The organism is Streptomyces sp. SID5464 (assembly GCF_009862985.1).
Classification (GTDB): Bacteria; Actinomycetota; Actinomycetes; order Streptomycetales; family Streptomycetaceae; genus Streptomyces; species Streptomyces chartreusis_D.
The window spans coordinates 53488-109064 of sequence record NZ_WWIQ01000072.1; the positions used below are offsets into that span (position 1 = coordinate 53488).

Annotated in this window: 54 protein-coding genes (1 of these 54 running past the window's edge); 20 read left to right on the forward strand and 34 right to left on the reverse strand. The window is 72.7% G+C overall.

Going from position 1 to position 55577, the window contains the following annotated elements; all coding sequences use genetic code 11:
- Positions 1 to 1190 (forward strand): cytochrome b (locus GTY47_RS34045; protein ID WP_010040550.1); only part of this gene is annotated, 1190 nt, incomplete at its 5' end.
- On the opposite strand, the gene GTY47_RS34050 is transcribed toward GTY47_RS34045, so the two are convergent.
- From GTY47_RS34050 to GTY47_RS34060, 3 genes are all read right to left on the reverse strand, one after another.
- Positions 1150 to 1941, reverse strand: a complete 792-nt coding sequence (locus GTY47_RS34050) for an alpha/beta hydrolase (RefSeq protein ID WP_029181220.1) — start codon at positions 1939 to 1941, stop codon at positions 1150 to 1152. The genes GTY47_RS34045 and GTY47_RS34050 overlap by 41 nt on opposite strands.
- A gap of 76 nt (positions 1942 to 2017) precedes the next feature.
- A complete protein-coding gene (locus GTY47_RS34055; protein WP_029181221.1) occupies positions 2018 to 4261 on the reverse strand; it encodes a glycoside hydrolase family 9 protein in 2244 nt (747 codons plus the stop codon).
- Between the two features lie 154 nt (positions 4262 to 4415).
- A complete protein-coding gene (locus GTY47_RS34060; protein ID WP_010040555.1) occupies positions 4416 to 7511 on the reverse strand; it encodes a glycoside hydrolase family 2 TIM barrel-domain containing protein in 3096 nt (1031 codons plus the stop codon).
- A gap of 256 nt (positions 7512 to 7767) precedes the next feature.
- Here GTY47_RS34060 and GTY47_RS34065 point away from each other — a divergent pair, with 256 nt between their 5' ends.
- Together GTY47_RS34065 and GTY47_RS34070 are read left to right on the forward strand one after the other, a co-directional pair.
- On the forward strand, positions 7768 to 10155 hold the full coding sequence (locus GTY47_RS34065) for a SpoIIE family protein phosphatase (protein WP_010040556.1): 2388 nt from the start codon (positions 7768 to 7770) through the stop codon (positions 10153 to 10155).
- A gap of 138 nt (positions 10156 to 10293) precedes the next feature.
- Positions 10294 to 11550: an SLC13 family permease gene (locus GTY47_RS34070; RefSeq protein ID WP_040903303.1), complete on the forward strand. Its 1257-nt coding sequence runs from the start codon at positions 10294 to 10296 to the stop codon at positions 11548 to 11550.
- A gap of 12 nt (positions 11551 to 11562) precedes the next feature.
- Here the strand turns inward: GTY47_RS34070 and GTY47_RS34075 are convergent, their stop codons facing one another.
- Positions 11563 to 13617: a ricin-type beta-trefoil lectin domain protein gene (locus GTY47_RS34075; protein WP_010040559.1), complete on the reverse strand. Its 2055-nt coding sequence runs from the start codon at positions 13615 to 13617 to the stop codon at positions 11563 to 11565.
- 380 nt (positions 13618 to 13997) lie between these two features.
- The gene (locus GTY47_RS34080; RefSeq protein ID WP_040903304.1) at positions 13998 to 15134 is read right to left on the reverse strand and encodes a helix-turn-helix domain-containing protein; all 1137 of its coding nucleotides are present in this window, start codon (positions 15132 to 15134) and stop codon (positions 13998 to 14000) included.
- A 63-nt stretch (positions 15135 to 15197) separates the two neighbouring features.
- Here GTY47_RS34080 and GTY47_RS34085 point away from each other — a divergent pair, with 63 nt between their 5' ends.
- Positions 15198 to 16037, forward strand: a complete 840-nt coding sequence (locus tag GTY47_RS34085) for a phytanoyl-CoA dioxygenase family protein (protein WP_010040562.1) — start codon at positions 15198 to 15200, stop codon at positions 16035 to 16037.
- 80 nt (positions 16038 to 16117) lie between these two features.
- On the opposite strand, the gene GTY47_RS34090 is transcribed toward GTY47_RS34085, so the two are convergent.
- From GTY47_RS34090 to GTY47_RS34110, 5 genes are all read right to left on the reverse strand, one after another.
- Positions 16118 to 17086, reverse strand: coding sequence for an aldo/keto reductase (locus GTY47_RS34090; RefSeq protein WP_010040564.1), 969 nt, complete (start codon positions 17084 to 17086; stop codon positions 16118 to 16120).
- Between the two features lie 67 nt (positions 17087 to 17153).
- Positions 17154 to 17690 (reverse strand): flavoprotein, encoded by a 537-nt coding sequence (locus GTY47_RS34095; RefSeq protein ID WP_010040565.1) that lies wholly within the window; start codon positions 17688 to 17690, stop codon positions 17154 to 17156.
- 28 nt (positions 17691 to 17718) lie between these two features.
- Positions 17719 to 18177 (reverse strand): nuclear transport factor 2 family protein, encoded by a 459-nt coding sequence (locus GTY47_RS34100; RefSeq protein ID WP_010040567.1) that lies wholly within the window; start codon positions 18175 to 18177, stop codon positions 17719 to 17721.
- 68 nt (positions 18178 to 18245) lie between these two features.
- Entirely contained in the window at positions 18246 to 18446 is a 201-nt protein-coding gene (locus GTY47_RS34105) for a ferredoxin (protein WP_010040569.1), read from the reverse strand.
- Positions 18447 to 18459: 13 nt separating this feature from the next.
- Complete coding sequence (locus GTY47_RS34110) at positions 18460 to 19656, reverse strand: cytochrome P450 (RefSeq protein WP_010040571.1); 1197 nt, start codon at positions 19654 to 19656, stop codon at positions 18460 to 18462.
- A gap of 348 nt (positions 19657 to 20004) precedes the next feature.
- Here GTY47_RS34110 and GTY47_RS34115 point away from each other — a divergent pair, with 348 nt between their 5' ends.
- Both GTY47_RS34115 and GTY47_RS34120 read left to right on the forward strand, forming a co-directional pair.
- Positions 20005 to 20637 carry a LysE family transporter gene (locus GTY47_RS34115; protein WP_010040575.1) on the forward strand — a complete coding sequence of 211 codons (633 nt, stop codon included), beginning with the start codon at positions 20005 to 20007 and terminating at the stop codon, positions 20635 to 20637.
- Between the two features lie 103 nt (positions 20638 to 20740).
- Positions 20741 to 21190 carry a nitroreductase family deazaflavin-dependent oxidoreductase gene (locus tag GTY47_RS34120; RefSeq protein WP_010040577.1) on the forward strand — a complete coding sequence of 150 codons (450 nt, stop codon included), beginning with the start codon at positions 20741 to 20743 and terminating at the stop codon, positions 21188 to 21190.
- Between the two features lie 456 nt (positions 21191 to 21646).
- On the opposite strand, the gene GTY47_RS34125 is transcribed toward GTY47_RS34120, so the two are convergent.
- Entirely contained in the window at positions 21647 to 22693 is a 1047-nt protein-coding gene (locus GTY47_RS34125) for a cation diffusion facilitator family transporter (RefSeq protein ID WP_231911262.1), read from the reverse strand.
- A gap of 34 nt (positions 22694 to 22727) precedes the next feature.
- On the opposite strand from GTY47_RS34125, the gene GTY47_RS34130 reads away from it, so the two are divergent.
- Positions 22728 to 23753, forward strand: a complete 1026-nt coding sequence (locus tag GTY47_RS34130) for a glutathione S-transferase C-terminal domain-containing protein (protein ID WP_029181223.1) — start codon at positions 22728 to 22730, stop codon at positions 23751 to 23753.
- A 38-nt stretch (positions 23754 to 23791) separates the two neighbouring features.
- Positions 23792 to 24088, forward strand: coding sequence for a DUF4235 domain-containing protein (locus GTY47_RS34135; protein ID WP_010040583.1), 297 nt, complete (start codon positions 23792 to 23794; stop codon positions 24086 to 24088).
- Between the two features lie 52 nt (positions 24089 to 24140).
- Here GTY47_RS34135 and GTY47_RS34140 read toward each other — a convergent pair whose 3' ends face one another.
- The gene (locus GTY47_RS34140; protein WP_010040585.1) at positions 24141 to 24422 is read right to left on the reverse strand and encodes an Lrp/AsnC ligand binding domain-containing protein; all 282 of its coding nucleotides are present in this window, start codon (positions 24420 to 24422) and stop codon (positions 24141 to 24143) included.
- A gap of 127 nt (positions 24423 to 24549) precedes the next feature.
- Between GTY47_RS34140 and GTY47_RS34145 the strand changes: the two genes are divergently transcribed.
- Positions 24550 to 25062, forward strand: coding sequence for an AzlC family ABC transporter permease (locus tag GTY47_RS34145; protein WP_010040587.1), 513 nt, complete (start codon positions 24550 to 24552; stop codon positions 25060 to 25062).
- A gap of 50 nt (positions 25063 to 25112) precedes the next feature.
- Here the strand turns inward: GTY47_RS34145 and GTY47_RS34150 are convergent, their stop codons facing one another.
- Together GTY47_RS34150 and GTY47_RS34155 are read right to left on the reverse strand one after the other, a co-directional pair.
- Positions 25113 to 25505 (reverse strand): VOC family protein, encoded by a 393-nt coding sequence (locus GTY47_RS34150; RefSeq protein WP_010040589.1) that lies wholly within the window; start codon positions 25503 to 25505, stop codon positions 25113 to 25115.
- 79 nt (positions 25506 to 25584) lie between these two features.
- Positions 25585 to 26049: a pyridoxamine 5'-phosphate oxidase family protein gene (locus tag GTY47_RS34155; protein ID WP_010040591.1), complete on the reverse strand. Its 465-nt coding sequence runs from the start codon at positions 26047 to 26049 to the stop codon at positions 25585 to 25587.
- Positions 26050 to 26358: 309 nt separating this feature from the next.
- Here GTY47_RS34155 and GTY47_RS34160 point away from each other — a divergent pair, with 309 nt between their 5' ends.
- Complete coding sequence (locus GTY47_RS34160; RefSeq protein WP_010040594.1) at positions 26359 to 27390, forward strand: 7-epi-alpha-eudesmol synthase; 1032 nt, start codon at positions 26359 to 26361, stop codon at positions 27388 to 27390.
- Positions 27391 to 27432: 42 nt separating this feature from the next.
- Here the strand turns inward: GTY47_RS34160 and GTY47_RS34165 are convergent, their stop codons facing one another.
- From GTY47_RS34165 to GTY47_RS34190, 6 genes are all read right to left on the reverse strand, one after another.
- Positions 27433 to 28683 carry a cytochrome P450 gene (locus GTY47_RS34165; RefSeq protein WP_010040597.1) on the reverse strand — a complete coding sequence of 417 codons (1251 nt, stop codon included), beginning with the start codon at positions 28681 to 28683 and terminating at the stop codon, positions 27433 to 27435.
- The gene (locus GTY47_RS34170) at positions 28680 to 29285 is read right to left on the reverse strand and encodes an ATP/GTP-binding protein (protein WP_029181224.1); all 606 of its coding nucleotides are present in this window, start codon (positions 29283 to 29285) and stop codon (positions 28680 to 28682) included. Before GTY47_RS34170 ends, GTY47_RS34165 begins: the two co-directional genes overlap by 4 nt.
- Entirely contained in the window at positions 29266 to 29637 is a 372-nt protein-coding gene (locus GTY47_RS34175; RefSeq protein ID WP_010040608.1) for a DUF742 domain-containing protein, read from the reverse strand. Before GTY47_RS34175 ends, GTY47_RS34170 begins: the two co-directional genes overlap by 20 nt.
- Positions 29634 to 30044 carry a roadblock/LC7 domain-containing protein gene (locus GTY47_RS34180; protein ID WP_003994857.1) on the reverse strand — a complete coding sequence of 137 codons (411 nt, stop codon included), beginning with the start codon at positions 30042 to 30044 and terminating at the stop codon, positions 29634 to 29636. Before GTY47_RS34180 ends, GTY47_RS34175 begins: the two co-directional genes overlap by 4 nt.
- A 5-nt stretch (positions 30045 to 30049) precedes the next feature.
- Positions 30050 to 31774 carry an ATP-binding protein gene (locus GTY47_RS34185; protein ID WP_010040613.1) on the reverse strand — a complete coding sequence of 575 codons (1725 nt, stop codon included), beginning with the start codon at positions 31772 to 31774 and terminating at the stop codon, positions 30050 to 30052.
- 249 nt (positions 31775 to 32023) lie between these two features.
- Positions 32024 to 32968: a helix-turn-helix domain-containing protein gene (locus GTY47_RS34190; protein WP_010040615.1), complete on the reverse strand. Its 945-nt coding sequence runs from the start codon at positions 32966 to 32968 to the stop codon at positions 32024 to 32026.
- Positions 32969 to 33039: 71 nt separating this feature from the next.
- Between GTY47_RS34190 and GTY47_RS34195 the strand changes: the two genes are divergently transcribed.
- Positions 33040 to 33990, forward strand: coding sequence for an NADP-dependent oxidoreductase (locus GTY47_RS34195; RefSeq protein ID WP_029181225.1), 951 nt, complete (start codon positions 33040 to 33042; stop codon positions 33988 to 33990).
- A 100-nt stretch (positions 33991 to 34090) separates the two neighbouring features.
- Here the strand turns inward: GTY47_RS34195 and GTY47_RS34200 are convergent, their stop codons facing one another.
- Together GTY47_RS34200 and GTY47_RS34205 are read right to left on the reverse strand one after the other, a co-directional pair.
- On the reverse strand, positions 34091 to 35197 hold the full coding sequence (locus tag GTY47_RS34200) for an NAD(P)-dependent alcohol dehydrogenase (protein ID WP_010040618.1): 1107 nt from the start codon (positions 35195 to 35197) through the stop codon (positions 34091 to 34093).
- A 24-nt stretch (positions 35198 to 35221) separates the two neighbouring features.
- Positions 35222 to 36676: an aldehyde dehydrogenase family protein gene (locus GTY47_RS34205; RefSeq protein WP_010040622.1), complete on the reverse strand. Its 1455-nt coding sequence runs from the start codon at positions 36674 to 36676 to the stop codon at positions 35222 to 35224.
- A gap of 103 nt (positions 36677 to 36779) precedes the next feature.
- Here GTY47_RS34205 and GTY47_RS34210 point away from each other — a divergent pair, with 103 nt between their 5' ends.
- From GTY47_RS34210 to GTY47_RS34220, 3 genes are all read left to right on the forward strand, one after another.
- Positions 36780 to 37217, forward strand: coding sequence for a MarR family transcriptional regulator (locus tag GTY47_RS34210; RefSeq protein WP_010040624.1), 438 nt, complete (start codon positions 36780 to 36782; stop codon positions 37215 to 37217).
- Positions 37218 to 37443: 226 nt separating this feature from the next.
- A complete protein-coding gene (locus tag GTY47_RS34215) occupies positions 37444 to 37824 on the forward strand; it encodes an anti-sigma factor antagonist (protein ID WP_010040626.1) in 381 nt (126 codons plus the stop codon).
- Between the two features lie 177 nt (positions 37825 to 38001).
- On the forward strand, positions 38002 to 38664 hold the full coding sequence (locus GTY47_RS34220; RefSeq protein WP_010040630.1) for a DUF4230 domain-containing protein: 663 nt from the start codon (positions 38002 to 38004) through the stop codon (positions 38662 to 38664).
- On the opposite strand, the gene GTY47_RS34225 is transcribed toward GTY47_RS34220, so the two are convergent.
- From GTY47_RS34225 to GTY47_RS34250, 6 genes are read right to left on the reverse strand one after another with little or no spacing between them, the layout of a single operon-like run.
- Positions 38665 to 40428 carry a complex I subunit 5 family protein gene (locus tag GTY47_RS34225; RefSeq protein WP_010040631.1) on the reverse strand — a complete coding sequence of 588 codons (1764 nt, stop codon included), beginning with the start codon at positions 40426 to 40428 and terminating at the stop codon, positions 38665 to 38667.
- Positions 40428 to 40775 carry a sodium:proton antiporter gene (locus GTY47_RS34230; protein ID WP_040903308.1) on the reverse strand — a complete coding sequence of 116 codons (348 nt, stop codon included), beginning with the start codon at positions 40773 to 40775 and terminating at the stop codon, positions 40428 to 40430. Before GTY47_RS34230 ends, GTY47_RS34225 begins: the two co-directional genes overlap by 1 nt.
- Before the next feature lie 10 nt (positions 40776 to 40785).
- Positions 40786 to 41526, reverse strand: coding sequence for an MnhB domain-containing protein (locus tag GTY47_RS34235; protein WP_010040635.1), 741 nt, complete (start codon positions 41524 to 41526; stop codon positions 40786 to 40788).
- Complete coding sequence (locus tag GTY47_RS34240; protein ID WP_010040637.1) at positions 41523 to 41783, reverse strand: hydrogenase subunit MbhD domain-containing protein; 261 nt, start codon at positions 41781 to 41783, stop codon at positions 41523 to 41525. Before GTY47_RS34240 ends, GTY47_RS34235 begins: the two co-directional genes overlap by 4 nt.
- 24 nt (positions 41784 to 41807) lie before the next feature.
- A complete protein-coding gene (locus GTY47_RS34245; protein WP_010040638.1) occupies positions 41808 to 42260 on the reverse strand; it encodes a monovalent cation/H+ antiporter complex subunit F in 453 nt (150 codons plus the stop codon).
- Complete coding sequence (locus tag GTY47_RS34250; protein WP_010040639.1) at positions 42257 to 42439, reverse strand: hypothetical protein; 183 nt, start codon at positions 42437 to 42439, stop codon at positions 42257 to 42259. Before GTY47_RS34250 ends, GTY47_RS34245 begins: the two co-directional genes overlap by 4 nt.
- Before the next feature lie 207 nt (positions 42440 to 42646).
- On the opposite strand from GTY47_RS34250, the gene GTY47_RS34255 reads away from it, so the two are divergent.
- On the forward strand, positions 42647 to 43192 hold the full coding sequence (locus tag GTY47_RS34255) for a VanZ family protein (RefSeq protein ID WP_010040640.1): 546 nt from the start codon (positions 42647 to 42649) through the stop codon (positions 43190 to 43192).
- Positions 43193 to 43283: 91 nt separating this feature from the next.
- On the opposite strand, the gene GTY47_RS34260 is transcribed toward GTY47_RS34255, so the two are convergent.
- A complete protein-coding gene (locus tag GTY47_RS34260) occupies positions 43284 to 43520 on the reverse strand; it encodes a hypothetical protein (protein ID WP_029181226.1) in 237 nt (78 codons plus the stop codon).
- A gap of 66 nt (positions 43521 to 43586) precedes the next feature.
- A complete protein-coding gene (locus tag GTY47_RS34265; RefSeq protein WP_010040642.1) occupies positions 43587 to 44396 on the reverse strand; it encodes an SDR family oxidoreductase in 810 nt (269 codons plus the stop codon).
- Positions 44397 to 44519: 123 nt separating this feature from the next.
- Here GTY47_RS34265 and GTY47_RS34270 point away from each other — a divergent pair, with 123 nt between their 5' ends.
- The 4 genes from GTY47_RS34270 to GTY47_RS34285 all read left to right on the forward strand — a co-directional run bounded on the left by GTY47_RS34270 (position 44520) and on the right by GTY47_RS34285 (position 48931).
- Entirely contained in the window at positions 44520 to 45560 is a 1041-nt protein-coding gene (locus GTY47_RS34270; protein WP_010040645.1) for a PHP domain-containing protein, read from the forward strand.
- A 41-nt stretch (positions 45561 to 45601) separates the two neighbouring features.
- Positions 45602 to 46267, forward strand: coding sequence for an HAD family hydrolase (locus tag GTY47_RS34275; protein WP_010040648.1), 666 nt, complete (start codon positions 45602 to 45604; stop codon positions 46265 to 46267).
- Between the two features lie 154 nt (positions 46268 to 46421).
- Positions 46422 to 47600 carry an aromatic acid exporter family protein gene (locus GTY47_RS34280; RefSeq protein ID WP_040903320.1) on the forward strand — a complete coding sequence of 393 codons (1179 nt, stop codon included), beginning with the start codon at positions 46422 to 46424 and terminating at the stop codon, positions 47598 to 47600.
- A 302-nt stretch (positions 47601 to 47902) separates the two neighbouring features.
- Complete coding sequence (locus GTY47_RS34285) at positions 47903 to 48931, forward strand: SDR family oxidoreductase (protein WP_029181229.1); 1029 nt, start codon at positions 47903 to 47905, stop codon at positions 48929 to 48931.
- A gap of 126 nt (positions 48932 to 49057) precedes the next feature.
- On the opposite strand, the gene GTY47_RS34290 is transcribed toward GTY47_RS34285, so the two are convergent.
- The 4 genes from GTY47_RS34290 to GTY47_RS34305 form a co-directional block, all read right to left on the reverse strand.
- Complete coding sequence (locus GTY47_RS34290; RefSeq protein WP_010040657.1) at positions 49058 to 49342, reverse strand: hypothetical protein; 285 nt, start codon at positions 49340 to 49342, stop codon at positions 49058 to 49060.
- A gap of 61 nt (positions 49343 to 49403) precedes the next feature.
- Entirely contained in the window at positions 49404 to 50693 is a 1290-nt protein-coding gene (locus GTY47_RS34295) for an ROK family transcriptional regulator (protein WP_010040658.1), read from the reverse strand.
- Positions 50694 to 50785: 92 nt separating this feature from the next.
- The gene (locus GTY47_RS34300) at positions 50786 to 51760 is read right to left on the reverse strand and encodes an aminoglycoside phosphotransferase family protein (RefSeq protein ID WP_040903309.1); all 975 of its coding nucleotides are present in this window, start codon (positions 51758 to 51760) and stop codon (positions 50786 to 50788) included.
- Between the two features lie 30 nt (positions 51761 to 51790).
- Complete coding sequence (locus tag GTY47_RS34305) at positions 51791 to 54973, reverse strand: cytochrome P450 (protein WP_010040662.1); 3183 nt, start codon at positions 54971 to 54973, stop codon at positions 51791 to 51793.
- A 152-nt stretch (positions 54974 to 55125) separates the two neighbouring features.
- On the opposite strand from GTY47_RS34305, the gene GTY47_RS34310 reads away from it, so the two are divergent.
- Positions 55126 to 55577, forward strand: the 5' portion of a protein-coding gene (locus GTY47_RS34310; RefSeq protein ID WP_010040664.1) for a PAS domain S-box protein. 193 nt of this gene lie beyond the right edge of the window; 452 of the gene's 645 nt are visible here — the first part of the coding sequence; the start codon lies at positions 55126 to 55128; the stop codon falls past the right edge of the window.

Below are 55577 nucleotides of genomic sequence, written 5' to 3' on the forward strand. Positions count from 1 at the left end.
GCGGGCTGCTGATCCGGCAGCTGCACCACTGGGCGGCGCTGGTCTTCGTCGCCGGGATGCTGACGCACATGATGCGCCACTTCTTCACGGGCTCGTTCCGCAAGCCCCGCGAGGTCAACTGGCTGTTCGGCTGGCTGCTGCTCTTCCTCGGTCTGTTCGAGGGCCTGTTCGGCTACTCGCTGCCGGACGACCTGCTGTCGGGCACGGGGCTGAGGTTCGTGCACGGCGCGCTGCTGTCGGTGCCGATCGTGGGAACGTACCTGGCGATGTTCCTGTTCGGCGGCGAGTATCCCGGCGACGACATCGTGGCCCGCCTCTACTCGCTGCACGTCCTGCTGGTCCCCGGGGTCATGGCGGCGCTGATCGTCGTCCATGTGCTGCTGGTCGTGTACCACAAGCACACCCAGTTCGCGGGCCCCGGGCGTACCGAACGCAATGTCGTGGGCGCGCCCTTCATGCCGGTGTACCTCGCGAAGGCGGGCGGCTTCTTCTTCCTGGTGTTCGGGGTGCTCGCGCTGATGGCGGCGGTGGCGACGATCAACCCGGTGTGGTCGTACGGCCCCTACCGCGCCGACCAGGTGTCCACGGGCGCCCAGCCCGACTGGTACCTCGGCTTCGCCGAGGGGCTGGTGCGGATCATGCCCGGCTGGGAGATCACGCTGTGGGGCCACACGCTGGTGCTGGGCGTGTTCATCCCGATCGTGGTGTTCCCGCTGCTGCTGCTCTTCATCGGCGTCTACCCGTTCCTGGAGGCCAGGTTCACGGCCGACCGGCACGAGCACCATCTGCTGGACCGGCCGCGCAACCGCCCGGTCCGCACGGCGATCGGGGCGGCCTGGATCAGCCTCTACCTGGTGCTGCTCGCGGGCGGCGGCAACGACATCGTCGCGACCCGACTCCACCTGTCGATCAACACGGTGACCTGGGCGGTGCGGATCGCGGTGTTCGCCGTCCCGGCCGCCGTCTTCGTCGTCACCCGGCGGATCTGTCTGGGGCTGCAGCTGCGCGACCGCGAGCTGGTGCTGCACGGCCGGGAGACCGGCGTGATCAAGCGGCTGCCGCACGGCGAGTACGTCGAGGTGCACGAGCCGCTCGACCAGGCTCGGCTGCACACCCTGACCGCCCACGAACGGCCCGGGGAACTCGTGCTCAGGAATGGGCACGACAGAACTCCCGAACAGTCCGGTTGAACGGCTCCGGGGCCTCGAGGTTGCTGAGGTGCCCGGTGCCGGGCAGCACGACCAGGGTGGCCTCCGGGATCGCCTCCAGGAAGGGACGGGCGACGAGGTCCACCGGCGAGCGTGCGTCGAGCTCGCCCCACAGCAGCAGGGTCGGCACCGCGATCTCGGGCAGCAGGTCACGCAGGTCGGCCTCGGCCATGACGGTGAGCTCCGCCCGCATGCTCCGGGGCCGGGTGTCGGCGGACATCACGGACAACAGGCGGACGGCTTCGGCCGGTGGCCGCCCGGCGAACAGGCCGGGCATGGTCGGCGCGAATTCCTCGGCCGGGACCGCGAGCGTCCGCTCCGCCCCCTCGACCCGCGACCGCACCTCCGCCGGGGGCAGCGAGCCCTTCCAGCCCGCGTAGGTGTCCACGAGGAGCAGCGTCCGGACGAGCTCGGCGTGGTGCCGGTAGAGCTCCAGCACCACGGTCCCGCCCCACGACAGGCCGAGGACATGCGCCGGACCGAGGCCGACGTCCTCGATGACGGCCGCCAGACATCGGGCGTAGTCGGCCAGCGCGAAGGACGGCGGTACGTCGGAGGAGCGGCCGGCACCCGGTTCGTCCCAGGCCACGACGGTGAACTCGTCGGCCAGGTCCTCGGTCTGGGGACGGAACAGGCGGGCGTCCGTCGTGGCGCCGTGCGCGAGCACGAGGGGCGGGCCCTGGCCCACCCGGTCGTACGCGACCTCGATGCCGTCGACCCGCACCGCTGGCATGACACCAGGTTACGCGCGGGTGCCGGAGGCGTCCTGTCGGCGGACTCCCCCGGCACCCGGCGCGCCCGGGCGGTCCCTACCCCTGGTCCGCCACGAAGGCGGCCATGCGGGTCAGGGCGGCGTTCCAGTTGATCGTGTGCTCGTTGGTCGACCAGGACTGGATGTCGTCGATGTAGCAGAACTGGCCGACGCAGCCCTGGAGTTTGCTCTGTGCGTAGGGGTCCTGGATACCCGAGTTCGGCCCTCCGGCGAGGGTGCCCTTCGGCGGGTTCGGCAGGTTCGGGTCGAGCTGGCGGGCGTACCAGCGGCTGTGCTGGTTCTGGGCGCTGACCTCGCCGTAGCCGGTGACGTAGGAGATGTTCAGCGCGTTGCGGCCCAGGATGTAGTCCATGCTCTGGAGCGCGCCGTCCCGGTACTTCGAGGCGCCGGTGATGTCGTACGCGGTGGCGAGGACGACGGCGTTGTTGAGGACCTGGTGGCTGGAGCCCCAGTCGTACTTGTTGCCGTCCGGTGCGTACGGCATGCCGTAGGGCTGTGCCTTCAGCGTGGACAGGTAGCGGTCGGCGCCCTTGATGACGGACTGGCGGACCTTGTCCCGGCCGGGCAGCTTGTTCGGCACCAAGGCGAGGTCGAGCCGTCCCGCCGCGCCCGTGCGGGCCCAGTCGAAGCCGATGGGGCCGAAGATGTCGGCCGTGTGGACCGGCGATTTCAGGACGTACTCCTGGAACCGCTTTTCGCCCGTGGTGAGGTACAGCTCGGCCGCCGCCCAGTAGAAGTCGTCGGTCACATCGCTGTCGGCGTAGGCGCCGCCGCCGATGCCGTCGCTCTCGGAGGCGTGGCGGTCGGGGTGGGCGAGCGCCGCCGACCAGGCCTTGCGGGCGGCCGTCAGCGCCCGGTCGGCGAACGCCTTGTCGTAGGGCCGGTAGAGGCGGGCGGCCTGTGCGGCCGTGGCGGCGAGGTTCAGGGTGGCCGCGGTGGACGGCGGGTGCAGTTCGCGCTTCTGCGGGTCGTCACTGGGCAGCAGCGGCAGTCCGGTCCACTGCTCGTCGTGCATCTTGTGGTGGGCCATGCCGGCCAGCGGCTTCCCGTCGGGTACCTGCATCCTGAGCAGGAAGTCCAGCTCCCAGCGGGCCTCGTCGAGGATGTCCGGGACCTTGTTGCCGCTCTCGGGGATGGCGAGCGTGCCGTCACCGAGCTTGCGGGCGTCGCCGGTGCGGGCGTGCAGCGCGCGTTCGTGGGTGCTCAGCACCTCCCAGGTGGAGATGCCGCCGTTGACGACGTACTTGCCGTGGTCACCGGCGTCGTACCAGCCGCCGCTGACGTCCAGGGTGTAGTCGCAGACGCCGGGCTGGCAGGGCACGGCGGTGTCGCCCTTGTTGGGCGCCACGCCCACGTGGCCGGCCGGGCGGCCGTAGCCGGGCCGCAGGTCCTCGCGTATCGCGATGCCGCTGCGCTGGGTGTAGTAGTACTTCGCCGAGTCCAGGCGGAGCCGCTCGTAGGCGCTGGCGTCGATGTCGAAGGGGCGGCTGGTCTCGCCGTCGGCGACCAGCGTGAGGCCCGTGCCCTTCTTGCGGTAGGCACCGAAGTCGATCGAGTGGACGTTCTGCCCGGAGGAGGCGTCGACGCCACGCGGCACCGTCGTGCCCCGGGCGACCACCGCTCCGCCGGAGGTCCTCAGCTCCCAGGGCAGTTTCGCCGTGGCGTCGGTGACCAGGGTGGCGTTCTTCGGCCCGGCGGGCAGGTAGGCGACCTGGTTGACCCGGACCCGGGGCCCGGTGTCGGGCTCGTACGGCTCCGGTGCCACCCCGCCGAGCAGGGAGACGTCGTCCATGCAGAAGCGCCACGGATCGGCGCTGCCGCCGAGCTGGAAGCCGACCTGGCCCTGGGCGGTGTCGACGGGCGAGGTGAAGGTGTAGGAGTAGGTGTCGCCGGAGACGCTGAGCTGCGGTGTCACCTCGTGGTAGGTGTCGTAGGGCGACACCGACAGGCCCACGATCGCCCGTACCACGTGCCCGGCGGGCGTGCCGGTCGCGCTGAAGGAGAAGCGGTACGACTGCCCCTTCACGAGGGGGATGTCGTTCTGCCCCACGGCGGCGTCCCAGCGGTTGGTGGTGCCGCCGGGGACGTCGGCGCAGAGCCGGCCGTCGGACAGCCCCGCGGTGACGTTGCTGGTGGCCCACCATGGGTCCATGGTCGTGTCGAAGGTGCCGTTCCTGACCTGCTCGGTCTCCTCGGCCCCGGCCGGCGCGGAGGGCAGCGCGGTGAGCGCGGTCGCCAGGAGGGCCGTCAGGGACAACAGGGCGGTTCTGCGTCGTTTCACGTCCGGGCTCCTCTGGAGAGGTGCGGGTGGCGCTCGGTGTGGGAGCGCTCCCAGATGCGGATGCCCGCCATGGTTGTGGCAGATGTGACGCCCCGTCAACGGTCCGGACGGGACTGGCTGTTCGCCGCCCGTCCGGACCGCCCCGGTCGAGGGCTCAGGCGGCCGGGGTCTCCAGCCGGCTGATGCGGACGGCGCCCCGGGCCTCGTCGGGGTGTCGGCTCGTCATCGTGAGCCGGATCCGGGAGCCCCGGACGGCCTTGAAGGTGATCACGGTCGGGGCGTCGGAGGCGGTGGCCCAGTCGATCGCCGTGCCCTCCGCGGCCCGCCACGCCCGGCCGCCCCACACCGCCACCTCGATCGCCGCGGGCAGGCTGTGGGTGGCGTCCACGGTGAAGGAGACGTCCACGCGGTCGAAGCCGCGGACGCGCCCGTGGTCGACCGTGACCCAGTCCTCGGTGCGGGCGCCGTCGAAGGCGGGCAGCAGGGCCGTGGCCTGCTTGAAGAAGCCGTTGGACCAGCCGGTGGCCGGGTCGCCGTCGAGCATGGCGGCGGGCAGGGTGTCCGGGCGTCCGGAGTAACTGGCGTCCGCGTGCGGGTAGTCGACGGGTGCCGGGTGCTCCGGCGCGAAAGCGGGCGGCGCGGTTTCGGCCCGGTCCGCCGCCCGGGTGGCGCGTACGGTCGCGGTGCCGGTGCGCAGGCCGTCGGCGCGGGCGGTCACCTTCACCGTGCCCGTCTTCGTGCCGGAGCGGACGATGGCGAGGGCCTTGCCGTGGAAGGCGGTGCGGGTGCTCGCCTGGTAGCGCTCGGCGCTCTCCTGGCGGCCGTTGTCGAGCCCGGCGAGGGAGCCGCCCGCCACCTCGAAGGAGAGCAGGTGCTCCGCGTCGGGCACCACCACACCGCGGCGGTCGACCACCTCGGCGGTCACGAAGACCAGAGAACGCCCGTCGGCGGCGAGGGACGTGCGGTCCGGTGTCAGGCGTATCACGTGCGGGGCGCCGGCGGTGCGCAGCACGTCGGTGGCGACCACCTTGCCGTCCTGCCGCGCGACCGCCTTCAGCTCGCCCGGCGCACAGGGCACCTTCCACGTCAGGTGGAGCTTGCCGGCGCTGCCGTTCGGGCTGGTGTAGCTGCCGGGATAGGGGCCGTCGGTGAAGGTCTTGTCGTCGCCGGTCGCCTCGGTCGTCTCCAGGTACGTGCGGCCGTCGACGGTCTTCTTGCTGTCGAACCGCCGTACGCCCAGGGACTGTCCGTTGAGGAACAGCTCGACGGTGTCGACGTTGGCGTACGCCCAGACCTCGACCGTGTCGCCCTCGGCGTGGTTCCAGGTCATCGGCAGCAGGTGGACCATCGGCTCGCTGGTCCACTGGCTCCGGAACAGGTAGTACATGTCCTTCGGGAAGCCCGCGGTGTCGACCGCGCCGAAGAAGGACGCCTTGACCGGGAAGACGTCGTACGGCGTGGGTTCGCCGATGTAGTCGATGCCCGACCACAGGAACTGCCCGGCGAACCACTTGCGGTCGCGGTCCTTCTTGTGGCCGTACTCGCCGCTCATGGTCCAGGAGGCGAGGTTGTTGTCGTAGGAGGAGGTTCCGCGCCTTCCGGGCGTGTGGTTCTCGCCGGTGTTGAGGTGTTCGGGCTCCTGGTACTCGCCCCGCGTCGACGTCTCCGAGGAGGACTCGGACTCGAAGAGGAAGAGGTGCGGGTAGGCCGCGTGCAGCTGGTCCACCGACTTGGCGGTGTTGTAGTTGAGACCGAGGCCGTCCAGCTTGGCCAGCATCAGGTCGGCCGCGGAGCCCTTGGCGGGCAGGCGGCGGTACTTGTCGGAGCCGATGACCAGCGGGCGGGTGTCGTCCGCGGCCCTGATCGCGGCGATGATCCGGTCGGCCATGGCGAGGCCGGCCGTGGAGGTGGAGTCCGGGACCTCGTTGCCGATGGACCACATCAGCACGGCGGGCGAGTTGCGGGCCGCCAGCACCATCTCGGTGGCGTCCGTCTCGCACCACTCGTCGAAGAACCGGCCGTAGTCGTACCGGTTCTTTCCGGTGCGCCAGCAGTCGAACGCCTCCACCAGCATCACGACGCCCAGCTCCTCGCAGACCTGGATCACCTCCGGCGCGGGCGGGTTGTGGGAGGTGCGCAGGGCGTTGACGCCCATGGACCGCATGATCTCCATCTGGCGGCGGACGGCGTCGATGCTGACGGCGGCGCCGAGGGCGCCGAGGTCGTGGTGGAGGTCGACGCCCTTGAGCTTGTGGTGGGTGCCGTTGAGGAAGAAGCCCTCGTCCGGGTCGAAGCGGAAGGTGCGGAAGCCGAAGCGCGTGCGGTAGGTGTCGGTGGTCCTGCCGCCGACGCGCAGTTCGGTGTGCAGGGTGTAGCGGTGCGGGGCCGCGATGTCCCAGAGCTGGGGGCGCCGGACCGTGAGTTCGTGGGTCTCGGTCTGCTCGTCGGTGACGGCGGCCGTCGAGGCGGTACGGGCGACCGTCCGGCCCTTCGGATCGACGATCCGGGAGACGACCTCGACGTCCGCGTCCGCGCCCGACGCGTTGACGACCGACGTGTCGATCCGTACGACGGCCCGCTCGGCGGAGATCTCGGGTGTGGTGACGCGGGTGCCCCAGCGGGCCACGTGCACCGGCTCGGTGATCACCAGGCGGGCCTCGCGGTAGATGCCGCTGCCCGAGTACCAGCGGCTGCTGGGGAGCCGGTGCCGGACCTCGACCGCGAGCACGTTCTCGGTGGCGCCGTCGGTGTGCACGAGATCGGTCAGGTCGAAGGCGAAACCGGTGTAGCCGTAGGGGTGACGGCCGGCCTCCGTGCCGTTGCAGTGGACGGAGGAGTCCATGTAGACACCGTCGAACTCCACCGAGATCCGCTTGCCGGCGAGGGCGGGCGGCAGGGTGAAGGCGAGGCGGTACCAGCCGAGGCCGCCGGGGAGGAAGCCGGTGCCGCTGGTGGTGCCGTGGTCGGTGGTGGGGGCCTGCTCGATGCTCCAGTCGTGCGGGACGGCGACCTCCCGCCACCGCGAGTCGTCGTAGCCGGGCTGGGCGGCGTCTGCGTAGTCGCCGGTCGGGTCGGTGATCCCGCCCGGGTTGACCAGCGCGAAGCGCCAGCCGTCGCGCAACGCGACGGTGCGGCGACCGGACGCGCCGCGCGCCCCATCGGCGGCCCACGCCTCCGGGACACCCAGCAGTGTTCCGGCCGCGGGCGCGGCGGCGGAGGCGAGCAGGACCGATCTGCGCGTGACCGACATGGCGGCTCTCCCTCATCAAGTCCCAGAAGTACTCACAACTAATCGTGAACAAACAGATTCTGTCGAGGTGTCACACAAGGCCGTCAAGGGTGCGGCAGCGCCGTTCTGTCCCGGGCATCCCATCGGCCGGAATTGCGCCCCGACCGTGCGCGACCGGCGGCACAGGGGTTACCGGTCCACGTCGGGCGCCCACGGACTAGTCTGGAACTCAAGCGACCTCCCTGATCACTGTGAGTGTCCGTATGGAGTGGCGACGATGAGCCCGGACCAGCCGTTCGACGATGGCGTGGCCGCCCGTGCCGTCATCGCCGCCGACGGCACGCTCACCGAGTGGAGCGAGGGCGCACACCGTCTGCTGGGCCACCCGGCCGCCGAGGTCCTGGGCCGCCCGGCCGCCGAGCTGCTGGCCGACGGAGCGGCCGCGCCCCCCGTGCCCGCCGACTCCCGCTGGAACGGGACGCTCACGCTGCGTCACCGCGACGGACACACGGTCTCCGTGTGGGTGCTCGCCCACCGCAGACCGCCGGACGGCCCGGAGGCTGCCGAGTGGCTCGCCGTGTCCCCGCCGAAGGCCCCAGATGGGGAGCTGCCGGACGACCCGCTGGTGCGGGCGGCGCTGACGCAGTCACCCTGCGCCACGATGATCTTCGACGAGGAGCTGCGGCTGCGCGGCGTCAACGACGCCATGGCGGACCTCCTCGGGCTGCCCGCCGACCGGCTGCGGGGCCTGCGGCCCACCGACGTCGGCAGCCGGCCGCAGAACACGGAGCTGGAGGAGAATCTGCGCCGCGTGCTGAGCACCGGCCGGCGACAGGACATGCAGACGTACATGAAGGCCAGCGGCGAGAGCCGGGGGGCGCACGCCTGGCTGGCCCGGCTCGCACCGCTCACCGACGACTCCGGGCGCGTGCGGGGCGTGTGCGTGACGGCCCACGACTTCACCGAGCAGTACCGGTCCCGGGAGCGGCTCCAGCTGGTCAACGAGGCGAGCGTGCGCATCGGCACCACCCTCGACGTCACCCGTACGGCCCAGGAGCTGGCGGACGTGTGCGTCCCGGCGCTCGCCGACTTCGTCAGCGTGGACCTGCTCGACGTACAGGAGCACGGCGGCGAGTCGGCCGGCCCGCCGGCCCCGCCGGTGAGCCTGCGCCGGGCCGCCCACCAGTCGGTCAACTCGGGCAGCCCCGAGGCCGTGGCCAAGCCGGGGCAGGTGGACGTCTATCCGGAGAACTCCCCGCAGGCCGCCTCGCTCATCCTGGGCCACGCGGTCGTGGCCTCCGGAGCGGACGGCGGCGACCTCGCGAAGTGGCTCGCCTGGGACCCGGTCCGGTTCCGGCGGGTCCGCGAGTACGGCATCCACTCCACGATGTCCGTGCCGCTCCAGGCCAGGGGCTCGACCCTCGGGGTCGCGGTCTTCACCCGCTTCCGGCGCCCCGAGCCCTTCACGGCCGACGACGTGCTGCTGGCCGAGGAGGTCACGGCCCGCGCCGCCGTCTGCATCGACAACGCCCGCCGCTACTCCCGCGAGCGCGAGACGACGCTCACGCTGCAACGCAGCCTGCTGCCCCGCACACTGCCGCGCACGGCCGCCGTGGAGGCGGCCTCCCGCTATCTGCCCGCCACCCGCTCCGGCGTGGGCGGCGACTGGTTCGACGTGATCCCGCTGTCCGGGATGCGCGTCGCGATGGTCGTCGGCGACGTCGTCGGCCACGGCATCCAGGCCTCGGCCACCATGGGCCGGCTGCGCACCGCCGTCCGCACCCTCGCCGACATCGACCTGGCCCCCGACGAGCTGCTCACCCACCTCGACGACCTGGTCGTCCGGCTGTCCCAGGAGTCCGGTGTCGACGCCGGCACCGGCGAGGTGGGCGCGACCTGTCTGTACGCGGTGTACGACCCCGTGTCGCGGCGCTGCACGCTGGCCCGGGCCGGGCACCCGCAGCCCCTGCTGGTCCCGCCGGACGGCCCGGCCCGGCAGCTCGACCTGCCCTCCGGTCCCCCGCTCGGTGTCGGGGGGCTGCCGTTCGAGTCCGCCGAGGTGGAGCTGCGGGAGGGCAGCGTCCTGGCGTTCCACACCGACGGGCTGCTCGCGAGCCGCGAGCGGGACGTCGACGCGAGCCACCGGACGCTCCGCGAGGCGTTGTCGGCTCCCTCCGACTCCCTGGACGAGATCTGCGACCGCGTGCTGCACGCGCTGCTCCCGCCGAGCGGCTCCGCCGACGACGTGGCCCTGCTGCTGGCCCGCACCCGCGGCCTGCCGTCCTCCCAGGTGGCGACCTGGGACATCCCGGCCGACCCGGCGCTGGTGGCCCCCATCCGCAAGCAGGTCGTCGACCAGCTCGACCAATGGGGGCTGACCGAGGCCACGTTCACCGCGGAACTGGTGGTGAGCGAGCTGGTCACCAACGCCATCCGCTACGGCGCCGCGCCCATCCGGCTGCGGCTGATCCACGACGGGTCCACCCTGATCTGCGAGGTCTCCGACACCAGCCACACGGCGCCGCACCTGCGCCGTGCCAAGACCTGGGACGAGGGGGGCCGCGGTCTGCTCCTGGTCGCCCAGCTCACCCAGCGGTGGGGCAGCAGGCACACCGCCGAGGGCAAGACGATCTGGGCGGAGCTGGCACTGCTCGACGAGGTGTGAACGGCCGCGGGTTCCCGTTGCCGCGGCGGACGCCCGGACAGCGGCGGGCCGTGCGGCCGACGGGGTCCTCGTAGCTTTCTTACCAGCCCCTGGTTTCATGGGCGGGCACGACCTGATCACGCCCCGGAGGACTCCGCCCTGAACACCCCGCTCGCCGAAGCCCTGTCCGTGGCGCTGCTGGCCGCCGTGCTCGTCTGGGCCGTGCTCCGTCCGCGAGGACTGCCCGAGGCCGTGCTGGCGGTTCCGGCCGCCGGACTCGCGATCGCCGTCGGCGCGATATCGCCGGACCACGCGTGGGAGGAGATCCAGCGGCTGGGGCCCGTGGTCGGCTTCCTCGCGGCCGTGCTGGTGCTCGCCCACTTCTGCGACGTCGAGGGACTGTTCACGGCGTGCGGGGCGTGGATGGCCCGCTGGGCGGCGGGGCGTCCCGCGCGGCTGCTGACCGCGGTGTTCGCGCTGGCCTCCGTCATCACGGCCGTGCTCAGTCTGGACGCCACCGTCGTCCTGCTGACACCGGTGGTGCTCGCCACGGCCACCCGGATGGGCGTCCAGGCCCGGCCGCACCTCTACGCGTGCGCCCATCTGTCGAACACCGCCTCGCTGCTGCTGCCGGTCTCCAACCTGACCAACCTGCTGGCCTTCACGGCGAGCGGGCTGAGCTTCACCCGGTTCGCGGCGCTGATGGCGCTGCCCTGGCTGGTCGCGATCGGCGCCGAGTACCTGGTGTTCCGGCGGTTCTTCGACGATGAACTGGCTGCTCCTCTCCCCTCGCCCGACCCCGCGCGGCCTCCCGAGCTGCCCCTGTTCGCCCTGGTCACCGTGGGTTGCACGCTCGCCGGGTTCGTCGTGGCGTCCGCCCTCGGGATCGCACCGGCGTGGGCCGCCCTGGCCGGCGCGCTCGTGCTGGCCGTGCGGGCGCTGCTACGGCGGCGGGCCACCCCGTTGACCGTGGTGCGGTCCGCGGCCCCGGCGTTCCTGGCGTTCGTGCTCGCCCTCGGCGTCGTGGTGCGCGCGGTCGTCGACCACGGGCTCGCCGACGCGCTCCACCGGGTGCTGCCCGACGGCTCGGGCCTGCTCACCCTGCTGGCCGTGGCCGCGCTGGCCGCCGTCCTGGCGAACCTCATCAACAACCTGCCGGCGGTCCTGGTGCTGCTGCCGCTGACCGCAGGGGCCGGCCCCGGTGCCGTCCTGGCGGTGCTGCTCGGCGTGAACATCGGACCCAATCTGACCTACGCCGGATCGCTGGCGACTCTGCTGTGGCGGCGGATCGTGCAGCAGCACGGGCACCGGGTCGGGGTCGGGGAGTTCACCCGGCTCGGGCTGCTCGCGGTACCGGCCGCGCTCGTGCCGGCCGTGGCGGCGCTGTGGCTGTCGCTGCGCGTCGTCGGCGGCTGAGCGCGCGTCCGGTCAGCGGCGGCCGCCTCCGCCGCCGCCGTACCCGTAGCCGTAACCGGGGTAGCCGTAGCCCGGGTAGCCGTAGCCGGGAGAGCCGTACTGGCCGTCCCCGTCGCAGGGGTAGCCGTAGCGGTAGCAGCCCGAGTCGGTGGGGGCCGCGCCGGTCGGTGTCGGCCGCGGTGCCGAGGGGGTGGCGGACGGGGTCGGTGCCGGTGTCGCCGTGGGCGTCTTCGAGGGCGTGGGAGTGGGCGTGGGCCTGGGGCGCGGCGCCGGGGCGGCGGCCTTCCAGTTGACGGCCTCCATCTGGAGGTCCGCCTTGGAGGTGTCGATCACCCACCGCTGGTCCTCGTCGTCCGCCCGGGTCTTGAGGACCAGGGCTCCCGAGCCGTCGGTCGCGGCCGGAGCCAGGGCGAGGTCCTGGTTCCAGCGGGGCACCAGGGCGCCCTGGAGGGTGAAGTCGTAGCGGATGTTCTTCGAGTCCGGCCGGGACGCTCCCGAGCAGGGAGCCAGCCGCACCGAGTAGCCGAGGTGCGAGTCCAGGCACAGGCCGGGAGCGGCGCCGTTGCGCAGCAGGCCGTCGGTCTCGTACGTCCACTGCTGGGCGGCGGCCGAGGAGCAGGGTGCGAGCTCGGCCTCCGCGTCCTCGACGGCCTTCGCGCCCTCGACACCGACGCACAGTCCCGAGTCCACGTTGTGCAGCCGGCCGCGCAGGGCGCCCTTCTCGGCGTCGCCCGCCCCGATCCAGGACGGGTCGCCCGTCGACTCGCCCGCACCTGAGCCGGGAGTCTCGGAGGGCCGTCCCGCACCGGCCTGGGGGTCCTCACCGGGGTTGCCCAGGGACCACAGGACCAGCGGGATGACGACCAGGCCGCTGACGGTGAGGATGCTCACGGTGAGGTTGCGGCGGCGGGCCCCACGGCGGGCCGCCTTGTGGGCGGACCTGCGGGCCGCGGCGCGCGGGCCCGCCGCTCGTCGGCCGGGGGTGGTCCCACCGGTCGGCGGGGCGTCGGGCGGGGCCGGGAAGCCGTCGTGGGCGTGCGCTTGTCCTGCCTCCCCCGTCGCGGGGGCGGGTGGCGCGGCCGACGTGCCGACCGGGTCGGTGAACGACTCCCCGGCCATGCCCGCGAGGACGACGGGGTCGGGGAAGGCAGCACCGGCCACACCCGCGGGGAGCCCGGTCTCCGCGGCTGCCTCCGTGCCGGGCCCCGGGGCGTCCGTCACGTCGCTCTGCGCGGCGCCGCTCGATCTGCTCTCCGCGTACTCCCGCCCGCCCCAGCCGAGCACCGCCTCGGCCAGGGCGAGACCGAGCCCGTGGTTGAACCGATCGAGCTGGTCCGCGGCAGCGGCGCAGTGCCCGCAGCCCTGGATATGCGCGCGTAGATCGGGGTCGATGCCCAGGCCGCCACGCCGGTACGTCACGTCGAGCAGGCGGAGATAGCGTCGGCACTCCTCGTCGGGCGCGAGTTCGCGGTGCAGTTGGAGGCTCTCCTCGCGCAGCCGGTCACGGGCCCGGTCCAGTTCGACGCGGGCGCCCTCCTCGTCCAGGCCGAGCAGCCCGGCGGGGGCGGCGAGCGGTTCGGCCTCGACCTCGACGTGCCACAGCAGGCAGCGCGCCGACTGGGGCAGCCGCTGGAAAGCGCCGGCCAGCAGGCGCCGGTGCTTCTGCGGCAGCAGCCGGGCGGCCACCCGCTCCCTCTCGCCGGTCCCGGACAGCAGCTCCGGGTGGAGCATGTCGCGTCTGTGGTCGGTGGCCCACTCGGCGGCGATACGCCGTACGGTGACGAGCAGATGGGGGCGCCACGCCGAGGTGGGGCCGTTCTGGCGCAGGGTCTCGCCGAAGATCCGGGTGAATGCCGCGGTGGTGAGTATTCCGGCGGACCGCGGTCCGTCGGTGCACAGCCGGGCGTAGGCGGAGGCCGCCTCCCAGTGCCGGTCCAGCAGTTCGCCGACGGGGTGCAGTGCGGGGGTCGCCCCCGTCCACTTCCTGAGCTCGGCGCTCAGTTGCTCGTCCGTCGCGCCGATCCTGCGGGCCTGACCCGGAGAATTCGACGGGCCTGCGTCGTTCACGGCTGCATTCCTCTCAAGGACATGCGGGATAAAGTCCATACCAAGGGGTATGTCGGCCCGGTGGCCTCGCGCACGCGAAGAAAGGCATGTTGTCCGGACGCCGACAGGGCACACCTTTGCACAGGTCAGCGACAGGGAACAAGGGATCTCGCGGTTTCGTGCATTGCGTACGCGGCCAGGACCTTTTGACAAAGTGTCAATGTGTGGTGCGAAAGGGATTTCCGCACTGCCCGTTCTGTTTTTGCGGTGTGTTTTCGCCCGGCTCCGGGCGTCGCCCCCAAAACCATTGAAGTGCCGCCTGCACAGCAGCTCACACCCCGAGGCCTTCCCGGCACGGCCCTTTCGAAGACTCCTCCCGGAACCAATGACCACATCGCTGCTCAGCCCCGCGCACCGCCGTGAGCGGTGTTCCGGTACGCCCCGGGAGGTGTCCCGTAGCGCTCGCGGAAGACACGGTTGAAGTGGAACGGGCTGGCGAAACCCGAGGCCATGGCGACGCGTTCCACGGGCAGGTCGGTGCCCTCCAGCAGCCGGGCGGCGTGGCGCAGCCGCGCCTCGCGCAGGGCGCGCATGGGCGACCTGCCGAGCTGACGGCTGAACAGATGGGCGAAGCGGGACGGCGACAGGGAGACGCCCTCGGCCAGCGAGCGGACGGTGTGCGGGGCGCCCGGGTCGGCGTCGATCAGCTCCTGGGCCCGTTGGATCCGTGCGTCGAGGCCGGGGCGGGGTGCCGTCGGCCGGGCACCGGCGGTGGTGAGGAGGACGATCTCCTCCAGTGCGCACAGGGCCAGTTCCCGGGCGGCGCTGCCGTGCGCGACGGCGATCTGCCCGTCCGGGGGCGCGAGGTGGGCCGGGGCCGCCGCGTGTGGCGGCGCCGCCGCGTGGAGCCGACCCGCCGCGTGGAGCCGACGACCCGCCGCGTCGGAACAGGCCACCTCGTCGGACGAGATCGCCGCCTCAGGCGCGACCACCCCGCCGGACGAAGCCACCGCCCCAGGCGGAACCACCGCCTCGCCCGATGCCACCCCATCGGACGAAGCCACCGCCTCAGGCGGTGGAGCCCCGGCACCGGTCCAGCGGGCGTCGGCGTGCATCCGGCGGAACGCCGCCTCGACACGGCCGTGTACTCCGGCCGGCGCGGACGTGACCACGTACACCCCGTCACCGGCGTCGAACGGCCGCAGCCACTCCGCCCATGACGGGCGGGCCTGGCAGTGCGCCCACCAGAACCGCCAGTGCCGGGCGCCGGGCTCGACCGCGTAACGGTGCGGGGCACCCGGGGCGAGCACCACCAGGTGGCCCGCGCCGGCCGAGGTCTCCACCCCGCCCTGACAGAGCCGCCCCCGGCCTCCCGTGGTCCAGGTGAAGAGCCAACTCGCTGACCCACGCGGCCGGTTGACGCCGTAGCCGGGCGGCTGGTCGAAGTGGCCGAGCACGACCAGGCCGGGCGGCGGTGCGGGGTCCCCGTCGGACTGGTGCTCAGCAGTGCCGGGCAATCCGTCAGCACGCACGGGCATCCCCCTCGGCGACTCGGTGACCTAGCGTGTCGTGCCGGAGACCACTGACCGAGGAGTGCGCTCATGACAGTCACGGGCAATGGCGCCGCCGGCGCTCCCATCCTGGACCCTGCCGCGCTCCGGCGATACCGGGAGGATTTCGAGGAGGACGGTTTCACGGTCGTGCGCGGGCTCTTCGGGGCCGACGAGACCGAGCGGCTGTGCGACGAGTTCGCGGCGCTGCGTGCGGCCGGCCCGGTTCCCGGGCACTTCGAGCCGCGCGGGTCCGGGCCGGACGCCGATCCGCTGCACGTCTGGCCGCGGGTGATGCACCCGCACGAGATCAACGACGTCGCTCGCGACGTCCTGCTGGACGCCCGGCTGCGGACGGTTCTGGAGGCGCTCCTCGGGGAGGAGGTCCTGGCCGCGCAGAGCATGTTCTACTTCAAGCCGCCGGGCGCCCGGGGACAGGCGCTGCACCAGGACAACTTCTATCTGCGGGTGGAGCCGGGCACGTGTGTGGCGGCGTGGCTGGCCTGCGACGTGATCGACCGCGAGAACGGTGGGCTGGAGGTCGTGCCGGGCACGCACCGGATGGACGTGTTCTGCCCGGAGGAGGCGGACGAGGGGGTGTCCTTCGCGCGGGAGTACGTTCCCCCGCCGCCCGGTCTGGCCGCCGTGCCGGTGGACATGGAGCCGGGGGATGTTCTGTTCTTCAACGGAAGTCTGGTGCACGGGTCGCAGCCGAACCGGGCGGCGGATCGGTTCCGGCGGTCGTTCATCGGGCATTACGTGGGGCGGTCGGCGGAGCGGATCGGGCGGTTCTACCGGACGTTGACGATGAGCGGGGCGCGGGTGGTGCTCGCGGAGAGCGAGGGGGCGGGGCCCTGCGGGACGGAGTTCGCGCCGCAGGGACCGCACTGAGCGCTCCGCGGGAAAGGCGGTAGTTCGTCCGCGGCGCCGCTGTGGCTGGTCGCGCAGTTCCCCGCGCCCCTGTGGAGCCTTCAGTGACCGGCGATGGGATGCGGCGTGTAGGGCTGCTCCAACTCCTCGAGCTCCTTGTCGCCCAGCCGGAGTTCCACGGCTGCCACCGCGTCCTGCAGGTGCTGCGGCTTCGACGCTCCGACGATCGGGGCCGTCACCGTGTCCTGGTGGAGGAGCCAGGCGAGGGCGACCTGGGCGCGGGGCACGCCGCGCTCCCCGGCGATGCGGGTGACCGCCTCGACGATGGTGCGGTCGCCCTCCTGGTACAGGGTGCTGCCGAAGGTGTCGGTGGCGCTGCGCTCGGTCGTGATGTCCCAGTCGCGGGTGAGGCGGCCGCGGGCGAGCGGGCTCCAGGGCAGTACGCCGACGCCCTGGTCCGCGCACAGGGGCAGCATCTCGCGCTCCTCCTCGCGGTAGAGGAGGTTGTAGTGGTTCTGCATGGAGACGAAGCGGGTCCAGCCGTTCAGCCGGGCGGTGTACTGGGCCTTGGAGAACTGCCAGGCGTACATCGAACTCGCCCCGATGTAGCGGACCTTGCCGGCCTTGACGACGTCGTGCAGGGCCTCCATCGTCTCCTCGACCGGGGTGTGCGGGTCGAAGCGGTGGATCTGGTAGAGGTCGACGTAGTCGGTGCCGAGGCGGGTGAGGCTCTGGTCGAGTTCGGTGATGATCGCCTTGCGGGACAGTCCGCCGCCGTTGGGCCCGGGCCGCATCCGGCCGTGCACCTTCGTCGCGAGCACGATCTCGTCGCGGCGGGCGAAGTCGCGCAGGGCCCGGCCGACGATCTCCTCGCTGGTGCCGTCGGAGTAGACGTTCGCCGTGTCGAAGAAGTTGATCCCCGCCTCGACCGCCTGCCGGATCAGCGGGCGTGAGGCCTCCTCGTCGAGGGTCCACTCGTGCCGGCCCCGGTCCGGCAGGCCGTAGGTCATGCACCCCAGACAGATCCGCGAGACGTCCAGGCCCGTCGAACCGAGCTTCACGTACTGCATAGTTGCTGCTCCTGCCTTCGGGAGGTGTTCCACGGGGAGCGTACGTGCTCGTGCGCACTCGAAGGCGTCAGCGCCGTTCGACCAGGTCCAGCGCCCGTTCCCAGCCGAACTCGGGCCGCCGGCCGTCCTCGTCCGGTTCTCCGGAGTACGGCTGCCCGAACCGCACGCCCATCCCCCGCAGCCGTTCGAGACTGTCCCGGTAGGCGGGGTGGGAGGCCAGCGCGTCGGCCACGCACGGCAGGACGGCGACCGGCACGCCGAGCCCCGCGACCTCGCACAGGGTGCCCAGGGCGAGGGTGTCGGCGACGCCGGCCGCCCACTTGTTGACGGTGTTGAAGGTGGCGGGCGCGACGACCACGGCGTCGGGCGCCGGGAACGGGCGCGGCTCGCCCGGGGTGCGCCAGGCGGACCGGATCGATCGGCCCGTCTGGGCCTCGACGGCCGCGGTGTCGAAGAAGCCGTTCATGGCGACGGGTGTCGCGATGACACCGACCTCCCAGTCGCGCTCCTGCGCGGCGGTGATCAGTTTGCTGACGTCCGCGGCGATGCCGGCGGCGCAGACGACGACGTAGAGGAAGGGCTTCCGGGCGGCCTGTTCGGTCATCCCGGAAACCCTAGCGACTGCGCCCGGCTCACCGGAGGGGGAACGTGGCTCCGCGCTCCTGCTCCTGCCGCGGGCCGAAGATGCGGCGCTCCCGCTCCTCGATCGGTACGTCGTTGATGCTCGCCTCGCGGCGGGTCATCAGGCCGTGTTCGTCGAACTCCCACAGTTCGTTGCCGTAGGAGCGCCACCACCGGCCTTCGGCGTCCCTGCACTCGTACTGGAAGCGGACGGCGATGCGGTTGCCGTCGAAGGCCCATAGGTCCTTGCGCAGCGCGTACTCCTGCTCGCGTTCCCACTTCCTGGTCAGGAACTCGGCGATCTCGGCACGTCCGGTGAGGAAGGTGTCGCGGTTGCGCCAGACGGAGTCCTCCGAGTAGGCGAGGGCGACCTTGTGCGGGTCGCGGGTGTTCCAGGCGTCCTCGGCGGCCTGGACCTTCTGCGCGGCGGTGTCCCGGGTGAAGGGCGGCAGCGGAGGGCGGTCGGTCATGGAACTCCCTGATCGGCTGCGGAGAACGAGCGTTCTCCGCAGCGGCTGCTGAGCGGTCGCGGCGGGTGTCAGCTCACCGTCTCCGACACGGTGATGGCGCTCACCGGGCAGGCCCGGGCGGCCTCCCGCACCAGCGGGCTGCCGGCGCCGTCCTCGTGGCCGGGCAGCAGGGCGCTGTAGCCGTCGTCGTCCTGGGTGAACACGTCCGGGGCGGTCAGGGCGCACTGGCCCGCGCCGATGCAGACGTCCTTGTCGATGTCGATGTGCATGTCCGGAATCCTCTTACCAGGTCACGGGGAGTTCCAGCATCCCCTGGATCGTGTCGCCCGGTTTGAAGGGGATCTCCTCGGCCGGGGCGGCCAGCCGCAGCGTGGGCAGCCGGTCGAAGAGGGTGCGCAGGGCGATCTCCAGTTCGGCGCGGGCGAGGTTCTGGCCGAGGCACTGGTGGATGCCGAAGCCGAACGCGACGTGGTGCCGGGCCGGGCGGCTCCAGTCGAGCGTGTCCGGCTCGGGGTAGACCGCCTCGTCGCGGTTGATGACGGAGGTCGCGAAGACCACGCCGTCGCCCTTGCGGATCGTCGTCCCGGCCACCTCGATGTCCTCGACGGCCATGCGCAGCAGGCCGTCCGCGATCGACAGCATCCGCATCAGCTCCTCGACCGCGGCCGGCACCAGCCGCGGGTCGGCGCGCAGCTCGGCGAGCCGCTCGGGGTGCTGGAGCAGGGTGAAGGTGCCGAGCGAGATCATGTTGGCGGTCGTCTCGTGGCCCGCGACCAGCAGGATGAGCGCCAGGGCGATCAGGCCCTCGCGGTCGAGCGCGCCCTCGCTCAGCTGCCGGTGGACCAGGTCGTCCAGCAGGCCGGTGCCGGGGTCCCGCTGCTTGCTGTCGATCAGCTCGCCGAAGTACGCCTCCAGCCGGTCGCGGGCGTCCTCCACGTCGGCGGTCTCCGGGCCGCGCAGCAGCCTCCGTGACTGGGTCTCGAAGAAGTCGTGGTCGGCGTACGGGACGCCGAGCAGGGCGCAGATCACCATGGACGGCACGGGCAGCGCGAAAGTGCTCACCAGGTCGGCCGGCGGGCCCTGGGCGATCATCGCGTCGAGCCGTTCGTCCACGATCTGCTGGATCCGTGGCCGGAGTTCGACTGCCCGTTTGAGGGTGAAGTCGCCGACGACCATCCGCCGCTGTGTGCGGTGCTCGGGGTCGTCGACGCCGAGGAGGGCCGTTCTGCGGTTCTTGATCCCGGCGAATCGCCGGGTCGGGGCGGGGAAGCCGGGACGGTTGCGGTTCGAGGACAGGCGCGGGTCGGCCAGCAGCGCGCGGGCGGTCGCGTGCCAGCTGACCAGCCACGCCTCACGGCCGTCGAAGAGGGTGATGCGGGTCAGGGGGCGCTCGCTGCGCAGCGGATCGTAGGCGGCGGGCGGCTGGTAGGGGCAGGTCCGGCTCTGGGGGAAGGCGACGGGTGCGGTCGTTTCCGTCATGAAGACCTCGCAGACGAAGTGTGCGTCGTGCCGATCTTCATTAGATGCCCCAGGCACCTATGGGGCGACATGAAGTTCGGCCAGATCGATGGTGGCGGCAACATGGCCGAGGAGCGCCGCCTTCCAGTTCGAACGCCGGGCGTCGGGACCGGGGTGCGGGAGCCGCCTCCCGGCCGCAAGCGGGGTGCGCCGGTGCCGGTTCGAAAACCGGTTGTCGGTGGGGCGGGACAGGCCCCAGGATCCAGCCATGTCTGCGTTCGCTCTCGTCCTGCCGCTGTCCGCCGCCGCTCCTGCCGCGCGCCGACAGCAGCGGTCCGGCCGCCGTGGAGGGCCGACGCCGCCGCGGTCATGACGGCCGCGCTCGTCGCGGGGCTGCTCGCCGGGTACGGCATCGCCGTCCCCGTCGGCGCGGTCGGGACCTACCTGGTCTCCCTCACCGCCCGCTCGTCCCTGCGCACCGGTGTCTGCGCCGCGCTCGGCGTCGCCACCGCCGACGGGCTGTACGCCCTCGCGGCCACGCTCGGGGGCACGGCCCTGGCCGGCGCGCTGCGGCCGGTGCTCGGGCCGCTGCGGTGGGTCTGTGTCCTGGTGCTGTTCGCGCTGGCGGCGTGGGGCGCGGTCACGGCCGTGCGCGAGTACCGCGGCCACCGGCTCGCCACCCGGACCGCCTCCGCTCCCCCGGGTCCCGCCCGGGCCTACCTGGGGCTGCTCGGCGTCACCCTCCTCAACCCCACGACCGTGATCTACTTCGCGGCTCTCGTGCTCGGCTCCCGGGCCGCGGGGCCGGCCGGCCCCCTGGAGCAGGGCGTCTTCGTGCTCGCCGCCTTCGCCGCCTCGGCGAGCTGGCAGGTGCTGCTCGCCGGGAGCGGAGCCCTGCTGGGGAGGACGCTGACCGGCCACCGGGGCCGGCTGGGGACGGCGCTGGTGGCGAGCGGGGTGATGACGGTCCTGGCCGTGCGGATGGCGGTGGCGCCGGGGTGATGCGCGCGGCCGGCCGGGATGTGTCGGGGTGCGGATGATTCGCGGGCGTAACGGTGTTGAGGCGGGTGCCGATCAGCCGCGACACGACGATGGGACGGATGCCATGCCTCTCCAGGGCGAGTACGAACCCAGCCCGACGCAGTGGGTGCGCAATCAGGTGGAGCTGTACGAGAGCTCCGGCGGTACGCAGGGCACGACCCTCCAGGGCTCGAAGATGCCGGTGGTCGTCCTGACCTCACGGGGTGCCCGGAGCGGCAAGCTGCGCAAGACGCCGGTGATGCGGGTCGAGCACGAGGGGCGTTACGCCGCCGTCGCCTCTCTCGGCGGCTCACCCAAGCACCCGGTCTGGTACTTCAACATCAAGGCCGATCCGCACGTGGAGCTCCAGGACGGCCCGGTGAAGCAGGACATGATCGCCCGTGAGGTCACGGGCCAGGAGAAGGCCGAGTGGTGGGAACGCGCCGTCGCGGCGTATCCGGCGTATGCCGACTACCAGAAGAAGACGGACCGGGAGATCCCCGTCTTCGTGCTGGAGCCGGCTGACGGCGGGTGACGCGGCAGGCCTTCGGCGCCCCCGGGCGGACATCCGAGCAGGATGAGGACGGGCCCCTGGGGTGACCGGCAGGCGTCGGCCGCCCAGGGGCTCTGTTTCCGGCCGCGGGGAAGCGGTCATCACCCGTCCGTTGGGGCACGGACGGCCGTCCGTCCGGCGGGCACGAAACGTCACCCGACCGATGGGACACAGATCGTCGCCCGACCGGCGGGCACGAAACGCCACCCGCCCGTCGGGGCACACGGCGTGGTCCGTCCGGCGGCGTCAAGGGCGGCGCCCCGCCGGGTCGGTGTCCGGGGCCCCGGAACCCCGCCTCCCGTAGGTGTTCCTTCCGGTCCGCCCGGCACGTCCACCGCGCGGAGCGGGCCGGAGAAGTCGACCGCCCTGTCCGGGGCGGTCGGCGGAAAAGTTCTTCTTCGGGGGTGCATGAACCGTCGATGACGGGGCACGCGTGGGTCAGGCCCCGCCGCGTTCCCCCGTCGCGGCGGGGCTTTCCGCTGCCTCCTGCGCGCGACGGTCGGTGACATCGAGGAAGATCTGGTCGGCCTCGGGGACCGTCCGGGCGATGGAGCGCTTGATGCGCACGGCGACATCCTCGACGCGCTCGCTGTCCAGTCCGGGCACGAGGTCGACGCGGGCGGCCACGAGAGCGGAGTCGAGGCCCGTCTTCATGGTGAACAGCGCCTCCACACTGTCGATCTCGGGCTGTGCCCGCAGCAACTCCCGGATCCGCCCGCTCGCCTCCTGGTCCGCGGCCTCGCCGATCAGCTGATCGCGGGCGTCCCGGCCCAGCCGGTAGGCGACGTAGACGAGCAGCGCGCCGATCGCCAGCGACGCGGACGCCTCCCACACCACCTGGCCCGTGACCATGTGCAGCGCCATTCCGGCGATGGCCAGCGTGACGCCGAGCACCGCCGTGCCGTCCTCGGCGACGACCGTGCGCAGGGCGGGGTCGCGCATCCCGGCGCCCGTGCCGCCCTGCCGGCGCACCTGGTACAGCGCCCGCAGCAGAGAGGCGCCCTCCGCGAGGAGGGCGATACCGAGCACGATCAGGCCGGCCACATAGCCGCCGAGTTCCTCCTCCGCTCCGCTCGCCAGGGCCTCGAAGCCCTGGAAGAAGGAGAAGCAGCCGCCCATGACGAAGATCCCGACGGCCGCGAGGAGCGACCAGAAGAACCGCTCCTTGCCGTAGCCGAACGGGTGACGCCGGTCGGCGGGGCGGCGGCTGCGGCGCAGTGCCGCCAGTAAGAAAACCTCGTTCAGGCTGTCGGCCACCGAGTGGGCCGCCTCCGACAGCAGTGCCGGTGATCCCGCGGCCAGGCCGCCGACCGCCTTGGCGGCCGCGATCACCAGATTGGCAGCGAGCGCCACCAGCACGGTGACGCGTGTCCTCCGATCAGATCCTTCTGCACTCACCCACGCCGATTGCCCCGGTCGGCGGTGCTCACACCGTGCCGTCGGCGGAAAAAGGGGAACGCGTTCACCAGGGCACACGCACGACAAGCAGGCCACACGTATGCCGAAGGAGGTCATCCCCATGAGCCGCGACGACGGCGACGACGGCAACAGCGCCTACGGAAGGAGGACGTTCAAGCGGTCCAAGGCGCACTTCACGGACCGGATCACCGCCGACGGCCGGGACGGCTGGCCGGTGGAGGCCGGCCGCTACCGTCTGGTCGTCAGCCGCGCCTGCCCGTGGGCGAGCCGGTCGCTGGTCTCCCGGCGGCTGCTCGGCCTGGAGGACGCGCTGTCCCTGGCCGTCGCCGACCCGATCCAGGACGACCGCAGCTGGCGCTTCACGCTGGACGAGGACGGCCGCGACCCGGTCCTCGGCATCCGCTACCTCAGCGAGGCCTACGACCGGCGGGAGACCGGCTATCCCGGCGGTGTCAGCGTGCCGGCGGTGGTGGACGTGCCGAGCGGCGAGCTGGTCACCAACGACTACCAGCAGCTGACGCTCGACCTCGCGACCGAATGGACGGACCTGCACCGGGAGGGCGCGCCCGACCTGTACCCGCACGAGCTGCGCGACGAGATCGACGAGGTGATGGCGGACGTCTACGAGGACGTCAACAACGGCGTGTACCGGGCGGGTTTCGCCACCGAGCAGGAGGAGTACGAGACCGCCTGCACGGGCGTGTTCCGGCGGCTGGAGCTGCTCGCGGACCGGCTGGAGCGGCAGCGGTACCTCGTCGGCGACACCATCACCGAGGCGGACATCCGGCTGTTCACCACGCTGGTCCGGTTCGACGCGGTCTACCACGGCCACTTCAAGTGCAACCGCTGGAAGCTGACGGAGAACCGGGCGCTGTGGGGATACGTCCGGGACCTCTACCAGACGCCCGGCTTCGGCGACACCGTCGACTTCGACCACATCAAGCGCCACTACTACCAGGTGCACACGGGCATCAACCCGACCCGCGTCGTGCCGCTGGGCCCGGACCTGTCCGGCTGGCTGACCCCGCACCACCGCGAGGAGCTGGGCGGCCGGCCGTTCGGTGACGGTACGCCGCCCGGGCCGGTCCGCGCCGAGGAGCGGGTCCCGGCAGCCCACACCCCCTGACCACCGACATCCACCCCTCACCGACCAAGGAGATTCACGTGGCCAAGAAGAAGAAGCTGCCCATCGCCTACCAGCCCCTCGGATTCGTGCTGGGCTGGTCCAGCGGCTGGCTGGCCGGGCTGGCCTTCCGCAAGACGTGGATGGCGATCCGGCACGAGGAGGACGCGCCCGACGCGCTGGACAAGGACCGCGGCTGGGGGGAGATCCTGCTGGCCGCCGCGGTCCAGGGCGCCATCTTCGCCGTGGTGCGCAGCGCCGTGGACCGCGCGGGCGCCAAGGCCATCGAGCGTTCCACCGGCACGTGGCCGGCCGGGGAGAAGGGCGGCCGCGACTGACCGTGCGCCGGTGCCTCGCCCGGCTCCGGCCGGGCGAGGCAGGCCACCGTGCTCAGCCGTCCACCTTGATCGTCTTCATGGTGAGGTGCGACTCCAGGCGCAGAACGGCGGGCAGACCGCTGAGCTTGCCGGTGAGGAAGGCCTCGTAGGCGGCGTGGTCGGCCACGGCGACGCGCAGGCGTCCGTACATGCGCCGGAACTCGACGACCTCCTCGTAGGAGGCCACGGTGCTCTCGAACTCCTCGACGGCCTTCCGGTCCTGCGCGTGGATCTCGACGTCGATGAGCACTTCGAGTTCGCGGCCCGGCGCAGACAGAGCACGATCGGCAACCATATGAGGCGGCTGCTTACCTAAAATTGCCGACATGCGAACAAGCCGTGCGGCGCGGGCCGCCTTCCGGGGTGGGCCGGGCTGTCCGCCGCGCTGATACGGCGGTTCCTTCGAGTTCCTGCTCATCGGCATGGCCACCGCCGCCGCCCCGCTCGCGTCCATCGCCGTGGCCGCGTTCCTGGTGCGGGCGCGGCACGTCTTCTACGCCCTGTCCTTCCCCCTGCACCGGGTGCGGGGGCGTCTCGCCAGGACGTACAGCACCTTCGCGCTCACCGACGAGGCGTACGCCCTGACCTCCACCGAGCGGTCCCGCAGCTGGTCGAGCGAGCGCATCCTGTGGCTCCAGTTCTTCATGCACCTGTACTGGGCCGGCAGCGCGACGGCCGGGGCCCTGCTCGGCTCCCTCGTCCCGGACGGCGTCACCGGACTGGACTTCGCCCTGACGGCCCTGTTCGTCGTCCTCGCGGTACCTCAGCACCCGGATGCCCGCCGGCGTGATGGTGATCCTGGTCGTCTACTGCCTGCGCGACCTCCCCGTCACCGATTCGTGCGCCGCGGCACCGCTGACCGCCCTGGCCGTCACGGTCGGCCTGCACCTCTGGCGCCGCATGTGGCCCTGGCCGGCACCGTGTTCGCCCGCTGAGCCGATCCTCACCGTCGGGCTCTGCCCGCAGCCGACTGAAGCCGGTCGGGTCAGCCCTGTTTCGGCGCGGTCGGTGGGGTGCGGCGCAGAACGAAGGAGTGGCCTGCCGGGTCGGCGTAACCGCGCTCCTCCAGGGGGCCCGAGGCCTCCTTGGCCTCCAGGGGGCGGCCGCCGAGGGAGATGACCCGGCGTTCCACCGCGTCGAGGTCGTCCACCACGAACTCCAGGTGCGCCTGGAGGGAGTTCTCGGGGCGGGGCCAGCTGGGCGGGGTCGCGTTGACGTCCCGGCGCAGCGCGATGCGGAAGCCGTCCGCGCCCTTGATCTCCACCCGGTTGGCGGTCGCGACCGCCTCCTCCCCCTCCAGCAACTCCTTGTAGAACACGGCGAGCTTCTCGGGCTCGGCACAGTCGAGTACCAGGACACCCGCTTTCACCAGTGCCATGTCTCCTCCGCAGGATTCCGGCCGCGGGGCGGTCGTGCCCCGCGGCCTCGTACCTTGCGGTTATCCCGGTCCGGCCGATTCAGTCGGCCGTCAACCACTCTCCGTCGCGCATGAGTTCGCGGCCGTCCAGTTCATCGGCCTCCCGCCAGGCCTGTACGCGCTGCGGCACGACGCGGAAGTAGAGGTACGGCGTGGCCAGGCGGCGGGGGTCGAACCCGGTCTTGGCGGCGAAGAGTTCGGCGTCCTGCTCGGTCAGCTCGCCGGGCTGGACGGTCTCGACGGTGCCCTCGACCATGACGACGTCACGGGTCGGTCCGATTCCGACGCGGGCCCTGCCGGTCGCGGCCAGATTCCGTCCGGTGGGGCTCGACGCGGGCGTGGCGAACAGCAGGTACGAGCCGTTCCAGAGGAACGACAGCGGGACGAGGTACGGCGTCCCCGACGCGCTGTCGGCCGTGGCGACCCAGGCGTCCACGTCGTTCTCCAGACGGTGCAGGGTGTCCTTCTTGCGCTGCCCAGCGCTGCGTGCGGGTGCGGACGTCATCGTCGGCGGTCCTCCTGAAACGTCGTCAACGGACGGTCACCAGTGTGACGTTCCGAGGCTGCGGAGGCCCGGTCGACAAGCCGGGGCCGGGTGAGGGACGAGGGAGTATACGCAGCTCATGCGCTTCGGGCAGTAACGGACATCACGGCAGGGTCACGGAATGGCTTATTCACGCCTTGGGCAGTCTCGTAGCGCTTCTCGGTTCAACTTTCGGACTGCGAAGCCGAGTTCGAGTGTGCGGGCGGTTCACGGCACCGCTCGCTCGCAGGGGTGGGGGGACTCTGCGGTCCGTCTCCCGAAAGGAAGCACATGCCTCAGGACGTCCGGTTCGATCTCCCCTTCGACACGCCGGTCAGCGAGCATCTGGAGTACGCCCGGGCACGCCATCTGCGCTGGGTGTGGGAGATGCGCCTGGTTCGCAGCCGGGACGGGTTCGAGGAGTACAAGTCCTGGGACCTGCCCCAGGCGGCAGCGCGCACCTATCCGCACGCGTCGGCGGACGACATGGTCGTCCTGATGAACTGGTTCTCGCTGGCCTTCCTCTTCGACGACCAGTTCGACGCCAGCCGGCCCGACCGCGCCGACCGCATAGCGGAGGTCGCACGGGAGCTGATCGTCACGCCCCTGCGGCCGGCGGGCAGTCCGCCCCGGGTGGCCTGTCCGATCACCCTCGCCTGGGCCGAGGTGTGGAAGTACCTCTCCCATGGCATGTCCCTGACATGGCAGACGCGTTTCGCCGCCTCGTGGGGGCGGTTCCTGGTCGCGCACTGCGAGGAGGTCGACCTGGCGGCCCGGGGTCTGGAGGGCACGCTGGGGCTCGACGAGTACGCCGAGTTCCGGCGCCGTACGGTCGGCATCCACCACAGCATCGACGCGGGCGAGCGCAGCCGCGGCTTCGAGGTGCCCGCCCAGGCGATGGGGCATCCGGTGATGGAGCGGATGCGTGACCTGGCCGCGGACACCATCGGGTTCATGAACGACATCCACTCCTTCGAGCGGGAGAAACGGCGCGGCGACGGCCACAACCTCATCGCCGTGCTGCGCCGGGAGCGGGGCTGCTCCTGGCAGCAGGCCACCGACGAGGCGTACCGGATGACGATCGCCTGTCTCGACGAGTACCTCGAACTCCAGGAGCGTGTCCCGCAGATGTGCGACGAACTGCGGCTCGACGAGGCGGAGCGGGACCGGGTGCGGATGGGCGTCGAGGCCATCCAGCACTGGATCAACGGCAACTACGAGTGGGCGCTGACCAGCGGCCGCTACGCGGCGGCGAAGGAGGGCCCGGTGGCGACGGCCGAACTGGCCGGACGGGGATCGGTGGACGACCTGCTGACCGTGTGACGACGGGACGGTGCCCGGCCGGACATCCGGCCGGGCCCGGCGTCAGACCGGGAACTCGACCGGCAGGCTGTCCAGCCGCGACTCCCACGTGGAGGCGGTCGAGGTGAGCTCGTCCGGGGGCACGGCCAGGGTCAGGCCCGGCAGGCGGTGCAGCAGGACGTCCACGGCGATCTCGATGACGGACTGGCCGATGCTCTGCCCGGGGCACTCGTGCGGACCGGAACTGAACGCCAGATGAGCCTGGTTGCCCTGGACCGAGACGCCGGTGTCCGGCCGGATCTCCGGGTCGATGTTGCCCGCCGCGAGGCCGAGGACCAGCAGGTCGCCCTCCTGGATCTGGTGGCCGCCGAGTTCCAGGTCGCCGGCGGCGAACCGGCCCGGCAGCACGGCCAGCGGAGGGCTGTTCCACATGACCTCCTCCACCACGGCCGAGATGTTCAGCTGCCCGCTGATCAGTCCGGAGAGCCGGGCGGTGTCGGTGAGGATCAGCTGGAGGACCCGGGCCAGCAGGTTGCTGGTCGTGGTGTGCGCGGCGATCAGTACCAGACGCAGATGGCTGACCACCTCCTCCTCGTCGAGGCCGGCCGCGTGCCCCAGCAGGGCGGTGGTGAAGTCACCACCGGGCTCGGCCCGCTTGCGCTCGGCCAGTTCCCCGAGGATCGCCATGATGCGGTCGTTGTGCGCCAGGGCGTCCTCGCCGCCCTTGAGGACCTGGGCGCAGGACTCGACCAGGTCCCGGCCCTCCGCCTCGGGCAGCCCGAGGATGCGGGAGAGGACGAGCATCGGCAGGTACTCGGCGTAGTCGGACACGAGGTCGGCGCGTCCGGTGGCCGCGAACGCGTCGATCTGCTTGTTCGCGAAGTGGGTCGCGTGCCGCCGGATGCCCCGGGCCGAGGCCGCCTGGAGTCCGTCCGTGACGGCGGCCCGCAGCCTGCGGTGCGGCTCGCCGTCCTGGGAGACGCAGTCCGGCCGCCAGCCGAGCATCGGGATCAGCGGCGAGGTCTCCTCGACGCGCCCCTCGGCCCAGTCCCGCCAGATCCGCGCGTCCCGGCTGAACTGGCGGGGGTTGTCGAGCACCCGCCGGTTGTCGCGGTAGCCGAGGACCAGCCAGGCGGGAACGTCGCCTTCGAGCAGGACCGGCGCGACCGAGCCGTGCTCCTTGCGCAGCCGCTCGTAGATGCCCACCGGGTCGGTCGAGGCCTCCGGCCCGTAGAGCCGGGTGAGTTCGGTCGCCTGGTGGGCGACGGGGCAGCCGCGGGGTGCCTGGAGGGGGTTTTCGGTCTGATCGTTCATCGGGGCTCCAGGGCCACGGCCGAGCGTTCCTTCAGGTGGTGGATCAGGGCGACGAGGACGTCACGGCTCGAGGCCCGGTCGCGTGCGTCGAAGGCCACGACCGGGGTGTGCTCGGGGATGTCCAGGGCGTCGCGGATCTCCTCGACCGGGTAGTTCCGGGAGTCGGGGAAGACGTTCAGCGCGACGACGAACGGGACGTCCTGCCGCTCCATCTCCTCGATCGCCCGGAAACTGGATTCCAGGCGGCGCGTGTCCACCAGGACGATCGCGCCGAGCGCCCCCTTGAACAGCCCGTTCCACAAGAACCAGAACCGCTCCTGGCCCGGCGTGCCGAACAGGTAGAGCACCAGGCTCTCGTTGATCCCGATCTTGCCGAAGTCCAGGCTGACCGTGGTCTGCGTCTTGTCGGCGACGCCGATGAGGTGGTCGACGTCGACGCTGGCCTGGGTGAGGGTCTCCTCGGTGGTGAGCGGCTTGATGTCGCTGACCGACCGGACCATGGTGGTCTTCCCGGTGCCGAACCCGCCGGCGATCATCACCTTCACCGAGCGGGTGTCCCCGGCCGCCCGCCCTCCGGGTTGGTCAAAGCCTTTCAAGTCCACTGAGTACCTCCTCAAGGAGCGCGAGGTCGGGCCCGCGGCCGGCGTCGTGCGCCGGGATGGGATCACGGGCTTCGACGCGACCTGCGTCCAGCAGGTCCGACAGCAGCACCGCGAGAATGTTGAAGGGCAGCCCCAGGTGGGCGCCGAGTTCGGCGACCGACAGCGGATCGCGGCAGCGCCGGAGGATCTCCTCGTGCTCGTGCTGCATGCCCGGTAACGGGGCGGCGCGGGCGACGACGAGAGTCGCCACGTCGAGGCTCGACGCCGAACCGCCCGGTCCGCTGCGCCCTCCCGTGAGGACGTAGTAGCGCTCGAGACCGGACGGGTCCGACGGCCTGCGGGGAGCACTCATCCAGAGTGCTCCTCCAGGCGCGGAGTGGTGCCGAGGAGCTCACCCATCCTGCGGGCCAGGTCCCTCATCTGGTGCCCGAGCAGGCCCTGGTCGAGGCCCTCCCTGGCGAGGACACCGAGGTACGTCTCCACACCGGCGCGGACGACGAAGAGGTGCCCGCCGTCGACCTCGATCATCGCGAGGCGCAACTGCCCGGCGTACTTGGGGAACTGCTCGGCGACCGGCTGGGCCAGTGCCTGGAGGCCGGCCACCACGGCGGCGAAGCGGTCGACGTCGTCGGGGTCTTCGGCGCCGTAGGAGGTGATGGCCTTGCCGTCGCTGGAGGCCACGAGGGCGAAACGGATCTCCTGGATGCTCTCGACGAGATCACGGAGCGCCCAGCTCACATCTGTTCCTTGCTGCGTCATGAGGACTAGTCGCTCTCTTCGGTGCGGTACTCGGTGGACACGCGTCCGGCGGGGGTATCGCGGTCGTCGCCCGCCGGGGAGGCCTCTTCGGCGTCGCGTCCGGCGGTGGCGAAGGCCGCGAGACCGGAGAAGGAGGCGTCCGGCGGGACGGCGGAGACGGTGCCCCGGTCGGTCCGGTCGGCCTGCCTGGGCCCGTCCGTCTCGTTCCGCTTGCTGCGGCGCCGGGGCAGTCCGCCGGGTGTGGTCTCCACGCTTTCCGTCCGCGCGGCCGGCGCGGGGGCGGTGACCGTCTCGCGGGCCGGGGCGGCCGCGGCGGTACGCACCTCCGGGGCGGGCGCGGCCTGGGCGGCCGTGGCCGCCGGCAGCGGGCTGAAGTACTTGTGCGGGACCACGACCACCACGGAGGTGCCGAGCCAGGGCGAGTCCGCGAAGGTGACCCGGATGCCGTAGCGGCGGGCGAGGGCGCCGACGACGCGCAGGCCGATGCTGGCGTCCTCGGTGATGCCGCCGAGGCCCGCGCCGGGCGCGGTGCCCGCGAGGGCGTGCTCGGCCTCGCGCTTCTTCTCCTCGCTCAGGCCCTTGCCGGAGTCCTGGATCTCGATGCCGACGCCGTTGGGGACCTCCTTGCCGGAGATGAGCACCGGCTCGGTGGGCGGCGAGTAGCGGGCCGCGTTGTCCAGGAGGTGGGCGAAGATCAGCGTCAGGTGATCCACCAGGCCGCCGTCGACGCCGAGTTCGGGCAGATGGCGCACCTGGACGCGGTGGAAGTCCTTGATGCGGCCGATGCCGCCGCGCACCACGCTCAGCAGCCGCTGCGGCTCCTGCCACTGGCGTCCCGGACGGTCCGAGCCGCCGAGCACACCGATGCTCGCGGCGAGCGAGTCGGCGGGGCCGAGTTCCTGGTCGAGCTCCATCAGACCGCGCGCGACGGCCGGGAGCCTGCCGTGCTCGCCCTGCATCTCGTGCAGCCGGCCGCGGAGCTTGCTGGTCAGCACGTGGATGCGGTTGCCGATGCTGATCACGGCCTGCTCGGCGGAGGTGGAGCGGTCGAACTCCGCCTCCAGGCCGATCAGGGCGGTGCGCAGCAGCTTGCGCAGTTCGGCCTGGAGGTCGGCGCTGACCTTCGCGCACTGGTTGACGGTCGGCAGGACGTCGTCGATGGCCTCGCCGGAGCGCAGCTTCTCCATGGCGTCGGGCAGTTGCTCGTCGGCGAGCCGGGCGACCGCGGCGAGCTGGTGGGAGAGCTGCTCCTGCCAGACCTCGGCCTGGTCGGCGAGCTGGGCCTCGTAGGACCTGGCCTGCTCGGTCAGCCGTTCCTCATAGGCCCGGGACTGGTCGGCGAGCTGCGACTCGTACGTGGCGCTCTGCTCGGCGAGGCGCCGCTCGTACGACGCGTTCTGCTCGGTGAGCTGGGACTCCAACGTGGCGCGCTCGGCGGAGAACTTCCGTTCCAGGCCCGCGACATGCTGCTGCCACTGCTGGTTGTGCTCGGCCTGCGTGGTGCGGAAGGAGCCCTCCGCCCTGTGCAGTTGGGCCCGGGTGCGCAGCAGCAGGCGTACGCACACGGCACCGGCCGCCGTCGCCGCGATGCCGGCGACGGCCGTGGTTATTCGCTCCGAGCTCATGAACGTGGCGGCAACGGTCCCGCCTCCCAAGCCCAGCGGCATCAACCACCAGCTGTACCAGGCGACAGGGGCCCGCGCCGCCGGTGGCGGAGTGGCGAGTTCCATCTGCATCCTTCGAGGCAACACGATCGAACAGGGGGGTGTGGACCGCACTCATGAGTACGCACCGCGAGTCGACCGGACGCGATCGCGTCAACTCGCAGCGCCGATCGGAACCTTATCGGGTTTGAACCCGAAAGGATCAACCTTGCCCCCCGCCGGACGTGAGGGTTCCGTCACGCTCCGACAGAAAGCAACAGGTCGACAAATGGCTTTGCTGCCCGAGCAGTTGGGCGGACGCCGGGCCGTGCCGGGTCAGCGCGTGGTCTGGAACGTGCGGCGGTAGGCCTGCGGGGTCACCCCGATCGCCGCGTTCAGGTGCTGGCGCAGGGAGGCGCCGGTCGCGAAGCCGACCCGGCCCGCGATCTGGTCGACGGTGAGGTCGCTGGACTCCAGCAGATGCCGGGCCCGGCCCACCCGCTGCTGGATCAGCCAGCGGCCGGGGCTGAGACCCACCTCTTCGTGGAAGCGGCGGGCGAACGTGCGCAGGCTCATCCGGGCGTGACCGGCGAGGTCGGCCAGGGTGAGCGGTTCGCCGAGGCGTTCCAGGGCCCAGGCGCGGGTGGCCGCGGTGGTCGCGGCGCCCTGTTCGGGGACGGGCTGTTCGATGTACTGGGCCTGGCCGCCGTCCCGGAACGGCGGGACCACGCAGCGGCGGGCGACGGTGTTGGCCAGGCGGCTGCCGTGGTCCTTGCGGACCAGGTGCAGGCAGACGTCCACGCCGGAGGCGGCTCCGGCGGAGGTGAGGATCGGGTGGTCGTCGACGAACAGCACGTCCGGGTCGAGGTCGACGTGCGGGAACATGCGCCGGAAGTGGTCGGCGACCTGCCAGTGGGTGGTCGCCCTGCGGCCGTCGAGGAGCCCGGCGGCGGCGAGGACGAAGGCGCCGGTACAGATGGAGACGATGCGCGTCCCCGGGCGGATGAGCGCGAGCGCGGCCAGGACGTCGCCCGGCACCTCGTCGGCCAGGTGGGCGGGCGCGACGGGCGCGATCACCACCGTGTCGGCCGTGGCCAGGGCCTCGGGGCCGTGTTCCACGGTGACGCCGAAGTCCGCGTTCGTGCGCACCGGACCGCCGTCGACCGAGCAGGTCAGCACCTCGTACCGGCCGTCGGCCGCGCCCAGGATCCGGCTCGGGATGCCCAGTTCGAACGGGTACACGCCGTCCAGGGCCAGGACCACCACTCGCTCACGTCGCATGGCACGATCCTATCGAAGGTTGGCAATTCTGCCATTGGCGGCTCGGGCGCGGACGGGCACGCTTGATCACCATGAGCACACAGAACACGATGCGAGCCATCAGCCAGGACGTCCTCGGCGGCCCCGAGGTCCTGAAGGAAGTGGAGATCGAGCGCCCGGCGCCCCGGCCGAACGAGGTGCTGGTCCGGGTGCGGGCCGCCGGGGTCAACCCGACCGACTGGAAGCACCGCGCCACGGGCGGTTTCCTGGGCGATCCGCCCTTCGTCCTCGGCTGGGACGTCTCCGGGGTGGTGGAGGCTGTCGGCATCGGCGTCGCGGCGTTCGCGCCCGGTGACGAGGTCTTCGGCATGCTGCCGTATCCGTTCGGGCACGGCTCGCACGCCGAGTACGTCATCGCTCCGGTACGGGCCCTGGCCCGCAAGCCGGCCGGGATCGACCACGTCCAGGCGGGCGCGCTCCCGCTGGTGTCGCTGACCGCGTGGCAGGCGCTGGTCGAGCACGCGGAGCTGCGGCCCGGGCAGCGGGTGCTGATCCACGCCGCTGCGGGCGGGGTCGGGCACGTGGCGGTGCAGATCGCCAAGGCGCGCGGCGCCCATGTGATCGGCACCGCGAGCGCGGGCAAGCACGGGTTCCTGCGGGAGATCGGCGTGGACGAGGCGGTGGACTACCGGGAGACGGACTTCACCGAGGCCGTGAAGGACGTCGATGTCGTCCTGGACACGATCGGCGGCGACAACGCCCTGCGCTCACTGCGCGTCCTGCGCCCGGGCGGGGTCGTGGTGTCGATCCTGCCGGGAGGCTCGGACGACTTCTACGAAGAGGCCGGGCGGCTCGGTGTGCGCGCGGTCCGGATGCTGGTCGACGCCGACCGCGCAGGCATGGAGACGATCGCGGAACTCGCCGAGACGGGCAGGCTCCGCGCCACCATCGCCGGAACCTTCCCGCTGGCCGCCGCCGCGGAGGCCCACGCCTCGGGCGACACGGGCCGAACGACGGGGAAGCTGGTCCTGGTCGACGACTGACCCGGACGGCAACGCCGCCCCGAAGGGGCGCGGGGAACTGCGCGACAAGCCACGGCCGGGCCGCACACACAGGTCCACCGCACCCCCCGGGTTCTCCGCGTCAGAACATCAGGACCGGCTTGATCGTCTTGCCCGACCTCATGTCCTGCACCGCCCGGTCGATGTCCCCGAAGGGATACGTGCCGATCAGGCGGTGCAGCGGGAGCCGACCGTCCTTCACCAGGCGGACCAGCGCGGGGATCATGGTCTGGGTCTCGCTGTCGCCGAGGGTGAGGCCCACGATCCGCTTGCCCCCGAGCAGGCCGTTGACGTCGAGGGCGACCTCGGTGCCGAAGGGCGGGGCACCGACCACGACCAGGGTGCCGCGGGCGGCGAGCGCGTCGACGCCCTGGCGCAGGACGCCGACATTGCCCGTGGTCTCCACGACACCGTCCGCGCCCCGGCCGCCGGTGATCTCGGCGAGGGCCGGGGCGAGGGCCGTCCCGCTCGTGTCGACGGTGTGCGTGGCACCCAGTTCCGTCGCCAGCGACAGGCGTTCGGAGACCCTGTCGACGGCGACGATCCGCGTGGCCGGGGTGAGGGCCGCCGCCATCACGGCCGACAGGCCGACCGCTCCGGCGCCCAGGACGACGACCGTGCTGCCCGTGTCCGGCTTCAGGACGTTCCAGACGGCACCCACACCGGTCTGCACGCCGCAGCCCAGCGGGGCGATGGACTCCAGCGGCACGTCCGGGTCGACCTTGACGAGGCTGCGCTCGTCGGCCAGGGCCCGCTCGGCGAAGGAGGACTGGCCGAAGAAGTGCCCGCCCAGGGCCTGGCCCCCGCGGCTGATGGTGCTCGTGCCGTCGGCCCGGCTGCCGCCGAGCAGGTTCAGCGGCAGCCAGGTCGCGCAGTACGCGGGGTGCCCGCCGCGGCAGTTGCGGCAGTCGCCGCAGGAGGTGAAGGAGAGCAGGACGTGGTCGCCGGGCGTGACGCCGGTGACGGCGGAGCCGACGGCCTCGACGACGCCCGCGCCCTCGTGGCCGAGGACCCCGGGCAGCGGGAAGGGCAGTCCGCCGCTCGCCACACCGAGGTCGGTGTGGCACAGGCCGGTGGCGACCATGCGGACCAGCGCCTCGTGCGGGCCGGGTTCGTCCAGGACGACGTCGGAGAGGGTGAAGGGCGCGCCGCCGGACTCGACGACCGCGGCACGGGTGGTGGTGGGCATCGCAAGAGCTCCTTGACGACTGTCTCAGTCGAGCGAGACGACGACGGACTTGACCTTGGTGTAACCGGCGAGCGCCTCGGGCCCGTACTCGCGGCCGTAGCCGGAGTCCTTCACGCCGCCGAAGGGCATCGCGGGGTCGAGCATCGCCCAGTCGTTGACCCAGACGATGCCGGCCTGGAGCCGGTCGGCGACCCGGTGCGCGCGGGCGAGGTTGGTGGTCTGGACGCCCGAGGCCAGGCCGTAGGGCGTGGAGTTGGCGAGGGCGACGGCCTCGTCCTCGTCGTCGAAGGGCTGCACGGTGAGGACCGGGCCGAAGATCTCCTCCTGGACCACGCGGGAGTCGTTCGACAGGTCGGCGATGACGGTGGGCTTGTAGTAGTAGCCGCCGTCCAGGTCGAGCCGCTCGCCGCCGCAGACGATCCGGGCGCCCTCCTTGCGGGCCAGGGCGACGTACTCCTCGACCTTCCTCAGGTGCTTCTCGGCCGCCATCGGGCCGACGACCGTGGCCGGGTCGCGCGGGTCGCCGACCGGCACACCGGGCACGGCCTCGGCGAGGATGCCGAGCAGCGTGGGGTACACCGAGCGGGCCACCAGCAGGCGCGGGCCGCCCATGCAGAACTGGCCGGTGTTGAAGACGAAGCCCTTGATGACGGCGCCGACGGCCTTCTCCAGGTCGGCGTCCTCGAAGACGATGTGCGCGGCGTTCCCGCCGAGTTCCATGGTGACGGGCTTGAGGGCCTCGCCCGCGACGCTCGCCACGTGCCTGCCGATCGCGGTGGAGCCGGTGAAGGCGACCTTGTCGACGCCCCGGTGCCGCAGCAGCGCCTCGCCGGCCACCGGGCCGGTGCCGGTCACGACGTTCACCACGCCGTCCGGTACGCCGGCCTGCTGGAACAGCCGGGCCATGTAGAGGGCGCTCAGCGGGGTCTCGTCGGCGGGCTTGTGGACGACCGTGTTGCCGGCCGCGAGCGCCGGGCCGATCTTGGAGCCGGCGAGGATCAGCGGGAAGTTGAACGGGGTGATGGCGGCGACCACGCCGAGCGGCTCGCGCTTGGTGTAGGCGAGGGCGTTCATGGGGGTGTCGCGCAGGGCGCCGTCCTGGCTCTGCGCGAGGTTGGCGAAGTACTCGTAGTCGTTGGCCGCGTTCGTCACGTCGACGGCGCCGCACAGCGTGATCGGCTTGCCGACGTCGAGGCTCTCCAGTGCGGCGATCTCGTCGGCGTTCTCGCGGATCAGCTGGGCGACGCGGTGCAGCACCCGGCCCCGCTCGCGGCCGCTCAGACCGGACCAGGCGCCGTCGTCGTGGGCCTCGCGGGCGGCCCGCACGGCCGCGTCGACGTCGGCCGGGCCCGCCTCCGCGACGGTGGTGACGACCGTGCCCCGGGACGGGTCGACCACCTCGGTACGCGCCCCGTCGGCGGCCTCGCGCCACTGTCCCCCGATGAACAGCCGTCCGGGTTCCCTCTCGAAGGTGGTCATCGCCACTCCTCAGCGTCGTCGCCAAGATTTCAACAAACAGGATTCCTGTTGGTTCGCAGTCTCTTTACAGACAGGTTTCCTGTCAATGCTCTAGCCTGCATCCATGCTCGACGCACAGGCGACCAAGGCACCCCCTTCCCTGCTCTACATGGTCAAGCAGGTGGAGCTCGTCGTGCGCTCCCACCTGGACGAGCTGGTCAGACCCTCCGGGATCACCGCTCTCCAGTACACCGCGCTGACCGTGCTGGAGCGGCACGACGGACTGTCGGCGGCCCAGCTGGCGCGTGACTCCTTCGTCACCGCGCAGTCCATCGCCGACCTGGTCCGCTCCCTGGAGGGCCGCGGGCTGGTGCGCCGGGAGCGCAACCCCCGCAACCGCCGCGAGCTGCTGATCCTGCTCACCGACGCCGGGCGGGAGCTGCTCGCGCAGTGCGCCGGGCCCGTCCGGGAGCTGGAGGAGCGGATGGTGCGCGACCTCACGGCGCACCAGACCGAGCAGTTCCGCCAGGCCCTCATCAAGGCGTGGCACGCCTTGTCGTAGTCCGGGGACGCTCTGTCGTGGCCCGAGGCGCACGCCGGAGATCACGCCCGCGCTCACGCCCGCGCACGCCCCGCGCGAACCTCGGCCAACTCGGCCGCAATTCAGAGACATATGTCAATCGAACATGCTCAAATTCACTCGTTGGAGGGTAACTTGCAGGGCGGGGAACGGTTGTGAGGACCGCGGCCCCTCCCCACGCACGGAGCAGGCTGGAGGCGATCTCGTCGTGCGGCAGGAACCTGCACCGCTCACCCGGCATCTGCGCGTCCGCCAGGAACGGGGGCACACGGTGCTGGAGTTCCGCGGCGAGATCGACCTCGCCGCGGCCACGGAGATGGCCCCGCACCTGGACCGGGAGACGAACCGCCGCGCCGCCCGGATCGTGATCGACCTCAGCGGGATCGAGTTCTTCGACTGCTCGGGCCTGCGGCTGCTGTACCGGGCCAGGAGCCGGGTGCTCGACCGGGACGGGCAACTGCTCCTCGTCTGCGCCCACCCGTTGACGCTGCGGGTCCTGCGGATCACCGGCCTGTCCCGGCTGCTGCCCCCGCAGCCCACGCTGGACGCCGCCCTGGAGCAGCCGGAGGCGGCCTCCGGCCCGGTGTGATGCCCAGGGGGTGTCCGCAAAGTCCCGCCTGCCCCGCGGCGTCCGGGCGGACGACGGGACCTTGCGGACACCCCCTGTGCGCCCTCCCGTGCTTCCGCTGACGTCCTTGCGTCCTCAACCGGCCGGTCTGCCAAGGGCCGTGGCGGGCATCCGGACAGTAGGAAGGAGGGCCGTCGCATGACGACTCCCGTCAAGCGTCTCCCCGGGCGCGTGCCCGGCTGGGCGAAGGTGCTCGGCGCGCTCGTGCTGGTGCTCGTCGTGTTCTTCGCCGGGATCCGGCTGAGCGTGATCCCGGGCCTGAAGGACCTGTTCGGCACCGACACCCACGACCGGTCCGGCCCCGCGCTGCTGAAGTCCATCCAGGACCTCAGCCGTTACGACGCCGCCTCCGGCAACTTCCAGGTCGTCGTGGACCTGGAGAAGGACGCCAAGTTCCTCCCCGACGCGATCCGCGGCACCCGCACCCTGTACGTCGGCGCGGGCACCGTCGACGCCTACGTCGACCTGGGCAAGGTCGGCGACAACGACGTACAGGTCAACGGCGACCGCACGTCCGCCACGCTCCGGCTGCCCCACGCGCGACTGGGCAAGCCGGCCCTCGACCCCGACCGTTCCTACGCCGTCTCCAAGCAGCGCGGTCTCTTCGACCGCCTGGGCGACCTCTTCTCGGACAACCCCAACGGCGAACAGGCCGTGCAGAAACTCGCGGTACGGCACATCGGCGACGCGGCGAAGGAGAGCGAGCTGACCGCCCGGGCCGAGACCAACACCACGGGCATGCTCGAAGGCCTGCTGCGTTCCCTGGGCTTCAAGGAGGTGCGCGTCTCGTACGGGGACTGATCAGCTCCCGAGGACCCCGGGCAGGGCCAGCGCGCCCAGCAGCGTCGTGCCCACCAGCAGCCACGCGACGTAGTCCCCGACGTGCCCGGACTGGAGGCGCCGCAGCGGCAGCGCCCGGCCCGGCGCGGCGAGCAGCCGCGGCCGGGTGACGGCGACGGCCGCGAGGGCGAGCGCCGACGCGGAAGAGGCCAGGCCGAGCAGGACGCCGAGCGGAGTCCAGTGCACCGGGACGTGCACCAGGCCGCCGGTTCCGGCCTCCTGCACGGCGTGGCCCACCGCGCCGCCGAAGCCGGGGACCACACCGACGGCGAGGGATCCGGCGAGCAGCACCGCCGGGACGGCCGTCATGGTGTCCGGGACCCGGCTCAGCCGGTGCCGGGTCTCGGGCTCCTCGCCGGAGCCGGTCGTCTCGTAGGCGTCCTTTTCCTCCGGCCGGGGCCCGAGGCCGAGGAACACGCGCGCGGCGACCCGCAGGACCGCCCCGGCGGTCACCGCGCTCGCCAGGACGTACAGCACGGTGAGCGGGCCGCCCACGGCCTCCTCGGTGACCGACTTGCCGAGCGCCGTGCCGAAGGGCGGCAGCCCGGCGAGGCCGAGCCCGCCCACGACGAACAGGACGGCCACTCCCCGCAGGTGCCGGGCCCGGCCGTGCAGCGCGTGCTCGTCGACCGAGCCGTACCGGTCGAGGAGGATGCCCGTGCAGGCGAACAGCGCGGCCTTCACACCGGCGTGCCCCAGGACGTACAGGGCGACCCCGTCGTCCGCCTCCGGGGTGAGGGTGCCGATGCCCGTGAGGAACAGCCCCATGTGGGCGACGGTCGAGTAGGCAAGCAGCCGTTTGATGTGCCGCTGGTACCAGCACATGACCGCGCCGACGACCGCCGTCAGCACGCCGAGCGCCACCAGGGCCCGCTCCACGTCGGCTGCGGGCAGCCCGCCCGGCCCGGAGAAGACGGTGTCGTGGACCCGCCACACACCGAAGGCGCCGAGCTCCACCATGACGCCCGACAGCAGCATGCAGACCGGGGTGGGGGCCACCGCGTGCGCGTCCGGCAGCCAGAAGTGGAACGGTACGGCCGCGCCCTTGACCAGCAGCCCGGTCAGGACCAGCACGAATCCCGCGAGGACCAGCGCGTCGGGCGGACCGTGCGCGTCCAGCCCCTGCCCGATCCGCCTCATGCCCAGCTCGCCGGTACGGGCGTACAGCAGGCCGATGCCCATCAGCATGGCGTACGCGCCCAGTGAGTTGACGACGCCGAAGGTCAGCGCCCCCTGCACGGCCCGGGCCTCCTCGACCCGGTGGCCGGTCAGCGCGTAGGCGACGACGCTCATCAGCTCGAACCACACGAACGTGTTGAACAGGTCGCCCGCGATCGCGAAACCGCACATGCCCGCCTGGAAGAGCAGCAGCAGCGCCGGGAACGAGCCGGAGTGCCCGCGCGGCGGTTCCTCGAAGTAGTGCCAGGAGTACACCAGGGCGGCCAGGGTCAGAGTCGAGGCGAGCGCGGCCATGCCGAGCCCCGGCCCGTCCCCCACCAGGACGATCCCGACGCTCTCTCCGTGCACGGGCACCCAGCCGCCCACCCATTCAACCTGCGGTTGCGAGGAGTCGAGCAGGAGGACGACCGCGAGCCCGGCGGTTCCGGCGGAGACGGCACAGCCGGCGGACTCGGCGGCGGCCCGGGGTACCCGGCGGCCGCCGGCGGCCAGCAGGGCGGCCCCGAGCAGCGGGACGGCGACGAGGAGCGGCAGCAGGTGGTGCATCAGCCGCGCAGCTCGGAGAGTTCGTCGGGGTCGACGGTGCCGTGCCGCTTGGAGACCTGCACGACGAGGGCGAGGAGCAGGGCCGTGACGGTGGCGCCGACGACGACGTCGGTGAGGGCCAGGGCCTGCACGACCGGGTCGACGACCGGCCGCGCGCCGGGTTCCAGGTCGGAGTAGACGGGCGCAGTGGCCCCGTCCCGGTAGCCGACGGCCAGCAGCAGCACGTAGGTCGCGCACTGGCACACCGACAGGCAGCCGACGGCGTGGATGAGATCGCGGCTGGTGGCCAGGCCGTAGCAGCCGGCCAGGAAGATCCACGCGGCGACCAGGTAGGCGAACACGTCCATCACAGCGGCCTCACGTTCCGCTCTCCTCCTCGATCTCGACGGCCTGGTCCAGGAAGCGGGCGAGCAGCACGACGACGGCGCAGGCGACCTCCATGCCGACGGCCGCGTTGAGCAGCGGGACGGTGCCGCCGGAGGACAGCGTGTTGAACGTGCCGTGCGGCAGCAGCGTGTTGGCGAGGAAGGCGGCACCGCCGAGCAGTGCCGCGACGCCCGTGACGAGGTAGGCGCAGACGGCGACCCCGTCGCCCACCTCGTACCGTCCGACCGGCCGGACGCGTTCCAGGGCGCGGTAGTCGGCGCCCAGGTACAGCAGGTGCAGGGCGGTCGCGGCGACCACGCCGCCCTGGAAGCCGCCGCCGGGGCTGAGCTGCCCGTGCGCGACGACGTACAGGCCGGTGAGCAGGGCGACGGGCAGCACGAGCAGGGCGTAGCGGCGTACGGGCGGGGCGACATCGGCGGGTTCGGGCCGGGCGCGGTGCTCGTCGCGGGTCTGCCGCAGCAGGACGACGCAGCCGAGCACGGCCGCGAACAGGATGGTCAGCTCGCCGAGGGTGTCGAAGGCCCGCTGGTCGAAGTTGACGGAGGCGATGGTGTTGGCGGTGCGGTGGGCCAGCGACGCCTCGACGGCGCGGTCGCCGTAGGGGTGGCGGTCGCCGCCGAAGGCCGGCAGGCCGAGGCAGGCCGCGACGAGCAGCGCGGCGACGCCCGCGCCGCCCACGGCCACCAGCCACAGCCGCGTGCGGGGGCTCATTTCCCGCCTTCCTCGCGGTGCCTGCGTCGTCTCACCTTGCGGACCGTCAGCAGCAGCAACAGCGGCGTCAGCGCGGAGCCGACCGCGAGCTGCGACAGTCCGACGTCGGGGGCCTGGAGCACGGTGAACAGCACGGCGAGCACGACACCGAGGACGGACAGCACGAGGGCCTGGCGGACGGGGTCGCGGGTGGCCACGGCCACGGTCGCACAGGCGGCGACCAGCACCAGCGCGACGGCGATCACGGCTTCGTCCACGGCTGCCTTCTCCCCTGTTCGGCGCTACTCATGGCGTGTCCCTCCGGCCATGCCGGTCAGCGCCCGTGATGCGACGAGGTTGCCGCCGATCAGCAGGGCGCCGGTCACCAGGAGCTTCGCCATCGCCCGGCCCGGCCCGGTGACCGCGCACAGGGCCAGCACGACCACGGCCCCGAGGCCGGCCGCCGCCCAGGTCGCGCCCCGGGCACGGGCCGGGTCCTCGGCCAGTTCCCCGGCGAGCAGCCGGGCGAAGACGAGCGTGCCGACCGGGCCGAGCAGGGCGAGGACCAGGGCGAGATCGACGTAGGAGGGGCGGTCGTAGCCCTGGGCGAGGAGCAGCAGGCCCGGGCAGGCCACCGCGGTGGACAGGTTCTGGGCGACGACCCGGCGCCGCAGCGGTCCGGTGGAGACGCCCCACAGGGCCGCCGCCAGGCCGGCGGCGAGGGTGAGCGTCGCGGCGAGGATCCAGCCGTTCACCGTCCGGCCACCGCCCGTCGCGCGGCCCGCGCCGCGAGCGCCCCCAGGAGGGCCGCGCCCGCGCCGACCGCGAGTTCCAGCGGGTCGACGGTGGTGACGAACACCAGCCACAGCGCGGTGAGCGCGGCCCACCAGAGCGGTACCTCGGCCGCGGCGAGGAGCGTCGTACGCCGGTTCACGCGCCACCTCCACGGGGGCTGATCGTTGTGGCGGTCATCCAAGCACCGCCCCGGCTGCGGGACGTGACGGCGCGCGGCGGCTCCCAGCCCGGAGTGCCCCGGCGGACGGCGGGGAAACCGTGGCCGGGAACAGCCCTCGGCGGCATCGTCGGCGCGCCCGTGGGTAACCGGCTTATCACGCAGGGAAGTTGAAGACTGGAGGAGACAATGGCCGGTGCAGCCTCACGTCCCCGTACGGCCGGCTCCGGCCGCGAGCGACGCCGGCTGCCGCTGCCCGTCCGGCTGCTGGCGATGCTGTGTGCGTTCACGTTCATGGTGGCCTTCGCCGTGGTGCTGGCCCGGCTGACGCTTCAGCCCTCGCCCGCGTCGGAGGCGCTGACCCACACCAATCTGCATCCGGGCCGCTCGCTGAAGGCCTATCTCGACCAGCCGGAACTGCGGGACGCCGTCCGGCAGATCGGCGGCAACATCCTGCTGGGCGTCCCCTTCGGCGTGCTCGTGCCCGTCGTCGCCCCGCGCACCCGCGGCATCCTGCGCGTGCTGCTGCTGACCGCCGTGGTGATGCTGCTGGTGGAGTTCGCCCAGGGCGCGCTGGTCACCGGCCGCGCCTTCGACATCGACGACGTCATCCTGAACACCGCGGGCGCGCTGATCGGTTACCTGCTCCTGGGGCGCCGGCTGAGCCGCGCGGTCCATGCGCGCGGGCCCCGTGGCGGCCGGGCCGGGAAGAAGCCGGCGCCCGGGCGGTCCTAGGGCCTGTCCGACCATTCCCACTCGTCGCCCGGAGGGCGGCCTCGCGGCGTCAGGCCCGGTACCCGGTCGACCTGGTGCACCCGGTCAGGCCCTAGTGCACGGTCCAGGTGAACTTGTCGCCGCCGACCCAGCGGACCACGTCCGGATCGTCCAGGTCGTGGACCGTGATGCCGAACGCGGCGGCGGCCGCCAGGACGTCGGTGAGGGCCTTGGCCTCCCCGACCACCTGGCCGTCGATCTGCACGATCCGGAACGGCGGTGTGCCCGGCTGCACCCCGAGCACCATGATCCGCGGGTGGGATATGTACGGGCTCGCGCTTTCGGTCATGCATCGAGCCTAGAACGCAACCGGCGGTAGCGCGGGTTCAGCGACCGGACGGTCCGGCCGGCCCGCTCAGGGACGGCGCCAGTCGTCGCTCGTCAGGTGCGAGCCGGCCTGCGGGCCCATGCGGAGCATGCCGCCGTCGACGCTCCAGGAGGCGCCGGTGACGTACGAGGCGTCGGGGCCGGCGAGGAAGGCGACGACGGCGGCGACCTCGCGGGCGTCGCCGGGCCGTCCCAGCGGCACGCCGGGGCGGCTCTCGGTGTGCGGGTCGGTGTCCTCCTGCCCGGTCATGGGCGTGGCGATCTCGCCCGGTGCGACGGCGTTGACGGTGATGCGGTACTCCGCGAGTTCGAGCGCCATGACCTGCGTGAGCAGGCCGAGACCGCCCTTGGCCGCGCAGTACGGGGCGGCGCCCACGCGCGGCTGGTGCTCGTGGACGGACGTGACGTTGACGATCCGCCCGCCGTCGCCCTGCCGGATCATCTGCCGGGCCGCCTTCTGCCCGCACAGGAACGGCCCGACCAGATCGACGTCCAGGACCTCGCGCACGTCGGACAGCTCCAGGTCGAGGAAGGGCGTCATGGTGCCGGTGCCGGCGTTGTTGACCAGCACGTCGAGACGGCCGAGGCGCTCGCACAGCTCGTCGACGGTGTCGGCGGCCTCGGGCAGCCGGGTGAGGTCCATCCGGGCGACCTCGGCCCGTCGCCCGTGCGCCCGGACCTCCTCGGCCGTCTCCTGCGCCCCCTTGTGGTCGCTGTGCCAGGTGATGCCGACGTCCATGCCCGCCCGGGCCAGCCGTACGGCGGTGGCCCTGCCGATGCCGGAGTCGGCGCCGGTGATCAGGGCGACCTTGCTGGGTGGCGCGGTGGGGTCGGACATGGCGGGCCTCCTCGTGGGCGCGTTCGGGACGAGGCGTCGCAGTACCCGGGTGGGTACCGGGCAAACCGCGCGCCCGCCGTGCGGCCCGCGGGGCGCTGGGGAACCCTTGAGGTGGAGGTGGCGATGGATCCCGTCGAGGCACTGGACCGGATCGCCTTCCTGCTGGAGCGGTCCCTGGCGCCGACGTACCGCGTGCGCGCCTTCCGTACGGCGTCCCGGGTGCTGAAGGAGTTGGGCGAGGACGAAGTGCGCCGGCGGGCGGACGCCGGGTCGCTGGAGTCGCTCAAGGGGGTCGGCCCGAAGACCGCGCAGGTGGTGCGGGAGGCCCTGGCCGGTGAGGTGCCGGGCTATCTGCGGAAACTGGAGGGCGAGGCGAAGGAGCCGCCGGCCGTACGGGGCGGCGAGCGGCTGCGGGCGCTGCTGCGCGGCGACTGCCATCTGCACTCCGACTGGTCGGACGGCGGCAGCCCGATCGAGGAGATGGGCCGGGCCGCGGCGGCGCTGGGGCACGAGTGGGCGGCGCTGACCGACCACTCGCCGCGTCTGACGGTGGCGCGCGGGCTGTCGGCCGAGCGGCTGCGGGAGCAGCTGGACGTGGTGGCGGAGCTGAACGAGACCTGGGCGCCGTTCCGGCTGCTGACCGGCATCGAGTGCGACATCCTCGAGGACGGCTCGCTCGACCAGGAGCCGGAGCTGCTGGACCGGCTCGACGTCGTGGTGGTGTCGGTGCACTCCAAGCTGCGCATGGACGCCCGGTCGATGACCCGGCGGATGGTGGCCGCCGTCCGTGATCCGCATGCGGACGTGCTCGGGCACTGCACGGGGCGGCTGCTGACCGGGCGGGGGCGGCCCGAGTCGGAGTTCGACGCGGACGAGGTGTTCGCGGCGTGCGCGCAGACGGGCACGGCCCTGGAGATCAACAGCCGGCCGGAGCGGCTCGACCCGCCGCGGCGGCTGCTGCGCCGGGCCGTGGACGCGGGGGTGCTGTTCTCCGTCGACACCGACGCGCACGCGCCGGGGCAGCTGGACTGGCAGATCAACGGGTGCGCGCGGGCGGAGGAGTGCGGGGTGCCGCCGGAGCGTGTGGTGACGACGTGGTCCCTCGAGGAGGTGCTGGCCTGGACCCGTGAGCGGCGGGTGCCGTCCGGCGTGGCGGGCGGCTGAGGTGGTACCCGGGCGAGCCGAAAGAGGAAGGGATCGCAGACATGGCAGAGGCGCAACGGGCGGCCGTGTTCGACGTCGACGGCACGCTGGTCGACACCAACCACCTGCACGTCGTGACGTGGTGGGAGGCCTTCCGGCAGGCGGGCCACGACGTGCCGATGCACGCCGTCCACAGGGCCGTGGGCCTGGCCTCCACCGACCTCGTCGCGCACCTGCTCGGCGAGGACCGGGACACGGACCAGGACGCGGGGATCAGCGCCGCGCACAAGGCGCTGTACGGGCAGTACTTCGACCGGCTGCCGGCGCTGCCGGAGGCGGGGGCACTGCTGCGGCGGCTGCACCGGGACGGCTGGACGGTGGTGCTGGCCACCTCGGCGGGCGGCGCGGAGCTGAGCGCGCTGCGCCGGGCGATCGACGCGGACGAGGCCATCACCGCCACCGCCAGCGCCGACGACGTGGACGCGGGCAAGCCCGCGCCCGAGCCGGTCGAGCACGCCCTGGGCCTGGCCGGGGTGCCGGCGGAGCGGGCGGTCTTCGTCGGCGACACCGTGTGGGACATGCGGGCGGGCAGCCGCGCCGGGGTGCGCTGTGTGGGCGTCCTGTGCGGCGGCATCCCGCGCACCGACCTGGAGAAGTCCGGCGCGGACGCGATCTACGCCGACCCCGCACACCTTCTGGCGTCCCTGCGGGACAGTCCGCTGGCATGAGGCGGCGTGAAACCCCCGGTCCCGCGGATACTCGCTGCGCATGGACGAAGCCGCAGCAACGAACGACACCCGCCCCTCCGGGCCGACGGCCCGGGAGCCGCGGCCCCGCAGCGTGACGGACGGCCGGGCGGCCGCAGACGCGTTCCGTGAGCGTATGGGCGAGCTCGGGCAGGAGGCCCGCGCCACGCGACCACTGGATGCCGTGCGGCGGGAGGCGCGGACGGCCGTGGAGGCCGTGCGGGCCGCCTGGCGCGGGCCCGGACGGGAGCGGGACCTGGTCGTCCAGTCGCTGAAGGCCGCCGCGGCGGCGGTGATCGCCTGGCTGGTGGGCGGCGTCTGGATGGGCGACCCGCTGGCGCTGATGGCACCGTGGGTCGCGCTGGTGCTGGTGCAGGCCACCGTCTTCAGCTCGCTGGTGCAGGGCGCACGCCAGTTCGGGGCGATCTGCGTCGGCACCGTGCTGGCCTCGGCGACGCTGGCCCTCACCGGCGACACGACGGGCGCGCTCGCCCTGTCCGTCCCGGTGCTGATGCTGCTGTCGAACTGGCCTCGCTTCGGCGACCAGGGCATCTACGCGGCGACCACGGCCCTGTTCACCCTCACCGCGGGCACCGTGAGCATGTCCGGTGTCGGGCACCGGGTGGGGCAGGCGGCGCTCGGCGCCGTCATCGGCGTCGCCGTCAACGCGCTCGTCCTCCCGCCGATCCATCTGCGGGACGTCCGGGAGAACCTGGCGACCCTCGCCCGGGAATCGGGCGACATCCTGCGCTCCGTCGCCGCGGACCTGCACGAGGGCGACTGGGACGCGCAGACCGCCGCCGGCTGGCTCAACGCCTCGGCACGGCTGGACCGCCGTCTGGAGGCGCTGCGCTCGGCGCGCCGCTGGAGCCAGGAGAGCCTGCGCCTGACCTACGGCCCGCTGCGCGCCCTCCACCGCGTTCCGCACATGCCCCTGCCGCCACCGGACGAGGACGAACGCCTGGGCCGCGTCACCGGGCAGGTCACCACCCTGACCCGGGCGCTGGCGGTGGCCGTGGACGACAAGCGCACGCCCGCCCCGCCCGAGGGCCCGGCCCTGCACTCGTACGCGGACCTGCTGGACCTGCTCGGGGACGCCTGCCACACGGAGGCCGACCGCTTCCTCAACGGCAGCGTGGACCGCCGCCGGGACGACGAGAAGGAGAACAGGATGCGGGAGCTGCACCGGCAGTTGCAGGAACGGCTGCGGGAGCACGCCGGGCAGGGAGCCGAGCACACGGCGGTGCTCGGCACGCTGCTGCTCCAGGCCGAGAACCTGTGGGCCGAGATCCTCCCGGAGCACGCGGAGCGGTGACACACATCACCGCGACAGAGGTCCGGAGCCGGAACACCCAGAAGTGGTTCCCCGTTGAACAACACGTGGGTGCGGATGGGACAGTGTCCCCGGGCCTCACCATTCGCCCACAGGGACGATCGTTCGGCTGAAGCCCTGTGGAGCCCTTCGCCGAGAGGCGACCGCCATCCGTGCCCACCCCTTGGGCCGCCCCGGCCGTGATTCCCCCGTCCGGCCGGGGCTTTCCTCTGCCCACGTGCGATCGGCGCGACCCGGGTACTCGGTCATCTGCCGAGGACGGTCGCGGCCGAGAGGAGCACATGGTGAGCAGCGGAACAGGCATGAGGATCGTCGTCACGGGCGCCACCGGCAACGTGGGCACCAGCGTGGTGCGCCTCCTCTCGGAGGATCCGGAGGTCGCCTCCGTGCTGGGCCTGGCCCGGCGGCTGCCCGATTGGTCGCCGCCGAAGACGGACTGGTCGGCGGTCGATCTGGCGTCCGAGGAGTCCGATCTGGCCGAGCAGTTCCAGGGCGCCGACGCGGTGGTCCATCTGGCCTGGGCGTTCCAGCCGACGCACGACCCGGCGGCGACCTGGCGCACCAATGTGCTCGGCAGCATGCGGGTGTTCGAGGCGGTGGCCGCCGCGGGCGTGCCGGCGCTGGTGCACGCCTCGTCGGTCGGCGCGTACTCGCCGGGCCCGAAGGACCGGGCGGTGGACGAGTCGTGGCCGACGCACGGCTGGCCGGATGCCGCGTACTGCCGGGAGAAGGCCTATCTGGAGCGCGCGCTGGACACGTTCGAGCGCGACCACCCCGAGACGCGGGTGGTGCGGATGCGGCCCGCCTTCCTCTTCAAGCGGGAGTCCGCGAGCGAGCAGCGCCGGATCTTCGGCGGGCGTTTCCTGCCCGGCCCGCTGGCCCGCCCGGAGCTGCTGCCCTTCCTGCCCGACATACCGGGGCTGCGGGTGCAGGCGCTGCACACGGACGACGCGGCGAACGCGTACCGGCTGGCCGTGCGCTCCGACGCCAGGGGCGCCTTCAATCTGGCGGCCGAGCAGTCGGTCGACGCGCAGGTGCTGGGTGAGATGCTCGGTGCGCGCCCGGTACGGCTGCCGCGCACCGCGGCCCGTTCGGCGATCGCCGCCGCCTGGGGCCTGCACCTGCTGCCCGCCTCCCCGCACCTGTTCGACGCGGTGCTGCGGCTGCCCCTGATGGACTGCACGCGTGCGCGTGCGGAACTCGGCTGGCGGCCGGAGCACACGGCGACGGAGGTGCTGGAGGAGTTCCTCAAGGGTCTTCAGCAGGGTGCGGGCGCACGTACGGAACCGATGCGGGGACGCAAGGTGGGCTGACCGCAGGTCCTCCACAGGTGCTCCCGCGGGAGAGCCCATGGCCACCAGGACGACCGATGGCCGCAGCCGGCCCCCACAGTCGGCTGCGGCCATCGGCGCTCACGCCGCCGGAGCGCTCAACGGCGCTCAGGCGGAGGACTCGTCCGGCACCGGGTGCTCCGGGTGGACGGTGCCCGAGCGCGGTTCTCCCTGCCGTCCCGTCCCCGCTTCGTCCGTGTCGGGGACATCGTCGGCGGGTTCGCCGGCCCCGTCCTCGGCCTCGTTCCCGTCGTCCTTCCGGTCCTCGCCGGTGCCCGTGAAGCGCGGGGCGACCTCCCACGGGTCCTCGCCGGCGTCTGCCTGCTGGTCCGGCATGTCCCGCGGCACGGGCTCACCGTTCTCGCCGGGTCCTTCGAGGCGGTGGTCGGTCACGGCGTGCTCCCTTCACTGGTCCGGGCGCCACGCGAGTACCTCCGCGGTGACCTGAGAAACCTCAGCGCGGTGCCCGCTCCTGAAGCGCCGTGCGCCAGGCGGGGAGCGGACCGTCCGGTGCCGGATCGGGGTGCCGGCCGCCGCGCGCGAAGAAGTCGGCGAGCGGCAGGATCGCGGCGCCGACCGTGACAGCGTCGGGCCCGAGCCGGCCCAGATCGATGGTCACCTTCTCGGCCGGGTGGCGCAGCGCGTACGACATGGCGTGGCGGCGTACGGCGGGCAGGAAGCGGGAGCCGAGCGCCAGGCCCGCCCAGCCGCCGATGAGGATGCGCTCCGGCTGGAAGAGGTTGATCAGGTCGGAAAGGCCCGCGCCGAGGTACTCGGCGGTCTCCTCCAGAACGGCCAGCGCCACCGGGTCGGCCGGACCGTCGCCGGACGGGTGGGCCGCGGCGAGCATCGCGGTGAGCGCGGCCTCCTCGTCGATGCCGTCCGGAACCCGGCCGCCCTCCTCCCGCCAGCGTGCGATGAGTGACTCGGCTCCCGCGTACGCCTCCAGGCAGCCGAGGGCACCGCACCGGCAGCGGCGGCCCCGGACCCGTACGGTCAGGTGCCCCCATTCGACCGCCCGGCCCTGTTCCACGTCGGGGGTGACGAGGCTGGCGCCGACGCCGGAGCCGAAGAGGACCACGACGGCGTTGCGGGCGCCGCGTCCGGCACCGAACCACATCTCGGCCTGGCCGAGCGTCTTGGCTCCGTTGTCGATGACGTACGGGACGGTGTCCGGCAGGGGCGAGCCGGTGCGGAGCAGGGCCTCGAGCGGGACGGTGTCCCAGCCGATGGTCTGCCCGTGGACGAGCGTGCCGCGGTCGGGGGTGCGTTCGACGATGCCGGGGACGCCGATGCCGACGCCGAGGAGCCGCTCGGGTGCGAGGCCGGCGGTGTCGAGCACCTCGGCGATGCCGTGGCGGATGTGGTCGACGATGACCTCGACCTCGTACGTCTGCGCCGTGAGCGGGTGCTCGGCGCGGGCGAGCTCGGTGAGCGTGAGGTCGAACAGTTCGACGCGCACCCGGGTCTCTCCGACGTCGACGCCGATCATGTGGCCACTGCCGGGCGCGACACGCAGCAGGGTGCGGGGGCGGCCCCCGTCGGAGTCGACGCTGCCGGCCTCCTCGACCAGTCCGTCGGCCACCAGGTCGGCGACGACGTTGCTGACGGAACCGGAGCTCAGCCCGGTCGCCGGGCCGAGCTCGAAGCGGCTGAGCGGCCCGTCGAAGTAGAGCCGTTGCAGCACGGCCGTGCGGTTGGCCCGTCTGAGATCGCGTACCGTGCGCCCGTTCCGCCCCGCCATGTGGCTCCTTCCGGCCCCCTGTCCGACCTGCAACATACCGTCGGGGACGGGCTCGGCGCGATATTCCTCCACCCCTTATTTCATGATGTGAGCTAACTGACGGACCGGGAGGCCTCCTCGATCTCGTCCAGAGCGGCGAGCAGTTCCGGAGCGACCGCCTCCTGCACCCAGCGCTCGTGTTCCTCTCCGACCTCGCGCGGAATCGTCTCGGTGAGCATGATCAGGTACAGGTAGGCGCGGTACAGGGCCAGCCGGAGGCGGGCCGGGGTGTCGAAGCGGGCCCGGCCGCCCACCTCCCGGTAACCCGCCAGGAACGCCTCGTCCCGCTTGATGTCGCCCAGCAGCGCCAGGGAGACGAAGTCGGCCAGGGGGTCGCCCCAGAACATGCGCTCCCCGTCGATGAGGCCGCCGATGCGGGCGTCGCCGCCCGAGCGGTCGACCAGGATGTTGCCCCGCCACAGGTCGAAGTGCACGAGGCACGGGACGGTGACCTCGTCGAGGGCGCCGTAGGCGTACCGGGCGGTACGGGCCACCGCGTCGACGGGGCGGGGCAGCCGCGCCCCGTAGCGCCGGGCGTCGTCGAGTACGGCGTCGAACATCGTCGTGAACGCGGTCCGCCAGTCGGGGGCGAGCGGGCCGAGGGCGCCGGAGGGATAGCCGAAGCCGGTGCCCGTCACGCGGTGCAGCCGGGCCGTCTGGCGTCCCAGCTCCGAGCGCAGTGCGGTCTGTTCCGCGTCGGTGAGCGTGCCGTCCCACGGGTCGCCCGGGCAAGCCGTCATCAGCAGGAAGTCGTCCCCCATGGACACCAGCCGCGGTGCGGGGACTCCGGCATCGGCGGCCGAGTCGTAGAACTCGGCCTCCGAGACGAGGAGCCGGCGCTCGTGCCGGAGGCCGGGGGTGGCCGCGGCGGGCGGGATCTTCAGCACGTAGCGGGTGCCGTCGGTGAGGCGGAGTTCCTCGACGGTGTTGTACGTGCCGCCGGTCAGCGGGGCGAGGTGGGCGAGGCGGCCCGGATCCAGGCCCGCCGCCTGCAGGATGTGCCGGGCCCGTTCCCAGGAGTCCACCACCGTGTGCCCACCCCTCCCCTTCGCCTTCGGTCAGCCGGCCGCGTACACGTCCTCGACGTAACGCCCGTCCGCGACCAGCCCGTCGAGCCACCGCTCGGCGGCCGTCCCGTCGGCGCCCGGCGTCTGCTTGCGGTACAGGGTACGGAACACCTCCCGCACCCCGGGCGCCATCCGCGAACCGTCACCGCAGACGTACACCCGCGCTCCGGCGCCCAGCAGGGCCCAGACCTCCTCGGCCTCGGCGGCGATGCGGTGCTGCACGAACCGCACCTCGCCCTCGGGGGCCTCGCTGAAGGCGGGGCGCAGCGAGACGGCTCCGGCGGTCTCGGCGGCGCGCAGTTCGTCGGCGTGCAGGAAGTCGGCGTCGGGCGCGTCGCAGCCGAAGTAGCAGACGGCCGGGGAGAGTTCGGCGCCTGCCGCGAGGGCCGCCGTACGGTCGGCGATGGCGCCGCGGAACGGGGCGAGGCCGGTGCCCGCCGAGACCATGACGATCGGTGCGGATCCGCCGGTGGCGTCGATGCGGAAGGCCTCCCGGCACGGCTGCACGCGCGCGTACACCGTGTCGCCGGGTTCGACGGTGGCCAGGTAGCCGGATCCTGTGCCCCGGTACAGGCCCTTGCCGGAGCGCGAGGGCGCCTCCAGCAGCGAGACCATCAGGTCGACGTGACGGGGGTCGGCGGCGGGCGAGGAGGAGATGGAGTAGTGGCGGGGGCGCAGCGGGGTGAGGAGGTCGAGGAGCTGCGGCCAGGCCAGGGCGCCGCGCAGGGCCGGGTGGTCCTCGATGATCTCCACGAGGGTGCGCGGGTCGTCGGTGAGGGCGGCCAGGGCGGTGCGCTCCGGCGGGCACGGGTTGGCGGCGGCGAGCGCGGCCAGCTGCCCGGCGCTGGGGCGCTCCTGCAACTCCACGTGGTGGGTGAGGAGCTGCCGTACCGTCACGGGGCGGTCGACGGCGATCGCGTCGCGGCGCGGGCGCGTGGCGCGGATGTCCAGGACCGTGTCGAGGTCGGCGCCGAGCGCGGCGGCGGCGCGGGTGACGAGGTCCGGGTGGTTGGCGGGCAGCACGGCGAGGTGGTCGGCCGTGCGGTAGGTGACGCCGTCCGGAAGCGCGATGCGGAGGAACCGCTTGCGGCGCGCGTAGCCGGGCGCGGTGAGGTCGTGGGCCTCGGTGACCCGCATGGGGACGAGCTCGTGCCGCTCGGCGAGGGCGTCCAGCGGGCCGCCGGTCAGGGCGCGGACCTCGTAGGCGGCCGTGGGCTCGGGCTCCGGGGTCGTGGCGTCCGGGTCGCCGTACCGCTCCAGCAGGGCGACGCGGAGGGCCGCCGTGAACTCCCGGACGGTACCGGTGAGGTCGCCGGAGGCGTCGGCGGCGGCTCGGTCGAGGAGCCGGGCGGCGCCGGATTCCGCGAGCCGCTCGTCGATCCGTGTGGGGACGTGCTGGTAGGTCGCGGCCCAGTTGCGGTCGCCGACGCCGAGGACGGCGTACGTCACGCCGGACAGGTCGTGGGTCTCCTCCAGCCGGGCGGTGAAGGCGGTGGCGTCGTCGGTGGGGCGGCCGTTGTAGGAGGCGGCCGTGATGACGACGGGCCGGTCGGTGGGCAGGCCGCCCGCGTGGGCGTCCAGGGGCGCCACCTGGGTCTCGCAGCCGACGGCGGCGGCCTCGTCGGCGAGTTGGGCCGCGAGGTCGCGGCAGGTGCCGTAGTTGCTTCCGTGCAGGAAGAGGGCGGCGGTGCCGGGACGGACGCGCGCGGGCAGGCCCTGCGGTTCGGCCGACCGGGAGTCCTGGACCGGGGCGGCGCCGGGCAGCGGCGCGTGGACACGGTCCGCGGTCGTGCGCGGGGTGAGCGTGAGGGTGAAGCCCTCGGGCTTGAGGGTGAGGGTCTCCTTGACGTGGAGCCGGTAGTCGGCGTGGTCGCTCAGCCGGTAGCGGTGGACGAGCATGGCCAGCAGCATGGTCGCCTCGTGCAGGGCGAACTGCCGTCCGATGCAGGCGCGCTCACCGGTGCCGAACGGCTTGAAGGCGTGAACCGGGCGCTCGGCCTCCGCCTCGGCCGTGAAGCGGGACGGGTCGAACAGCTCGGGGTTGTCGCCCCAGACGGGCCCGCGGTGCAGCATCGGCGTGAGCACCAGGGCGGACTGCCCGGCGCGCAGCGGGACGCGGCCGCCGAGCAGCGTGTCCTCGCGGGCCTCCCGGGCGAAGACGGCGGCCGTGGGCCACAGCCGGAGCGCCTCGTTGAGGACCTGGCGGGTGTAGGTGAGCCGGCCGATCTCGTCGTACCCCGGTTCGGGGTCTGCCCGGTCGCCCCACAGCTCGTCGACCTCGCGCTGCACCAGCTGGAGCGCGGTCGGGTGCTTGGCGAGGTAGTACAGGGCGAAGGACATGGCGCCGGAGGTGGTCTCGTGGCCGGCGATCAGGAAGGTGATGACCTGGTTGCGGATGTTGGCGGCGTCGAGCGTGGTGCCGTCGGCGGGGTGCTCGGCGGTGAGCATGAGGCCGAGCAGGTCGTCGGCCTGGCTCTGGTCGGTGCCGGTGCGGGCGGCGATGACGTCGTCGACGACCCGGGCGAGATAGGCGGAGTCGTCGCGGAAGGCCGCGTCCGCCGCCGAGTAGTCCCGGCCCGGGACGCGGGCGAGGCGGGTCATGCTCCACTCCAGGCAGCGGACCATCGACTCGACGAAGGGGTGCGGCTCGGAGCGCTCGAAGGAGCCGAAGTCGTAGCCGAACCCGGCCAGTCCGATGGTGTCGAGCGTCATGCGGGTCATGTCGCCGGGCACGTCGACGGGCCGTCCGGCGCGGGCGTCGCGGTCCCAGGACGCGATGAGCCGGCGGGCCACCTTCAGCATCACGGGGTGGTAGGTCCGCATCGAGCCGAGCGCGAAGGCGGGCATGAGGATGTCGTGCGCCTTGGCCCAGTTGGGCTCGTCGTTGTACGCGGTGAACAGGCCGTCGGCGGCGAACTCGCGGACGTTCTCCAGGCCGGGTCCGATGTGCTTGGCGAACCGCTGCTCGTCCGCGAGTTCGGCCACGAGGTCCAGGTCGCCCACGAACAGGGTGTCGCGTCCGTACAGCCGCCGCACGAACACCGGCCCGTGCTCGCGCATCAGGTCCATGGCCTGCTGGACGGGCGCGTCGCCGGGTCCGGTGCCGGAGATGTCGGCGACGGGGACGCCGGGGAGGCCGTCTGCGGGCCGGGGGGTCTGTGCGGTGGGGCGCATGACGCGACAACTGCCTTTCGCGGTACGGAAGTACTGCGATCCAGCGTGATCCACGGGACCCTGCGGGCTGTGCCGCGGCCCTGCATGATTGTGTAGTACAAGCAGACGCGTCGCTCTTGCGCGGGGCGGCCCGGACGTGGCAGGAGAAGCTCGTGGACCAGGCCCGGCAGGAGGCCGTGACATGGCGCAACCGCGCCCTGCTCCTCTTCGACCGGGTCGCGATGCCGGTCGCGGTGTGCGATGTGTACGGCGCGGTGCTGCTGGCCAATCCGGCGATGGCCGCGGAGTGCGGTACGACGCCGGGGCGGCTGCGCGGCCGTGACGTACTGGACCTGTTCAGTCCGCGGGAGGCCACGCAGGTGGAGCGCATCGCCGAGGCACTGCGCCTGCGGCACCGCTCGCGCTACCAGGTGTCGGTGCGCTGGCGGGCACCCGGCGGCGCGGAGCGGTACGGGGAGTTGACGGCGGACCCGGTGAGCGACACGGTGGAGGACACGCCGGCGCTGCTGGTGATGCTGCGCGTGGACGGCGAGCGCGCCCCCTCCCCCGCCCCGCCCGCCGGACAGGCCCGGGTCACCCCCATGGAGGCGCGCATCCTGGCCCT

Bases quoted from the DNA above. Each gene is read 5' to 3' on its own strand.
- GTY47_RS34260 (WP_029181226.1), bottom strand. From the start codon at position 43,520: ATGACCGAAAGCGCGAGCCCGTACATATCCCACCCGCGGATCATGGTG.
- GTY47_RS34145 (WP_010040587.1), top strand. From the start codon at position 24,550: ATGGCCACCGCCGCCGCCCCGCTCGCGTCCATCGCCGTGGCCGCGTTC.
- GTY47_RS34295 (WP_010040658.1), bottom strand. From the start codon at position 50,693: ATGGCGGGGCGGAACGGGCGCACGGTACGCGATCTCAGACGGGCCAAC.
- GTY47_RS34225 (WP_010040631.1), bottom strand. From the start codon at position 40,428: ATGCACCACCTGCTGCCGCTCCTCGTCGCCGTCCCGCTGCTCGGGGCC.
- GTY47_RS34180 (WP_003994857.1), bottom strand. From the start codon at position 30,044: ATGACGCAGCAAGGAACAGATGTGAGCTGGGCGCTCCGTGATCTCGTC.
- GTY47_RS34110 (WP_010040571.1), bottom strand. From the start codon at position 19,656: ATGACGGAAACGACCGCACCCGTCGCCTTCCCCCAGAGCCGGACCTGC.
- GTY47_RS34205 (WP_010040622.1), bottom strand. From the start codon at position 36,676: ATGACCACCTTCGAGAGGGAACCCGGACGGCTGTTCATCGGGGGACAG.
- GTY47_RS34220 (WP_010040630.1), top strand. From the start codon at position 38,002: ATGACGACTCCCGTCAAGCGTCTCCCCGGGCGCGTGCCCGGCTGGGCG.
- GTY47_RS34255 (WP_010040640.1), top strand. From the start codon at position 42,647: ATGGCCGGTGCAGCCTCACGTCCCCGTACGGCCGGCTCCGGCCGCGAG.
- GTY47_RS34235 (WP_010040635.1), bottom strand. From the start codon at position 41,526: ATGAGCCCCCGCACGCGGCTGTGGCTGGTGGCCGTGGGCGGCGCGGGC.
- GTY47_RS34275 (WP_010040648.1), top strand. From the start codon at position 45,602: ATGGCAGAGGCGCAACGGGCGGCCGTGTTCGACGTCGACGGCACGCTG.
- GTY47_RS34130 (WP_029181223.1), top strand. From the start codon at position 22,728: ATGAGCCGCGACGACGGCGACGACGGCAACAGCGCCTACGGAAGGAGG.
- GTY47_RS34115 (WP_010040575.1), top strand. From the start codon at position 20,005: ATGACGGCCGCGCTCGTCGCGGGGCTGCTCGCCGGGTACGGCATCGCC.
- GTY47_RS34270 (WP_010040645.1), top strand. From the start codon at position 44,520: ATGGATCCCGTCGAGGCACTGGACCGGATCGCCTTCCTGCTGGAGCGG.
- GTY47_RS34200 (WP_010040618.1), bottom strand. From the start codon at position 35,197: ATGCCCACCACCACCCGTGCCGCGGTCGTCGAGTCCGGCGGCGCGCCC.
- GTY47_RS34230 (WP_040903308.1), bottom strand. From the start codon at position 40,775: ATGGACGTGTTCGCCTACCTGGTCGCCGCGTGGATCTTCCTGGCCGGC.
- GTY47_RS34165 (WP_010040597.1), bottom strand. From the start codon at position 28,683: ATGAACGATCAGACCGAAAACCCCCTCCAGGCACCCCGCGGCTGCCCC.
- GTY47_RS34085 (WP_010040562.1), top strand. From the start codon at position 15,198: ATGACAGTCACGGGCAATGGCGCCGCCGGCGCTCCCATCCTGGACCCT.
- GTY47_RS34195 (WP_029181225.1), top strand. From the start codon at position 33,040: ATGAGCACACAGAACACGATGCGAGCCATCAGCCAGGACGTCCTCGGC.
- GTY47_RS34175 (WP_010040608.1), bottom strand. From the start codon at position 29,637: ATGAGTGCTCCCCGCAGGCCGTCGGACCCGTCCGGTCTCGAGCGCTAC.
- GTY47_RS34095 (WP_010040565.1), bottom strand. From the start codon at position 17,690: ATGACCGAACAGGCCGCCCGGAAGCCCTTCCTCTACGTCGTCGTCTGC.
- GTY47_RS34140 (WP_010040585.1), bottom strand. From the start codon at position 24,422: ATGGTTGCCGATCGTGCTCTGTCTGCGCCGGGCCGCGAACTCGAAGTG.
- GTY47_RS34155 (WP_010040591.1), bottom strand. From the start codon at position 26,049: ATGACGTCCGCACCCGCACGCAGCGCTGGGCAGCGCAAGAAGGACACC.
- GTY47_RS34105 (WP_010040569.1), bottom strand. From the start codon at position 18,446: ATGCACATCGACATCGACAAGGACGTCTGCATCGGCGCGGGCCAGTGC.
- GTY47_RS34190 (WP_010040615.1), bottom strand. From the start codon at position 32,968: ATGCGACGTGAGCGAGTGGTGGTCCTGGCCCTGGACGGCGTGTACCCG.
- GTY47_RS34060 (WP_010040555.1), bottom strand. From the start codon at position 7,511: ATGTCGGTCACGCGCAGATCGGTCCTGCTCGCCTCCGCCGCCGCGCCC.
- GTY47_RS34080 (WP_040903304.1), bottom strand. From the start codon at position 15,134: ATGCCCGTGCGTGCTGACGGATTGCCCGGCACTGCTGAGCACCAGTCC.
- GTY47_RS34210 (WP_010040624.1), top strand. From the start codon at position 36,780: ATGCTCGACGCACAGGCGACCAAGGCACCCCCTTCCCTGCTCTACATG.
- GTY47_RS34265 (WP_010040642.1), bottom strand. From the start codon at position 44,396: ATGTCCGACCCCACCGCGCCACCCAGCAAGGTCGCCCTGATCACCGGC.
- GTY47_RS34160 (WP_010040594.1), top strand. From the start codon at position 26,359: ATGCCTCAGGACGTCCGGTTCGATCTCCCCTTCGACACGCCGGTCAGC.
- GTY47_RS34120 (WP_010040577.1), top strand. From the start codon at position 20,741: ATGCCTCTCCAGGGCGAGTACGAACCCAGCCCGACGCAGTGGGTGCGC.
- GTY47_RS34065 (WP_010040556.1), top strand. From the start codon at position 7,768: ATGAGCCCGGACCAGCCGTTCGACGATGGCGTGGCCGCCCGTGCCGTC.
- GTY47_RS34050 (WP_029181220.1), bottom strand. From the start codon at position 1,941: ATGCCAGCGGTGCGGGTCGACGGCATCGAGGTCGCGTACGACCGGGTG.
- GTY47_RS34100 (WP_010040567.1), bottom strand. From the start codon at position 18,177: ATGACCGACCGCCCTCCGCTGCCGCCCTTCACCCGGGACACCGCCGCG.
- GTY47_RS34090 (WP_010040564.1), bottom strand. From the start codon at position 17,086: ATGCAGTACGTGAAGCTCGGTTCGACGGGCCTGGACGTCTCGCGGATC.
- GTY47_RS34185 (WP_010040613.1), bottom strand. From the start codon at position 31,774: ATGGAACTCGCCACTCCGCCACCGGCGGCGCGGGCCCCTGTCGCCTGG.
- GTY47_RS34150 (WP_010040589.1), bottom strand. From the start codon at position 25,505: ATGGCACTGGTGAAAGCGGGTGTCCTGGTACTCGACTGTGCCGAGCCC.
- GTY47_RS34280 (WP_040903320.1), top strand. From the start codon at position 46,422: ATGGGCGAGCTCGGGCAGGAGGCCCGCGCCACGCGACCACTGGATGCC.
- GTY47_RS34305 (WP_010040662.1), bottom strand. From the start codon at position 54,973: ATGCGCCCCACCGCACAGACCCCCCGGCCCGCAGACGGCCTCCCCGGC.